Annotated in this window: 52 protein-coding genes and 3 pseudogenes (2 of these 55 cut by a window edge); 27 read left to right on the top strand and 28 right to left on the bottom strand. The window is 61.9% G+C overall.

Translation table 11 applies throughout. The features are described 5' to 3' along the window. A protein-coding gene (locus tag CSE6_RS09025) for a GAF domain-containing protein (RefSeq protein WP_034377654.1) crosses the window boundary here: on the bottom strand, positions 1-57 show its beginning. It extends 531 nt beyond the left edge of the window; only the first 57 of its 588 coding nucleotides appear in the window; its start codon is at positions 55-57; the stop codon falls past the left edge of the window. 87 nt (positions 58-144) lie between these two features. Next, the gene (locus tag CSE6_RS09020) at positions 145-441 is read right to left on the bottom strand and encodes a helix-turn-helix transcriptional regulator (protein ID WP_034358448.1); all 297 of its coding nucleotides are present in this window, start codon (positions 439-441) and stop codon (positions 145-147) included. A 167-nt stretch (positions 442-608) separates the two neighbouring features. Here CSE6_RS09020 and cls point away from each other — a divergent pair, with 167 nt between their 5' ends. Beyond that, positions 609-2048, top strand: coding sequence for a cardiolipin synthase (gene cls / locus CSE6_RS09015; protein WP_059440361.1), 1440 nt, complete (start codon positions 609-611; stop codon positions 2046-2048). Continuing rightward, on the top strand, positions 2048-2899 hold the full coding sequence (locus tag CSE6_RS09010; RefSeq protein WP_034377651.1) for an NAD-dependent protein deacetylase: 852 nt from the start codon (positions 2048-2050) through the stop codon (positions 2897-2899). The genes cls and CSE6_RS09010 overlap by 1 nt, the downstream gene beginning before the upstream one ends. A gap of 456 nt (positions 2900-3355) precedes the next feature. Here CSE6_RS09010 and CSE6_RS09005 read toward each other — a convergent pair whose 3' ends face one another. The 3 genes and pseudogenes from CSE6_RS09005 to CSE6_RS08995 all read right to left on the bottom strand — a co-directional run bounded on the left by CSE6_RS09005 (position 3356) and on the right by CSE6_RS08995 (position 5773). Then, positions 3356-3769, bottom strand: a complete 414-nt coding sequence (locus tag CSE6_RS09005; protein WP_034358441.1) for a PaaI family thioesterase — start codon at positions 3767-3769, stop codon at positions 3356-3358. Between the two features lie 49 nt (positions 3770-3818). After that, a pseudogene (locus CSE6_RS09000) lies at positions 3819-4951 on the bottom strand (acetyl-CoA C-acyltransferase). 21 nt (positions 4952-4972) lie between these two features. Further along, entirely contained in the window at positions 4973-5773 is an 801-nt protein-coding gene (locus tag CSE6_RS08995; RefSeq protein WP_034409869.1) for an SDR family oxidoreductase, read from the bottom strand. A 116-nt stretch (positions 5774-5889) separates the two neighbouring features. Between CSE6_RS08995 and CSE6_RS08990 the strand changes: the two genes are divergently transcribed. Continuing rightward, positions 5890-6834: a GlxA family transcriptional regulator gene (locus CSE6_RS08990; protein WP_034358435.1), complete on the top strand. Its 945-nt coding sequence runs from the start codon at positions 5890-5892 to the stop codon at positions 6832-6834. Between the two features lie 427 nt (positions 6835-7261). Here the strand turns inward: CSE6_RS08990 and CSE6_RS08985 are convergent, their stop codons facing one another. From CSE6_RS08985 to CSE6_RS08975, 4 genes and pseudogenes are all read right to left on the bottom strand, one after another. Then, positions 7262-8995, bottom strand: coding sequence for a methyl-accepting chemotaxis protein (locus tag CSE6_RS08985; RefSeq protein ID WP_059440360.1), 1734 nt, complete (start codon positions 8993-8995; stop codon positions 7262-7264). A gap of 410 nt (positions 8996-9405) precedes the next feature. After that, entirely contained in the window at positions 9406-10362 is a 957-nt protein-coding gene (locus CSE6_RS08980) for an AEC family transporter (protein WP_059440359.1), read from the bottom strand. 138 nt (positions 10363-10500) lie between these two features. Next, positions 10501-10671 (bottom strand): hypothetical protein, encoded by a 171-nt coding sequence (locus CSE6_RS26040; protein WP_193751111.1) that lies wholly within the window; start codon positions 10669-10671, stop codon positions 10501-10503. A gap of 50 nt (positions 10672-10721) precedes the next feature. Further along, positions 10722-11161: pseudogene (locus tag CSE6_RS08975) on the bottom strand (RtcB family protein); the annotation flags it as partial. Between CSE6_RS08975 and CSE6_RS26445 the strand changes: the two are divergent. Beyond that, positions 11159-11330: pseudogene (locus tag CSE6_RS26445) on the top strand (sigma 54-dependent transcriptional regulator); the annotation flags it as partial. The pseudogenes CSE6_RS08975 and CSE6_RS26445 overlap by 3 nt on opposite strands. A 119-nt stretch (positions 11331-11449) precedes the next feature. Further along, entirely contained in the window at positions 11450-12889 is a 1440-nt protein-coding gene (sbcB, locus tag CSE6_RS08965; protein WP_059440357.1) for an exodeoxyribonuclease I, read from the top strand. Positions 12890-12913: 24 nt separating this feature from the next. Here sbcB and CSE6_RS08960 read toward each other — a convergent pair whose 3' ends face one another. Beyond that, positions 12914-13801: a LysR substrate-binding domain-containing protein gene (locus CSE6_RS08960; protein ID WP_034377639.1), complete on the bottom strand. Its 888-nt coding sequence runs from the start codon at positions 13799-13801 to the stop codon at positions 12914-12916. Positions 13802-13987: 186 nt separating this feature from the next. Here CSE6_RS08960 and CSE6_RS08955 point away from each other — a divergent pair, with 186 nt between their 5' ends. After that, on the top strand, positions 13988-14413 hold the full coding sequence (locus tag CSE6_RS08955; RefSeq protein ID WP_034358420.1) for a VOC family protein: 426 nt from the start codon (positions 13988-13990) through the stop codon (positions 14411-14413). Positions 14414-14495: 82 nt separating this feature from the next. Then, a complete protein-coding gene (locus tag CSE6_RS08950; RefSeq protein WP_059440356.1) occupies positions 14496-15419 on the top strand; it encodes an amino acid ABC transporter substrate-binding protein in 924 nt (307 codons plus the stop codon). A 37-nt stretch (positions 15420-15456) separates the two neighbouring features. On the opposite strand, the gene CSE6_RS08945 is transcribed toward CSE6_RS08950, so the two are convergent. Both CSE6_RS08945 and CSE6_RS08940 read right to left on the bottom strand, forming a co-directional pair. Then, positions 15457-16077: an N-methyl-D-aspartate receptor NMDAR2C subunit gene (locus tag CSE6_RS08945; RefSeq protein WP_059440355.1), complete on the bottom strand. Its 621-nt coding sequence runs from the start codon at positions 16075-16077 to the stop codon at positions 15457-15459. 15 nt (positions 16078-16092) lie between these two features. Continuing rightward, on the bottom strand, positions 16093-17322 hold the full coding sequence (locus CSE6_RS08940; protein WP_059440395.1) for a nucleoside recognition domain-containing protein: 1230 nt from the start codon (positions 17320-17322) through the stop codon (positions 16093-16095). A 134-nt stretch (positions 17323-17456) separates the two neighbouring features. Here CSE6_RS08940 and CSE6_RS08935 point away from each other — a divergent pair, with 134 nt between their 5' ends. Further along, a complete protein-coding gene (locus CSE6_RS08935; protein ID WP_034358413.1) occupies positions 17457-17882 on the top strand; it encodes a hypothetical protein in 426 nt (141 codons plus the stop codon). A gap of 7 nt (positions 17883-17889) precedes the next feature. Here the strand turns inward: CSE6_RS08935 and CSE6_RS08930 are convergent, their stop codons facing one another. Further along, positions 17890-19032, bottom strand: a complete 1143-nt coding sequence (locus tag CSE6_RS08930) for a PQQ-dependent sugar dehydrogenase (protein ID WP_059440354.1) — start codon at positions 19030-19032, stop codon at positions 17890-17892. A gap of 187 nt (positions 19033-19219) precedes the next feature. Between CSE6_RS08930 and CSE6_RS08925 the strand changes: the two genes are divergently transcribed. After that, positions 19220-19924, top strand: coding sequence for a YebC/PmpR family DNA-binding transcriptional regulator (locus CSE6_RS08925; RefSeq protein WP_003053809.1), 705 nt, complete (start codon positions 19220-19222; stop codon positions 19922-19924). A gap of 130 nt (positions 19925-20054) precedes the next feature. Then, positions 20055-21929 (top strand): hypothetical protein, encoded by a 1875-nt coding sequence (locus tag CSE6_RS08920; RefSeq protein ID WP_238585666.1) that lies wholly within the window; start codon positions 20055-20057, stop codon positions 21927-21929. Between the two features lie 57 nt (positions 21930-21986). Here the strand turns inward: CSE6_RS08920 and CSE6_RS08915 are convergent, their stop codons facing one another. Continuing rightward, positions 21987-22931: an NAD-dependent epimerase/dehydratase family protein gene (locus tag CSE6_RS08915; protein WP_059440353.1), complete on the bottom strand. Its 945-nt coding sequence runs from the start codon at positions 22929-22931 to the stop codon at positions 21987-21989. A gap of 109 nt (positions 22932-23040) precedes the next feature. On the opposite strand from CSE6_RS08915, the gene CSE6_RS08910 reads away from it, so the two are divergent. Further along, complete coding sequence (locus CSE6_RS08910) at positions 23041-23490, top strand: MerR family transcriptional regulator (RefSeq protein ID WP_034377696.1); 450 nt, start codon at positions 23041-23043, stop codon at positions 23488-23490. Here CSE6_RS08910 and CSE6_RS08905 read toward each other — a convergent pair. Next, positions 23475-24161 carry a type 1 glutamine amidotransferase domain-containing protein gene (locus CSE6_RS08905; RefSeq protein ID WP_059440352.1) on the bottom strand — a complete coding sequence of 229 codons (687 nt, stop codon included), beginning with the start codon at positions 24159-24161 and terminating at the stop codon, positions 23475-23477. The two genes, CSE6_RS08910 and CSE6_RS08905, sit on opposite strands and share 16 nt — an antisense overlap. A 292-nt stretch (positions 24162-24453) precedes the next feature. On the opposite strand from CSE6_RS08905, the gene CSE6_RS08900 reads away from it, so the two are divergent. Further along, positions 24454-25254 (top strand): MetQ/NlpA family ABC transporter substrate-binding protein, encoded by an 801-nt coding sequence (locus tag CSE6_RS08900; RefSeq protein WP_059440351.1) that lies wholly within the window; start codon positions 24454-24456, stop codon positions 25252-25254. 4 nt (positions 25255-25258) lie between these two features. Further along, complete coding sequence (locus CSE6_RS08895; RefSeq protein ID WP_059440350.1) at positions 25259-26362, top strand: DUF6817 domain-containing protein; 1104 nt, start codon at positions 25259-25261, stop codon at positions 26360-26362. Between the two features lie 119 nt (positions 26363-26481). Here the strand turns inward: CSE6_RS08895 and upp are convergent, their stop codons facing one another. From upp to CSE6_RS08870, 5 genes are all read right to left on the bottom strand, one after another. Further along, the gene (gene upp, locus CSE6_RS08890) at positions 26482-27114 is read right to left on the bottom strand and encodes a uracil phosphoribosyltransferase (protein WP_003062768.1); all 633 of its coding nucleotides are present in this window, start codon (positions 27112-27114) and stop codon (positions 26482-26484) included. A gap of 111 nt (positions 27115-27225) precedes the next feature. Then, positions 27226-28200: a threo-3-hydroxy-L-aspartate ammonia-lyase gene (locus CSE6_RS08885; protein ID WP_059440349.1), complete on the bottom strand. Its 975-nt coding sequence runs from the start codon at positions 28198-28200 to the stop codon at positions 27226-27228. A 181-nt stretch (positions 28201-28381) separates the two neighbouring features. Next, positions 28382-29278: an enoyl-CoA hydratase-related protein gene (locus CSE6_RS08880; protein ID WP_003062770.1), complete on the bottom strand. Its 897-nt coding sequence runs from the start codon at positions 29276-29278 to the stop codon at positions 28382-28384. Between the two features lie 173 nt (positions 29279-29451). Then, the gene (locus CSE6_RS08875; protein WP_059440348.1) at positions 29452-31026 is read right to left on the bottom strand and encodes a methyl-accepting chemotaxis protein; all 1575 of its coding nucleotides are present in this window, start codon (positions 31024-31026) and stop codon (positions 29452-29454) included. A gap of 259 nt (positions 31027-31285) precedes the next feature. Beyond that, the gene (locus tag CSE6_RS08870; protein WP_046460843.1) at positions 31286-32821 is read right to left on the bottom strand and encodes a helicase HerA-like C-terminal domain-containing protein; all 1536 of its coding nucleotides are present in this window, start codon (positions 32819-32821) and stop codon (positions 31286-31288) included. An 80-nt stretch (positions 32822-32901) separates the two neighbouring features. Between CSE6_RS08870 and CSE6_RS08865 the strand changes: the two genes are divergently transcribed. The 7 genes from CSE6_RS08865 to rng all read left to right on the top strand — a co-directional run bounded on the left by CSE6_RS08865 (position 32902) and on the right by rng (position 39610). Further along, positions 32902-33621 (top strand): YebC/PmpR family DNA-binding transcriptional regulator, encoded by a 720-nt coding sequence (locus tag CSE6_RS08865; protein WP_003053891.1) that lies wholly within the window; start codon positions 32902-32904, stop codon positions 33619-33621. After that, complete coding sequence (gene purD / locus CSE6_RS08860) at positions 33618-34910, top strand: phosphoribosylamine--glycine ligase (RefSeq protein ID WP_003062772.1); 1293 nt, start codon at positions 33618-33620, stop codon at positions 34908-34910. The genes CSE6_RS08865 and purD overlap by 4 nt, the downstream gene beginning before the upstream one ends. Continuing rightward, a complete protein-coding gene (gene hemF / locus CSE6_RS08855; RefSeq protein WP_003062773.1) occupies positions 34910-35863 on the top strand; it encodes an oxygen-dependent coproporphyrinogen oxidase in 954 nt (317 codons plus the stop codon). The genes purD and hemF overlap by 1 nt, the downstream gene beginning before the upstream one ends. A gap of 249 nt (positions 35864-36112) precedes the next feature. Continuing rightward, positions 36113-36790 (top strand): ribosome silencing factor, encoded by a 678-nt coding sequence (gene rsfS / locus CSE6_RS08850; protein ID WP_003062774.1) that lies wholly within the window; start codon positions 36113-36115, stop codon positions 36788-36790. Further along, on the top strand, positions 36791-37258 hold the full coding sequence (rlmH, locus tag CSE6_RS08845; protein WP_003053899.1) for a 23S rRNA (pseudouridine(1915)-N(3))-methyltransferase RlmH: 468 nt from the start codon (positions 36791-36793) through the stop codon (positions 37256-37258). Between the two features lie 110 nt (positions 37259-37368). Beyond that, positions 37369-37983: a nucleoside triphosphate pyrophosphatase gene (locus CSE6_RS08840; RefSeq protein ID WP_003062775.1), complete on the top strand. Its 615-nt coding sequence runs from the start codon at positions 37369-37371 to the stop codon at positions 37981-37983. A gap of 139 nt (positions 37984-38122) precedes the next feature. Beyond that, positions 38123-39610, top strand: coding sequence for a ribonuclease G (rng, locus tag CSE6_RS08835; protein WP_003062776.1), 1488 nt, complete (start codon positions 38123-38125; stop codon positions 39608-39610). A 331-nt stretch (positions 39611-39941) separates the two neighbouring features. On the opposite strand, the gene CSE6_RS08830 is transcribed toward rng, so the two are convergent. Beyond that, a complete protein-coding gene (locus tag CSE6_RS08830) occupies positions 39942-41732 on the bottom strand; it encodes an acyl-CoA dehydrogenase (RefSeq protein ID WP_059440347.1) in 1791 nt (596 codons plus the stop codon). Between the two features lie 484 nt (positions 41733-42216). On the opposite strand from CSE6_RS08830, the gene CSE6_RS08825 reads away from it, so the two are divergent. From CSE6_RS08825 to CSE6_RS08815, 3 genes are all read left to right on the top strand, one after another. Then, positions 42217-43197: a quinone oxidoreductase gene (locus CSE6_RS08825; protein ID WP_003062779.1), complete on the top strand. Its 981-nt coding sequence runs from the start codon at positions 42217-42219 to the stop codon at positions 43195-43197. A gap of 92 nt (positions 43198-43289) precedes the next feature. Beyond that, positions 43290-43946: a DsbA family protein gene (locus tag CSE6_RS08820; RefSeq protein ID WP_003062781.1), complete on the top strand. Its 657-nt coding sequence runs from the start codon at positions 43290-43292 to the stop codon at positions 43944-43946. Continuing rightward, positions 43915-44265, top strand: coding sequence for a Rieske (2Fe-2S) protein (locus tag CSE6_RS08815; RefSeq protein ID WP_050788931.1), 351 nt, complete (start codon positions 43915-43917; stop codon positions 44263-44265). Before CSE6_RS08820 ends, CSE6_RS08815 begins: the two co-directional genes overlap by 32 nt. Before the next feature lie 127 nt (positions 44266-44392). Here CSE6_RS08815 and CSE6_RS08810 read toward each other — a convergent pair whose 3' ends face one another. From CSE6_RS08810 to CSE6_RS08795, 4 genes are all read right to left on the bottom strand, one after another. Next, complete coding sequence (locus tag CSE6_RS08810) at positions 44393-45505, bottom strand: porin (protein WP_223305591.1); 1113 nt, start codon at positions 45503-45505, stop codon at positions 44393-44395. Positions 45506-45742: 237 nt separating this feature from the next. Continuing rightward, the gene (locus CSE6_RS08805; RefSeq protein ID WP_003062787.1) at positions 45743-46795 is read right to left on the bottom strand and encodes a tripartite tricarboxylate transporter substrate binding protein; all 1053 of its coding nucleotides are present in this window, start codon (positions 46793-46795) and stop codon (positions 45743-45745) included. A 99-nt stretch (positions 46796-46894) separates the two neighbouring features. Beyond that, positions 46895-47497 carry an alpha/beta hydrolase gene (locus tag CSE6_RS08800; RefSeq protein ID WP_059440346.1) on the bottom strand — a complete coding sequence of 201 codons (603 nt, stop codon included), beginning with the start codon at positions 47495-47497 and terminating at the stop codon, positions 46895-46897. A gap of 15 nt (positions 47498-47512) precedes the next feature. Continuing rightward, a complete protein-coding gene (locus tag CSE6_RS08795; protein WP_003062789.1) occupies positions 47513-48424 on the bottom strand; it encodes a TauD/TfdA family dioxygenase in 912 nt (303 codons plus the stop codon). Positions 48425-48534: 110 nt separating this feature from the next. On the opposite strand from CSE6_RS08795, the gene CSE6_RS08790 reads away from it, so the two are divergent. Then, positions 48535-49557, top strand: a complete 1023-nt coding sequence (locus tag CSE6_RS08790; protein ID WP_003062790.1) for an AraC family transcriptional regulator — start codon at positions 48535-48537, stop codon at positions 49555-49557. A gap of 77 nt (positions 49558-49634) precedes the next feature. Here CSE6_RS08790 and CSE6_RS08785 read toward each other — a convergent pair whose 3' ends face one another. Continuing rightward, the gene (locus tag CSE6_RS08785) at positions 49635-50633 is read right to left on the bottom strand and encodes a tripartite tricarboxylate transporter substrate binding protein (protein WP_231879693.1); all 999 of its coding nucleotides are present in this window, start codon (positions 50631-50633) and stop codon (positions 49635-49637) included. A 770-nt stretch (positions 50634-51403) separates the two neighbouring features. Here CSE6_RS08785 and CSE6_RS08780 point away from each other — a divergent pair. Continuing rightward, positions 51404-52474: a 3-keto-5-aminohexanoate cleavage protein gene (locus tag CSE6_RS08780; RefSeq protein ID WP_003062794.1), complete on the top strand. Its 1071-nt coding sequence runs from the start codon at positions 51404-51406 to the stop codon at positions 52472-52474. Between the two features lie 132 nt (positions 52475-52606). Here the strand turns inward: CSE6_RS08780 and CSE6_RS08775 are convergent, their stop codons facing one another. Then, positions 52607-53545, bottom strand: a complete 939-nt coding sequence (locus tag CSE6_RS08775) for an MBL fold metallo-hydrolase (protein ID WP_003062796.1) — start codon at positions 53543-53545, stop codon at positions 52607-52609. Between the two features lie 96 nt (positions 53546-53641). Between CSE6_RS08775 and CSE6_RS08770 the strand changes: the two genes are divergently transcribed. Further along, positions 53642-54235: an NUDIX domain-containing protein gene (locus CSE6_RS08770; RefSeq protein ID WP_003062798.1), complete on the top strand. Its 594-nt coding sequence runs from the start codon at positions 53642-53644 to the stop codon at positions 54233-54235. Between the two features lie 233 nt (positions 54236-54468). Then, entirely contained in the window at positions 54469-54777 is a 309-nt protein-coding gene (locus tag CSE6_RS08765) for a metalloregulator ArsR/SmtB family transcription factor (protein ID WP_003053925.1), read from the top strand. Between the two features lie 61 nt (positions 54778-54838). Here the strand turns inward: CSE6_RS08765 and CSE6_RS08760 are convergent, their stop codons facing one another. Further along, positions 54839-55061 carry the 3' portion of a DsrE family protein gene (locus CSE6_RS08760; RefSeq protein ID WP_003062800.1) on the bottom strand. The gene runs 191 nt beyond the window's last position, so only the last 223 of its 414 coding nucleotides appear in the window; its start codon lies off the right edge, out of view; the stop codon is at positions 54839-54841.

Here is a 55061-nt window from a genome sequence, read left to right as displayed (position 1 = left end):
TTCGCTGACCTGTACCTCCAGTGCCTCTGGTGCGTAATCCCAGTTGTGAATCGTCATCTCTCAAACCTCTGAATGTCGCGCAAAAAAACCTCGGGCCATTGTTGCCGAGCAAATAGGGTTCTCAAGTTAACAATACGTAAGACTTCATTGCGAATCCTGGCCGGTCACCGGACTGGCGATGCGGTCGGTTGCAGCCGTCTGGCCGGTCTGAGGCTGAATCAGTGCCAGCACCTGGGCGTGCAGCTCGGCCGGCACGGCAATCAGCTCCATATTCAGCACACGGGCCATTTCCTGCAGAGTGGAAAAGCGCGGGTCTACGTCGCCGGTTTCAGTGCGTTGTACGGCCATGCGTGACAGGCCGGCACGTTCGGCCAGATCGGCCTGGGTGATGCGGGCGGCCTTGCGGGCCTGGGCCAGAGTCGTGATGAGTTCGGAAATCATGCGTATCAATATACTCTTTGTAGCGCAGTACAAAAGCATGGCGCCTGCTGGAGGGTGTTTCCCCGGGCAGGCGGGCCACCGCAGGCTGCCATGCCGCTGCCATACTGCGAGGGCATGGTGGTGATGGTTCATCGAACAACAGGAGTGTGCAATTGGACTGGATAGCAATGCAGCTGAGCCACGAGAGCGTCAAGCTCTGGCTGTCCGTGGGCTGGTCGCTGTATGTCGTCGTGGTAGGCATCTGGATTTTGCTGCAGCGCAGCCAGCCGATTGCCACGCTGAGCTGGCTGTTGTCCATGGCAGCGTTACCTGTGGTGGGTCTGCTGGTCTATTACTACTTCGGTCCGCAACGCATGAAGCGCCAGCGTATCAAGCGGCTGCGCTCGCGCAAGCGTTCGCGTGTGCGCAACAGCATGCAAAAGCTCAGGGAACGCATTCCGGCCCAGCAGGAGCGCCTGCGTCAGGTGGCACGGCTGGTTGGCATGACCAGCGATTTCCCGGTAAGCACGGCCACTTCCATGCAGTTGCTGGTGGGTGGCGCGGCGACCTTTGATGCGATTGCCGATGCCGTGAACGCAGCACGCCACCATGTGCATCTGGAGTACTACATCTACGAGCCCGATCAGACCGGCACGGCCTTGCGTGATTTGCTGATCGAGAAAGCACGTGCAGGCGTGCAGGTGCGTTTGCTGGTGGATGCTCTGGGCTCCAAGAAGCTGGGGCGAAAGTTTCTGGAGCCGCTGCAGCAGGCCGGGGCTGAGGTGCTGCGCTTTCACGATGCCAAGATAGGGCGTCGGCTGCGACCCGTGGTCAACTTCCGTACCCACCGCAAGATTCTGGTCTGCGATGGAAAAGTGGGCTTTACGGGTGGCGTGAACGTCACCGATGAAGAGAACGAACGCATTTGTGACGATGCTTATCATGACGTGCATATCCGGGTCGAAGGCTCCGTCGTCAACTGGCTGCAGACAGTGTTTCTCGAGGACTGGGCCTACACCCGCAGCGACGATCCGCACCGGCTGCCCAACGATCTTGACGATCTGCTGCCCGATTGCGAAGACGGCCCCATCCCCATGCAGGTCGTGACCTCGGGGCCTGACGACCAACTGGACGCCATCTACCGCTCCTATCTGGCGGCCATCAACGCGGCACAGCAACGCATCTTGCTGACCACGCCTTACTTTGTGCCGACCGAAGGCGCGCTGACGGCTCTCACCAATGCTGCACTGCGCGGTGTGGAGGTCCGCATTCTGGTGCCGAAGAAGTCTGATTCGCTATTGGTGACGGCCGCTGCGCGTTCCTATTTTGACGAGCTGATTCGCTGTGGAGTGCATATCTATGAATATGCGGCCAGCATGCTGCACTCCAAGACTTTGGTGGTCGATGACAATATGGCGATGATCGGCACGGCCAATTTTGACTATCGCAGCTTTTTCCTCAACTACGAGGTCTGTGTGATCGGCTACGGGCCAGAGCTGAATCAGGCCATCGCTGCGCAGTTCGAGGCCGACCTGGGCCAGGCTCGAATGGTGCAATATCGCAGCGAAAAAGGTCTGCGGCGACGGCTGGTCGGTTCCGTGGCCCGATTGACGTCGCCGCTGCTGTAATGAGTGAAACCGTGAACCATTGTGTGGATGCTCTGGCGCTGTGGCGCCTGCAAGACTGGCTGCATGCGCATCCGCGTGTGGTGGTCATTGGTGGCGCCGGCTGCAGCACCGAAGTCGGCATCCCTGACTATCGTGACCGCAACGGACAGTGGAAGCGCCCCCAGCCCGTGACCTATCAGGCCTTCATGGGCGATGTGCTGGTGCGTCAGCGCTACTGGGCGCGTTCCATGCTGGGCTGGCGCGTGATGGGGCAGGCGCGGCCCGGCTCCGCCCATCAGGCACTGGCGCGACTGGAGCAGCAAGGCCGGCTGGAGTTGCTGATCACCCAGAATGTCGATGGCCTGCATGATGCGGCCGGCAGCCTGAACATCGTGGACCTGCACGGGCGCATTGACACCGTGCGCTGCATGGACTGCGACAAGCGCTCTGCCCGCGCCGATCTGCAGCAGCGGCTGCTGGCGCTGAACCCGGCCTGGGTTGAACTGTATGCAGCACCGGCGCCCGATGGCGACGCCGATCTGGAAAACCAGGACTTCAGCCGCTTTGTCGTGCCGGCCTGCCCACATTGCGGGACAGGCCTGATCAAGCCCGATGTGGTGTTCTTTGGCGAGACCGTGCCGAGTGAACGCGTGCAGACCTGCATGGCGGCTGTGGCCAGGGCCGACGCCGTGCTGATCGCCGGCTCTTCATTGATGGTCTATTCGGGTTACCGATTTGCGCTGGCAGCGCATGAGCAGGGCAAGTCCATCGTGGCCATCAATCAAGGCGTGACAAGGGCCGATGCATTGCTGGCTTTCAAGGTGGAGGCCGATGTGGGTCAGGTCCTGATGGGCCTGATCGAGGCAAGCTAGCTCACGCCCCCCGCGCCTCGTTGAAGTAAAGGATGGCAGCATGCCTCTGGTGTCGCCGATCACGGTCTCGAGTTCGGCGCCACCGGTCGGGTGGAAATCGTGGCACAGCAGCGGCGCATGGCTGCGCTTCATGAAGCGGCGGGAAGTGCCAAGAGATTTTGTGTACCGCCATAGAGCCGCAGCCCCAGCGTGAAACTCATGGCGGAGCTCGCGTTGAGCGCATAGCTGCCGGAACGTACGGTGCAGGTATTCTGGTTCCTGCGAGTTCGGGGGCGCGTCTTGTGCGTCGGCTCGGCTGACTTTCGCACAGGGGGGGCGCTGTTGGCGCGGATCGCAGGTCATGGCGAAAGCCTGACCTGCGCGCTGTGCGGTATCCGAGCTCCGCCCGCGCTCAGGGTGCCATCGATTTCTGTCAGATGTTTTCAGGCTGCTGACTCAAGCGCGGCAAGGGCCCAGTCACCAGAGCACGATCTGCGAGCAACGGAATAGCGATAGCCTGCGCCCCTTGTCATCGAACAAGGTGGCCGACCACACCTGCGTTGTCCTTCCCAGATGTTCGGCCACGGCCTCCACGCGCAAGATTCCTTGCTTCGCAGTACCAAGGAAGTTGGATTTCAGCTCCAGTGTCGTGAATCCTTTTGCACCCTCCGGTAGATGCGCCAGGGTCGCATAGCCGGCGCAGGTGTCGGCCAGCATCACCTGAGTGGCGGCATGTAGAAAGCCATTGGGAGCCATCATCCACGGCGCAATAGTCAGCTCCATGGTCATGCGGCCTTCGGCAAGTGCCAGCGGCCGCGCGCCAAAGGTATCGGGCAGTGTGCCGCGCTGGCGTTCAAGCAGACTGTCCAGGGTTTCGGTGCTACGGAGCATCACGGTTTCCTTGAGTGGAGTTGAAGTCTTGGTCTCTGTCGATACGAGCTCACGGTCTCTCAAGTACCGTAGCAATCCCTTGCCCACCGCCGATGCATTGGGTGGCCAGGGCATATCGTCCCTGCCGTCGTGCAAGCAAGGCAGCTGCCTTGCCTGTGATGCGCGCACCAGTGGCCCCCAGTGGATGACCGATCGCCAGCCCGCCGCCGTCAATATTCACGGTCGCCATGTCCAGGCCGAGGTCTCGGATGCAGGCTAGCGCCTGCGACGCAAAAGCTTCGTTGATCTCAACACATCCAGATCGGCCACAGTGAGACCTGCACGGGCCAGCGCCTTGCGCGTGGCAGGGATCGGGCCTATGCCCATGATCGCTGGGTCCACTCCCACGGTCGCGAAGCTGCGGATGCGCGCCAGTGCCTGCAGACCATGGCGTTCGGCAAAATCGTCTCGGGTGACCAGTACGGCCGCAGCACCGTCGGTCAACGGCGACGATGTGCCCGCCGTGACCGCGCCATCAGGCCTGAAGGCGGGCTTGAGCCCGGCCAGGGCCTCCAGTGTGGTGGCCGGGCGTATGCAGCCGTCGGCATCCAGCAGCTCTCCGCCCGGTAAAAGAATAGGCACGATTTCATCGACCAGCAGACCCTGGTCGCGGGCAGCGGCGGCTTTCAGATGGGATTGCAGTGCCAGCAACTCCTGGTCGGCGCGGTTTACACCCCATCTCTGCGCCACGTTTTCCGCCGTTTCGCCCATTGAAATATAGGCGTCGGTATTTGCCTGCAACAGCGGGTTCGGGGAAAAGTTGAAGCCGCCCTGCGGAACCATCGTCATGGACTCCACGCCCACACAGAGGAAGGCGTCGCCCATGCCGGCCTCGATCTGCGCTGCGGCAATATGCACGGCCTGCATCGACGAGCCGCAAAACCGGTTCACGGTCATGCCGCCCACGGTTTCGGGCAGGTCGGCCAGCAGGCCGACGATACGCGCCAGATTGTTGCCTTGCGAGGCCTCGGGGTAGGCGCAGCCGAGGATCACATCCTCCAATAGTGCAGGATCGAGGTCCGAGCGCTTCAACAAACCCTGTACGACCTGGGCTGCCAGCGTGTCCGGCCGCACTTCGGCGAGGCGGCCTTTGCGGGCGAATTGGAATGGCGAGCGCGCATAAGCTGCAATAACGGCTTTCATGACTTAGGCTCCTTGCGATAGTCAGTGCGCGGTGGCGTAGCGCTGGGCAACGATGTTGCTGGACAACTGGCCTGCCATAGCTCGGCGGGCGGCCTCATAGGCATCCCACTTCTCGCCAGCATGCAGCGAGGGGATGGAGACCTTTTCTCCTCGCTCAAACCCCAGCAGTGCTGCATCGACGAGGTCTTCGGCGCTCATCACGATGCTTGCATCCAGGTTCTCTACCGGCAATCCACCGATGGCCCAGAAGTCCGTGGCCGTAGCACCAGGCAACACTGCCTGCACCCGAACACCTTTGTCAGTCAACTCATGCTGCAGCGACTGACTGAAGGCCAGTACAAAAGCCTTGCTGGCACCGTAGACGCCATTCAGGGTCTCAGGGGAGATAGCGACGATGGACGCAATGTTGATGATCGCTCCACGTCCGCGAGCCACGAAGCCAGGAGCCGCCGCATAGGCCAGCCGCATGGGCACCGTGGCATTCAGATCGACCATGCGGGTCATCTGTTCAACGTTGCTGTGCAGCAAGGGCGTATGTGTACCCATGCCCGCGTTGTTGACCAGCAAGGTGATGCTGGCGTCCGTGCGCAATTGCTCTTCCACGCGTGCCAGTTCATTGCGGTCGTTCAGGTCGGTCGGCAGGACTTCTACCGCACGGCCGGTGCGTGTGCTGATGCTGCTCGCCAGCGCGTTCAGCTGTTCGCGATTGCGGGCGACCAGGATCAGGTCATAGCCACGCTGAGCGAGCTTTTCTGCATATAGCGCACCGATGCCGCTGGATGCCCCAGTAATGAGGGCGGTACCGAGATGGGTTTGTGCCATGGTGAAACTCCTTGAGGTTGACGGATGTTGTCCATGGCATGAATGGTGCGATGTGCGGGGTTTGTCGTAAATGACGTATATAGTCATGAAAAAGGACATTGGAAAGGACGTTTCTTATGCACCGCATCGGTTACATGCTGCCGGAAGGCTTCCAAGTCATGGCGCTGGCTACCCAGGCGGTGTTCGAACTCGCCAACCTGATGGTGGAGAAGCCCTTTTATGAGGTGGAGACCTATGCGATGAGTGGTACGGCCCGAGCTTCGGCAGGGCTTGCATTGCAGGCGAAGCCCCTCACCGCACACAGCAGGGCAGACACCTGGCTGGTTGCGGGCAACCTCACTCCAAGGGACGTCGCTCCGGCACCGGAACTGATCCGGTTACTTAGCAAGGTGGCGGTATCCGCGCGGCGCGTGGCTGGTCTGTGCACGGGCGCTTTCCTGCTGGGCGACGCGGGCCTGCTTGACGGGCGCCGCGCCACCACACACTGGTATTGGGCCGAGGCCTTGCAGCAGCGCCACCCACAGGCGCAGATTGAGGCCGACCGCATCTACATCGCCGACGGACCGATCTGGACCTCTGCCGGTATGACAGCGGAGATCGACCTGGCGTTAGCGCTGGTGGAAAAAGATCTGGGCGCGAAGGTTGCACGGTCGGTTGCACATCGCTTGGTCATGCACCAGCGCCGCTCGGGCGGACAGTCACAGCACTCGGAGATGCTCAAGCTGGCACCCAAGTCAGACCGTATCCAGCAGGCGTTGGAGCATGCACGGCGCAACCTTTCTCAAGCACTGAGTGTGGAAGAGCTGGCCGAAGCTGCAAGCTTGAGTCCACGCCAGTTCAGCCGGGTGTTCACGGCCGAGACGGGCCAGTCCCCCGCCAAAGCCGTGGAGGGCCTTCGGCTAGAAGCCGCGCGGCTGATGATTGAAAGCAGTCGGCATCCGCTGGAGGTGATTGCTCGGGAGACAGGCTTTCGTGACCGCCGCCATATGCGCGAAGCCTTCCTGCGTGGCTTCGGCATGCCGCCACAGGCCGTACGGCGCGAAGCTCGGGTGGAACTGTAAAACGTCTGTACACGTTCCGTGAAACGCGTAACTTGCACCTTGCGTGGAGCGACCAGCCGGACCCCGAACCAACTGGCCATGATGGCAATCTGTGAACTGCGAAGTGCCGCCGCAGCCGGCGGGGATATGCGAGTACTTGGATGTCTGCGCTAGTGCGGGGAGGCGCTTCCCCCTGAATCCCGATCTGTCATCGTCTCGAATAAAAACAGAGTTGCTGTCAGAGATGATGACTGGCGGGCATCACGTAGGGCCGGCCGTTGTAATGCTCCCAAGGAGCCGCTGGCAGCAGGTCTTGGTGTGTGGAGTCGCTCATCGTCTACGCATATCTGCTGCAAAGCACTGAGTTATGCAACGACACCGATAGGTTCAAGAAGCGGCAGACTTGACGCCTCACCGCCTTTGCTCACGGATCCGCTCGGAAGCACCCTCAAAAAGTTTCCCAGTCATCGCCATTCTTATTCGTGGCCTGCTGTGTTCCAGCGATAGCAACCGGGCGACGCAGCACAGGGGATTTGGTGGCCATGAGGGGCTTTGGAGGCGACTCCGGTACCTTTGCCACTGTGGCCGTTTTTGTTGGGTTGACCGACGCTGCCTGCATTGCGGCAGAGGCATGTTGCTCGTGCTCCGACAACTTGAAGACTGCCACCGCTTCGACCAGGGACTGTGCTTGGTTGTGCAAGCTGCTGGCTGCGGCGGCCATTTCCTCGACCAAGGCTGCGTTCTGCTGCGTGGTTTGATCCATTTGGGTGACGGCTTCCCCAATCTGGGCCATGCCCGAGCTTTGCTCATGGCTGGCAGCGCTGATTTCACCCATGATGTCGGTGACGCGCCGAATGGCGGTGACCACACCGGTCATGGTCTCGCCAGCTTTGTCCACGAGCAAGGAACCCTGCTCCACACGCTGGACACTGGTGGTAATGAGCTGCTTGATCTCCTTGGCGGCCTCAGCCGAGCGTCCAGCCAGAGCCCGTACTTCGCTTGCCACCACTGCAAAGCCTCGTCCTTGCTCGCCGGCGCGGGCAGCTTCGACGGCGGCATTCAAAGCCAGAATATTGGTCTGGAAAGCGATGCCATCAATGACAGCGATGATGTCGGAAATCTTGTGGCTGCTTTCATTGATGCTCTTCATGGTCTCCACTACCTCTGCGACCACTTCACCGCCCTGTGTAGCCACAGAGGATGCATTCACTGCCATCTGATTGGCCTGGCGTGCGTTGTCGGCATTCTGTTTGACCGTCGCACTCAACTGCTCCATGGACGCAGCAGTTTGCTCAAGAGCACTTGCTTGCTCTTCTGTGCGGCTGGATAGGTCGTTATTGCCCATGGCGATCTGAGCGCTGCCCGAAGCAACTCCCTGAGCATTGCCGCGCACCGCCGACACCGTGCTCACGAGGCTGTGTTGCATGCGTTGCAACGCACTCAGCAGTTGACCGGTTTCATCCTGAGATTTCACCGTGATCTGGCCGCTGAGATCACCTCTGGCCACTCGGTCGGCTGCTGCCATGGCCTGGGACAGGGGGCGGGTGATGGAGCGAGTGATCGTGATGGCAAGGGTCACCGCTAGAAGAATGGCGATTGCACTTGTCGCCAACACTTCCTGGAACAGGTTGTCGGCAGCAGTTTCTGCCTTCTGGCTGGCCACGTCGGAGCTTTGGGTCTGGTGATCCAGCATGCTGCGGATGACCCGCTGATATTCGAGCTGGTTGGGGCGCAGCTGGGTTTCCAGCAGCCTCAGAGCTTCATCTCTTTGGCCCTGATCGATCAGTCCAAGAAATTCATCGCCGGATTTGAGGAAGGCCAGACGGCGCAGCTTCAGTTCCTCCAGCAGCGATTGGCCCAGGCCCGAGTGAGTGTGCTTGCCCAGGGAGTCCATTTCTGCAGCCAGCTCCGTGCGGGTCTTCTGAATCATGGCACGTGCCGAGGCCTGGAGCGTCTCCGTGGAAAAGATCGCGAGGTTGCGGAACTGAATTGCCTGTTCATTGGCGCCATCCGTGATGGTGTTCAGAGTGCGAATGATCGGGATTTGCTTCTGGGTGATGTCGGTGAGGGCTGAGCGCTGAGTCGACGACCCCCAAAGTGCAACCCCTCCCAGCACTAGTATCAGCACCATCAATGTCATGAACGAGAAAGTCAGCCGGGTGGAAATTTTCAAACGATCCATTTCGCGCGCCTCCTTTAGCAGCCAATGCTTTCAGTTTGAGAGCTCGTGTCAGTTTGTGTCCATGCATTCAAAGTGTAACTTTTTGCAAGTTCCAGAGGCACCTTTTTATGAGTGATTGCGGCTTCTGAGCGACAGAGCCCGAGTCCTTGCCTTCTTCCTCCTTGCCGAACTGTATGAGCGCTGTTTCTTGTCTACAGATTTGCGTCATCCCGTCCTGCGCTTTGGCGTAGCCGCCTGGACGCCAAAGCCAAGCTTTTCTTCAGGGTAGGTCGAGATCTGCCCCAACTTTCGCTGGCTCCCACTCGGTTCACTGCCATGTTTCAGCCAATGCCGGAGTGCCATGCGTCGGCAGAGCAAGACCGAGCTCCGATTGAGTCAGGGTGGATATGCGCCGAGGACTATCTTGATGACTATGTCCCATGCAGGACGTGCAGCAGCATCAGCAGCAGCGGCATGGTCACCAGGGCCAGCAGTGTGGAGAGGGCGATGCTGGCCACCACCTCATCCTCGGCAACCCGGTAGCGCTGGGTGAAGAGCAGTGCGTTGGCACCCACAGGCAAGGCCGAGCAGATCAGCATCACGCCCATGGCCGGGCCGCGCAGTTGAAGTGCCCAGGCGCAGATGAGAAACACAAGTGGGTGCACCAGTGACTTGACCAGCGTGATGCGCATCGCGGGTCGCCAGTAAGCTCCGATCCTGGTGTAGGCCAGCGTGACGCCGACGAGCAGCAACGCCATGGGACCCATGGCCGAGCCCAGCATCTTGAGTGAGGTATCAAGCACGTCTGGCAGAGGCCAGCCTGTCAATGACCACAGCAGGCCAGCCAGAATCGGCAAAGGCACGGGGTGAATGACGCTATTGCGCACTGCCTGCCAGACAGTGCGTCCCATGGACCGTTTGTTGTGGGTGTCGTCCGCGTGCTGTTCACGGGAGGATGCCAGCTCGAACACCATGGTCGCGGCCGTCAGCAATACCAGGGCATGCACCGAGATCAGGGTGAACAGTGTCACCAGCCCCTGCTCGCCAAAGGCCAGGCCCACGAGCGGTACGCCGATCATGGCTGCATTGCTGAACATGCTGGCCAATCCGCGCGCCGCAGCCAGAGTGTTGAAGCCGTAGACCAGCATCGTTGTCACGAATACGATGATGGCCGATAGGAAATACACGCCAATCGGACGGTAATCCAATTCGCCGACATGGACCTGAGCCATGGTGCGAAACAGCAGTGCAGGCAGAAGCAGTAGGAACACAAGGTTGGACATGTCCTTGACTGCTGCCTGCCGCACCAGCCCGACACGCGCCAAGCCAAACCCCGTACCGATCAACGCAATCACCGGTAGTAGTGCCGCTATTGCGGAACCATTCATTCAACTCTCCAACAAAACCGACTCGCTGCTTGCACCTTGCTCCAGGCTTGAGCATATGCACTTCTCGGGCGCTGAGCTTAACTCTTGTGCCTACTCGTTTTCAGAGCCTGCATCCTCTGCTCGCTATCGCACAACCTGCTAAATGAGCAAGTCTTGGTTGCTATTGGGCGAGGTGACGCCCCAGCCTGGCTTGCCCGACTCTCCGGCAAGCAGCACCGTCATATCGTGCCTTTGTTGGAGTGCGGCGGCGCACATGACTTCCAATAGCAGGTGTGCGCCCGGAATGGCTTTCTGTTCAATGGCTTGCACGATGGACCTTCTTTCTGGCAATGAGGCGTGAGTCCATGTTCCCGCCTCATTCAACCCTTGATGCTGAGGGTATGGTGCACTTCCACCAGCTCCTTCTGGGCGGCCATGACGGCATCGATGTCCTTGTAGGCCATCGGGATCCCGTCGATCATGCCTTCCGTGGCCTTGATCCGACCGACCACCGAGTGCAGCGTCTTGGCCTTGGTGCGGTTCCTCACGCGGCCCGCGTGGTGGCTGCAGCTTTCAACGCTCTCGGGGTTGCCCATGCCCCGCACGATGTAGATGCACGCGCCCATGCTGCCGGGGATGATGCCCGTCTCGCCGCGCCTGGCGCTTACCGCATCCTTGCGGGTGACGAGCACATCCTCGCCAAAGTGACGCTCCTTCTGCACATCGTTGTGGTGGCAGTTCACGACTTCCACATGGCCTGGCAAGGCCTGGCAAGCATCTCGCGCCCGGTGGCAATCAGGTTGGCCGTCATCACTTTCTGTTTGACCGCTTGCAGCTGCAGCCCGTCATCACCGTCTGCCGCGCATCGACCACGCTGTCCGATGCGGGCCGCAAGTTGTTTGAGCAGGTGCGCCAGTAAAAAAAGCCTGGTCAACGATGCAGACCGGCTGCGCAAATTTCTGCATAAATTTGGTTTGAAATGGGAGTAGCTCAAACAATCATATTGATAGCTGCTTGCGTTTTATCCATAAGCGTTAAAGGCCAAAAAGGCTTTAAGTTGATGGACTGAGCCGCAAGCTGTGCCGGTTCGCAGGCATACTTCGGGCCCATGGCTCATACCTTCTTCTGGCACGACTACGAAACCTTTGGCGCCCAGCCGCGCTACGACCGTCCCGCGCAGTTTGCGGGCATACGCACGGATGACCAGCTCAACGAAATCGGCGAGCCCGTGATGTGGTACTGCCAGCCGGCCAATGACTATCTGCCCGACCCGCAATCCTGTCTGATCACGGGGATCACGCCCCAGCGGGCGCTGGAGGAGGGTGTTCCGGAGCATGAGTTTGCAGCGCTGATCGAGGCCGAACTGGCGCAGGCCGGCACCGTGGGCGTGGGCTACAACACCATTCGTTTCGACGACGAGATCACGCGCTTCATGTTCTGGCGCAATCTCATCGACCCTTATGCGCGCGAATGGCAGAACGGCTGCGGCCGCTGGGATTTGCTCGACGTGGTGCGCATGGTCTATGCGCTGCGTCCTGAAGGCATTCAGTGGCCGACCAAGGAAGACGGTACGCCCAGCTTCAGGTTGGAAGACCTGGCCCGCGCCAATGGACTGTTGCACGAGCAGGCCCACGATGCGCTGAGTGATGTGCGCGCCACGATTGCTCTGGCCCGACTGATTCGCGAAAAGCAGCCGCGCCTGTTTGACTTTGCCTTTGGTCTGCATAAAAAGGACGGCGCTCTGCGCGAGATGGGCCTGCCCGCCACGCAGGAGCACGCGCGCCCGTTTCTGCATGTGACCGGCATGATCAGCCCCGCGCGTGGCTGTCTGGGCGTGATGTGGCCGCTGGCCACCCATCCCACCAACAAGAACGAAGTCATCTGCTGGGATCTGGCGGCGGACCCGACCGAGCTTTCGGGCATCAGCATCGAAGAGCTGCGCCTGCGCCTGTTCACGCGTCAGGCCGAGCTGCCCGAGGGCGTGACCCGTCTGCCCATCAAGAGCATCCACGTCAACAAGTCGCCCATGGTGGTGGGAAGCCTCAAGACCCTGAGTCCCGCGATGGCCGAAAAATGGGGCGTGGACATGGAGCTGGCGATGCAGCATGCGGCGGTTGCCCGCGATCTGCCCGATATGAGCGCGCAGTGGAAGGCCGTCTTCACGCGCGAGGCGGGCGAGCCGCTGGATGCCGACCAGGATCTGTATGGCGGCTTTGTGGGCAATGAGGACCGTCGCCGTCTGGAGCGCATCAAGCGCCTCTCGCCCCAGGAGCTGGCGCTGGACAAGACCGGCTTTGACGATGCACGCCTGACAGAGCTGGCCTGGCGCTACCGTGCGCGCAATTTCCCTCAGACGCTCGATGCCGGGGAGCTGCAGCGCTGGGAGCAGCACCGTGCAGCCTGCCTGATCGAAGGACAGGGCGGGGCGCGCACGGCGGAGCAGATGTTCACCATGATCGATGCGCTGTCGGAATCCGTGGACGAGCGCGGCGAGGAGATTCTGGGCGATCTCTACGACTACGGCAGCAATCTGGTTCCCGAAAGCTAAGCGTAGCCGTTCAATTGAGCCGCATCAGCGCTCCTGCGGCAGGCTGCGCCTGGCGAGCTCGGTGAGCAGGGCGATGAGCACCCGCGCCGGCTCGCTCAGGTGCCGCTCTGCGCGATGCACCAGGCCAACGTCGCGGTGGAAGGTGTGCGCCCCCAGGTCGATGGCGCGCACGGCCGCGGGCCAGCGACGCTGCGCCGCGGTCTGGGGAACCAGGGCCACGCCCACGCCGTTGGACACCAGCTTGACGATGGCTTCCAGCTCGTCGGCTTCGCACACTTCCTTCAGCGTGAAGTGCATGCTGCGCAGGAAGCGATCCACCTGACGGCCGCCGAACGAGGCTCGGTCGTAACGTATGAAGGGCTGGCTGGCCAGCAGCTCGGCCCAGTTGTCGCCCCGGGTGGCGCGCGGCACCAGCAGCCGGAAAGGCTCGTGCGCCAGCGCCGTCCAGCGCAGATCGCTTTGCAGCGCAAAGGGCGGGCGTATCAGCGCGGCCATGTCCAGCTCGCCTGCATCCACCAGATTCATCAGTTGCAGCGACACGCCGGGAATGATGCGCGTGCGGCATTGGGGGAACTGCTGGTGGAGTCTGGCCAGCGCATCGGGCAGCAGTGAACGCTGCAGCGATGCGATGGAGCCCAGCTGCACGGAAATGCTGGCGGGCTGCCCCTGTCCCGAAGAACCCAGGTTGGCGTACAGCCGCAGCAGCTCCTGCGCTTGCAGCAGCACCTGCTGCCCCATCTTGTTCAGGCGGGCCGTGCGACCGATGCGGTCGAACAAGGCGAACCCCAATTCACTTTCCAGGCGCTGCATTTGCGCGCTGACAGCGGCTTGCGTCAAACCTATCCGGTCGCCCGCCGCGGCGAAGGTGCCTTCTCGGGCCACGGCGATGAAGGTGTTCAGCTCTTTCAACATTCATAAATTTTATTTGTGTATTTGAGAAAAATATATTGATTTTGTTTTTCATCAAGGCTTTTTACGATGGCTGCAGTCTCAGGCATGTGCCGGGCCCGTAGCGACGCCGGACATCGAGGTCCGACGCAGCCAGGCCTTGCCCGCAGGCTTTTCCCTCGACCCCATAACGATTTCCGGAGTTTCCCCATGAGCCTGTCTCCCTTTCACTTGGCCATTCCCGTGTATGACCTGCCCGCGGCGCGCCGTTTCTATGGCGAAGTGTTCGGCCTGCCCGAGGGGCGTTCCAGCACGCAGTGGGTGGACTTCGACTTCTACGGCCACCAGCTGGTGATTCACGAGCATCCCAAGACTGTCTCCCAGGACAGCGCACACACCAATCCGGTCGACGGTCACGACGTCCCGGTGCCGCACTTCGGCATCGTGCTCGCATGGCCGCAATGGGAAGCCCTGGCCGAGCGCCTCAAGTCCTTTGGCACCGAATTCGTCATCGAGCCCTATATCCGCTTCAAGGGCCAGGTGGGCGAGCAGGCCACCATGTTCCTGCTCGACCCCTGCGGCAATGCGCTGGAGTTCAAGGCTTTCAAGGACATGAGCCAGCTGTTCGCCAAGTAGGCAGCGAGATGCGTCCGGGCCTGTTCCCGCAGCGCCCGCAAAACGGTGTTTTTCTCCAGGCAAGAACAAAAAGGATTGAACGATGAAAGTCATATTGAGCCATATCGTCATGGGGGTGGCCGCCTGCCTGGCCGGCGCAGCGCAGGCCGAGACGCTGGACAGGATCAGGGATACGGGTGTGGTGACCATGGGCGTGCGCGAGGCCTCGGGCACCATGTCCTACACCCTGGGCAACGGCAAGTACGCGGGCTTTCATGTGGAGCTGTGCGAGAAGGCGCTGGCACGCATGCAGCAGCAGTTGAAGCTGCCGCGGCTGGAGATCCGCTATCAGATGGTGACGGCGCAAAACCGCGTGCCCCTGGTCGCCAACGGCACGGTGGATGTGGAATGCGGCACTACCACCAACAATGCGGCACGCCAGAAGGAGGTGGCGTTCGCACCCACGGTCTACATGGAGGAGGTGCGCACGGCCGTGCGCAAGAGCTCGGGCATCACCGAGGTGGCGCAGCTCAAGGGACGCAACGTGGCCGCGACCACGGGCGCCACGGCCGTGACCCTGCTCAGGCGCTTCAGCAAGGAAAAGGGCGTGGACTTCAATGTGCTGATGGCCAAGGACAATGCCGAATGCTTCATCCTGCTGGAGACGGGCCGCGCGGATGCCTGTGTGGCGGACGGCCAGATCCTGGCGTCGGGACTGTCGCGGCTGCGTGATCCGGGGCAGTACGCCATCGTGGGCGAGCCCTTCAGCGTGGAGCCCATTGCCATCATGCTGGACAGGAAGTCGCCTGAATTCAAGAAGCTGTTCGACGCCCAGATCCGCGAGTTGGCATCCAGCGGCGAAGTGGCCGCGCTCTACGACAAGTGGTTCATGAAGCCCGTGCCGCCGACGGGAGTGGCCATCAATCTGCCGGCATCGGAGGCGACGCGCGCTGCCTGGGCCGCTCCCAGCGACAAGCCGCTGGAGGACTATGTGGCGGTGCGCCTCGTGGTGGGCCGCACGCAATAGCGTCAGGCCATGGCGCGAATGACGACGCCCGCCCGTCCTAGGCCACGGCCCGCTGCAGATTGCTGCGGGCCTGCTGCTCCAGCAGGGCGTGGAAGTGCGAGGTGGCGTAGATGGCCGTGCGCTGAAGAAAGCCCTTTAGCACCTGCCTTCGCTTGAGCGCATAGATTGGGCGTGGCACCCAGGCGTATTCGGCCCGCACCTGGGTGTCGTACTCGGCAAACCGGCCGGGGGCGGCGCCGAGGATGGCCAGGTCGATGTCCACGAGCAACCGGGCCTCATCGTCTTCGGGCGTGGATTCATGACAGGTGGCCATGATGAGGGCGTGCACGCGCTGGCAGGTGGCCTCGCCCACGCCGTTGTCGTCCAGGACCTGGACAGCCCAGCGTGCGCTGTGCAGCTCATTGTCCTTGCCCTTGACGTCGTAGACGGCGTCATGGAACCAGAGCGCGATCTCCACTTCGCCTGGGTGCCGGGCCTGGTACGCCACGGTTTCGAAATGCGCCAGGCATTCGCTCAGATGCTGCAGAGTGTGATAGTGGCGCTGTGGCTCGGCATAGGCGGCAAGAATGGCCTGCTGCAGGCCTTGGGGCGGCGTGGCGTGAAGCGCCTGCCAGGCTCGCCCCCAGGAGCGTTCTAAGAGGGGATCTGAAGCTGTCATGCGGTTTCCCGGACATCAACCAAAAAAGCGATAGCAAACCACGATGGCCGCCACCACGCCGGCCAGCTCGGCCACCAGCGCGCAGGGCACGGCATGGCGCGCGCGCTGAATGCCCACGGCACCAAAGTACACGGCCAGCACGTAGAACGTGGTTTCGGTACTGCCCTGAATCGTGGCTGCGGCCAGAGCCGCAAAACTGTCCACGCCCTGGCTTTGCATGGTCTCGATCAGCATCGCGCGGGCCGCGCTACCCGAAAAGGGTTTGACCAGCGCCGTGGGCAGGGCATCGACAAAGCGGGCGTCCACGCCCAGGACGTCCACCGTCCAGCGGATGGCCGACAGCGCATATTCCAGTGCCCCCGAGGCGCGAAACACGCCCACGGCGCAAAGCATGGCGACCAGATAGGGCAGCAGGTTCCTGGCCACATCGAAGCCCTCCTTGGCCCCCTCGATAAAGCTGTCGTACACGGCCACCTTGCGCAGCGCGCCCACGCCCACGAACAGCACGATCAGCGCAAACAGCGTGAGGTTGCCCATGAGCGAGGAAAGCTGGGCCAGCGCCGCCGCGCTGAGCGTGGCCAGAAAGGCCATAAAGGCTGCCAGCGCCAGCCCCACGGGCAGCAGGTAGGCCAGCACCACGGGACTGAACAGGGGCAGCCGCTGCACGAGTGCGACGCTGAACAGGCCCACCAGCGTAGAGGCGGAAGTGGCCAGCAGAATCGGCAGGAAGACCAGCGTCGGATCGGCCGAACCCTGCTGCATGCGGTACATGAAGATGGTGACCGGCAGCAGCGTCAGCGACGAGGCATTGAGCACGAGAAACAGAATCTGCGCATTGGTCGCGGTGTCGGGCTGCGGGTTCAGCTCCTGCAGCGCACGCATGGCCTTGAGGCCCATGGGCGTGGCCGCGTTGTCCAGCCCCAGGCCGTTGGCGGCAAAGTTCAGCGTGATCAGGCCCAGTGCTGGGTGACCGCGCGGCACCTCGGGCATGAGCTTGGCAAACAGTGGGCCCAGCATTTTTGCCAGCCATTCGACCACGCCCGCCTTTTCTGCAATGCGCAGAAAGCCCAGCCACAGCGTGAGCGTGCCAAACAGCAGCACCATCACTTCGACCGACAGCCTGGCCATGGCAAATAGAGCCTGCACCATGGATGAGAACACATCTGCCTGACCGCCCAGCAGCCACTGCGCGAGGGCAGCCACTGCTGCCACGAGAAAAAAACCGAGCCACAAGGCATTGAGCATATGAGCGCCTGTTCTGTACTGCTGCCGATTGTGGCGCGAAACCAGGGGCGCGATGGCACACTGTGGCTCCTTGGTTGCCCGGGTGAGCATGGCGGGCCCTCAGATGTTTTGAATCAGACAGGGACAGTGGACGGATGACAGCAAAGCAAGTTCTGTGGGAGCAGCCCTATGGCAAAGGGCTGGCCCTGTTGATGTGTCTGTTCGGCTTTCTTGGCCTGATGAGCGGGTGGATGTTGCTGGAGGCCGATTTCTCCGACGGCTGGCGTACTGGCGCTAGGATTCAGTGGGCGCTGGTGCTGCAGGCCATGCTGGCGCTGAACTCGGCCATGTGCTTCACGCTGGTGTGGCTGCTGTGGACGCGCAATCGCGCAGCTTTGCTGCTGGGCGCTCTTTACGTGGTGCTCGGCGTGGTCAGCCAGGCTGGCATGTTCTGGTATGTCAGCAGGCTCGGCAGCCAGGTCGATATGCTGTCGCTGGGCTTGTGGCTGGGAGAGGCCATCTTCTGGCTCTGCATAGTGGGCTATCTCTACTGGCTCAAAAGCCGCGGCGTGCTGCGCTGATCTAAGCTCAAGGCGTTGCCAGCACGCGCATCAATTGCCCATTGGATGAATCGGTGAGCAGGTACAGCAGGCCGTCCGGTCCCTGGCGCACATCGCGTACGCGCTGGCCCAGGCGCGGCAGCAGCACTTCGGTGGCGGTGACCCTGCCATCGGCAATCTGCAGGCGCTGCAGCTGCATGGCCTTGAGCGCACCCGTGATGAAGGAGCCTTTCCAGGCCACGCCATAGCGCTCGCTGCTCAGATAGGCGAGTCCCGAAGCAGCGATGGACGGTACCCAGTAATGCCGGGGTTGTTCCATGCCCGTCTTTTCGGTGATGCCGGCACCGATCTTGCCGCCGCCATAGTTTTCGCCATAGGTAATGACGGGCCAGCCGTAATTCTTGCCTGGCTCGATGCGGTTGAGTTCATCGCCGCCCTGCGGGCCATGCTCTGTCATCCAGAGTTCGTCATCCGGCCCCAGTGTGGCGCCCTGGCTGTTGCGGTGGCCATAGCTCCAGATTTCGGCCAGCGCATCGGGCCTGCCCGCAAAGGGGTTGTCGCGAGGCACGCTGCCATCCTTGTTGACGCGCACGATCTTGCCCAGATGGGTCTGCAGGTTCTGGGCCTCCTGCATGGCCTTGTAGCGCTCGCCCAGGCTCAGAAAAAGCGAGCCGTCGGGCTTGCCGTTCACCTTGCGCTCCACGATGCGGCAGCCGAAGTGCAGGGCCGAATCGATCTTGGGGCGCTGGCTGAACAGAATCTGCACGTTTTCCAGGGCGCTGGCGTCGGCTGAGAGTCGGGCTTTGGCCATGGCCGTGCTGTTCTTGCCCCGGTCCGCTCCCTGACCCGGTTCCGAGAAGCAGAAATAGAGCTGGCGGTTGCTGGCAAAGTCGCTGTCCAGCACCACGTCCAGCAGGCCGCCTTGCCCGGCTGCGGCGATGGCGGGAAGGCCTTTGAGAGGGGCGTTGAGCCTGCCCCCGGCCTCCACAATGCGCATGCGGCCGGGGCGCTCCGTGACCAGATAGCGTCCGTCTGGCAAGAAGGCCAGTGCCCAGGGGTGCTCCAGCCCTGTTGCCACGGCTTGCGTGCCCAGCTCGGCGGCCGCCAGGGCCTGCGAGCCGATCAGGGCCAGCACGCTGCAGGTGAGGGCGTGAATGGTGATGCGGTGCATTTTTTCCTCCTAGGTGGGCGGTCAGCCGCTTGCTGTTTGCCTGTATTTATGACCCGGACTTGATGCAGTTTGCCGACAAAAGATTGCGCGCAGGTGTATAAATCCGGCTTTTGCTCGCCGATGTTTTGGCGGGCGGCTTGCGTGTGCATAGCGCGGGTTTTGACAACATTCAACAAGGAACGCAGCCATGGGCGCGCAATGGAAAGCAAAGGGCAAGGCGCTGGTCGCCGATGCCAAGGGTAAGCTGTTTGGCAAGCTGGTCAAGGAAATCATGGTTGCAGCCCGTCTGGGCGGCGGCGACCCTGCTGCCAATTCGCGCCTGCGCATGGCGGTGGAAGCGGCCCGCAAGGCTTCCATGCCCAAGGACACGCTGGATCGCGCCATCAAGAAGGGCGCTGGCGTTGGCGCCGATGCCGTGAACTATTCCAGCGTGCTGTTTGAGGGCTATGCCCCTCATCGCGTGCCCGTGATGGTGGAATGTCTGACCGACAATCCCAATCGCACGGCTCCGAATATGCGCGTCTGCTTCCGCAAGGGCCAGATGAGCGCCGTGGCCTGGGATTTTGACCATGTGGGCATGATCGAAGGTGAGCCTGAAAACGGTGCCGACGTCGAAATGGCCGCCATCGAAGCCGGCGCGCAAGACTTCGAAGCTGGTGAAGAAGAAGGTACCACCCTGTTCATTACCGATATTGCCGATCTGGATGCAGTGAGCAAGGCTCTGCCCGCGCAAGGCATCAAGGTGCTGTCGGTCAAGCTGGGCTACAAGGCCAAGAACCCCATCAGCATGAGCAGCCTGTCTGCCGAGCAGCAGGAAGAAGTGCAGGAATTCCTGGCCGGTCTGGAAAACGACGACGACGTGCAGCATGTCTACGCAGGTCTGGTGGACTGAAGTCATCGCAGCATGGCAAAACGAGCGGCCCCGAGGGCCGCTCTTTTTTTTCCCGAGTCGTCCCAGACCAGCGGCCCGGCAGCCGCTTTCTATACTGCAAGCCTGCTGAACTGTCTTGTGGATCGACTTCATGGTTTTCTTACCTCGCATTCCCGCGCCTGTTTCCCTGACCGCGATGGCGGTGGCCTTGTTGCTGGCGGGCCCTGCGCCGCAGGCGGCCGAGCCTGAAAGGCAGACGGGGGTTGCGCGACAGGCGGATTCGCCTGCCGAACAGGATTCGCCTTTTTTCAGGCTGCGCCGTGCCGTGGTTGAGGCGGCACAGGGCAGGCGCTGGGACGATGCCGTTGCCCAGGCGCGCAAGCTGCTGGACATGACGCTGCTGCGCGGCAATCCTTACGAGCAGCTCGATGCCTCCGGTTTGCTCTACGCCTTGCTCTATCAGCAAGGGCAGTACGCGCAGGCCGTGTTGCAGACCGACCGGATGATGGCTCTGGCCGCGGCCGAGGGCTACGACCCGGTCAGCGGTCAGATGCAGGCGCTGATACAGCGCGGTCTGACGGCCGCCATGATGGCCGGCGATCAGGGCGCACTGGCTCGCTATCTGCAGGCGCTCAAGCAGGAGTCCAAGGCTTTTGAGCCGCTGTGGCAGTGGAATACGGCAGACCAGCAGCTGCACTACCAGGCCGCGCAGCTCAGCGTGCCGCTGGTGCAGGGGCGCTGGGTACTGGTCCAGCTGGAGCCGGCCAGGGATCGCAAGGATGTCGCGAGCCTGGAGTACGTCTATCTGAAGCCCGATGGCAGGCGCCTGCGGGTCCGCATGCGGCTCGGTTATGACGATAGTCTGAAAGACATGGACGTTGCAGCCAGGCAGCAGTTGCTGAAGCAGGAGCGCGGCAGTTTGGCCAGCGAGCAGACGCCCGAGCCTGGGCTCAGGCTGCCGGCCCTGCCGTTCGGCGATGCCGTGCAAAGCCAGCACGCCAGCCGCGAGAAAAGAGAAGAGGGGAGGCCCGACATCCTGCACCTGGACTGGGGTCTGGTGCGCGGCAACTGGAATCTGAACCTGCACGCCGAGCAAATGGACAGCGAGCGTGATAGCGCGCTGCAGCAGTTGCCCCTGCTGTGGCAGGCCATGCAATGGCCCAAAGCGCCCGAGCTGCCGCCAGAGCTACCGCGCCAGGAGCGCGAGGTGAGCCACGCCTGGCGGGTCGATGACGACTGGCCCAGGGCCGGTCAACTGGCCCGCGCGGCCTTGGCCGATGCCCAGTTTCCCGCCGAGCTGGCACGCCTGAATACGGCGGCGGGCATCTCGGCCTTCAAGGCCGGTCAGCAAGCCGAGGCCAGCCGCTATCTGGATCAGGCACTGCAGGCCTGGCCCTATGTCAGCCTGTTCAGGCTGGAGTCCGAGCTGGTGGACCTGGCCCAGCAATATGGAGCCGAGCTGGCAGCGCAGCAGGGTCGCGACGGCGATGCCGCGCGACTGATGCGCCAGTACCTGCGCAATGCTGGCGGGCTGCAGAACATCTGGGTGCAGGCCAGTGACCCGCAGGTGGCCGATCTGGAAAATCGGCACACCGGCATGGTGCTGCCCATGCGTGCGGCGGGCTTTCATCTGCAGGAGCCGCGGGATTCGCAGCGCATGATGTACCGCGATCTGATGACTGGGCAGCAACTGGGCCTGACCACGGGGCTGAAGATCCCCGAGTCCGACGAAGCGCAGGAAAAGCTGTTGCGCACCGCGCTGGAAAAGCAGTTCCGCCTGAAGGCGGGGAGCTTGAAGAAGCGCAGCTTCACTGCGCAGACGCGCTCCAAGGACCGCCGGCCTGAAGGCCGTGAATGGACGTTTGAAGTGAGCCCGCAGGAGAGCAGGCCGGGCGCTGCTCCCGTCAAGCGCGTCGTCTTCTGGATGGTTGACCAGGGCGCAAGCCGCGCCATCCTGCGCGCCTCGGTGGCGAGCCCGCGCGAGCAAACCCGGGCCGAGCAGCTGGCCCAGGCGCTGAGCTGGTAGCTCTTTGGTTATTGATACTTATTTGATAGCTGATTTCGCAGTCTGGGTAAGGGATTGTTACTGACTTTGCTGAAATTCATCGGCAATCAGCGCCAGCCCCTGCCGGTAGCTGGTGACGGCAAACGTTGGAAATGCCTGCTTGAACTTGCTGGAGTCGAACAGATTGTCGTGGGCATAGCGGGGCAGCAGCTCTTGAAGCTCGGCCACGGGTTTGGAGATCAGGCCGGCTGCGCTCAGTGCCCAGCGGGGCAGCAGGTGATGGTGGGGAGACCGGAGAGGGCGACCAAAGCTCTGGCTGGCCCAGTCGATCAGCAGCTTGTAGCTGGGACGCTCATCGTCGCATGGCAGATGCCAGGTCTGGCCGTAAGCATCGGGCGTGTTGCCCAGCAAGGCCAGCGAGCGGCTGGCATCGGGCGTCCAGATCAGGGTGCGCAGACAGTCGTCTCGCACGGGGGCCAGCGGTGTCTTGCCGGCCTTGAGCCTGTCAATCACCAAGGTGTTGGTGATGCTCTGCGTCTGCGCCGGGCCGTAGAACTCGGGTGCGCGCGCGATCAGAACGGGAATCTCGCTGCGCGCCATCTCGGACAGCACCATCTCGGCCATGGCGGCGCGCACCCGGCCTTTGCGCCCCACAGGGGCAAACGCCGTCTGCTCGGTCTGCAGTTGCGCGTTCTGCGGGTACATATAGGTGTTGTCGAAGTAGACAAATGGAGCGCCTGCAGCGCGGCTGGCCGCCAGAGCGTTGTGCAGCATGGTCGGAAACTGCTGCTCCCAGAGTTGCGTATCGGGAGGCAGACCTGCGGTGAAATACACCACGCTGCTGCCCTGAACGGCCCTGGCAGTCTGCTCGGCATCGAGCAGATCGGCGGCTTCGAGCAGGTCGGTGTCATGTACCTTGCGCGGGTTGCGGCTCACCAGCTTGAGCTCATCGCTGTAGTTGCGCTTGAGTTCGCGCGCCAGCTCGGTGGCGATCTGCCCGTTGGCGCCCAATATGGTCTGCATTCCTGCTCCTAGATGAATAGCTTCACCAGCCTTGATGGCCGGGAATAACGCTAGCGTAAGCTTGAAGCGTGGTTCAAGGTCAAGCGCGGATTGCGCGAGAATGGCGGACATGAAGATCGGAGAACTCGCCAGGCGCACAGGTCTTGCCGCATCGCGCATTCGCTTTTACGAACGCATCGGTTTGCTGAGCGCTGCCCAGCGCCAGGCCAACGGCTATCGCAGCTATCCCGAGGAGGCGGTACTGGCGCTCAGGCTGATTGCCACGGCGCAGCGGGCCGGCTTCAGCCTGCAGGAGCTGCGCCAGTTGCTGCCGGGCGATCTCGAGCAGTGGCAGCATGACGAGTTGATGGCCACACTGCATCGCAAGCTGCAGAGCATCGATCTGATGCTGGCACAGCTGACGCAAAATCGAGCCGAACTGGGCGAGCTGATCGCCCAGATCGAGGCCAGGCCTGAAGGCACGGACTGCGCTGGCAATGCAAGGCGCGTGCTGTCGCAGATGCGCTTGCTGGGGCGGGACGGGGAGGCGACGGGCCGGCCCGCTCAGCCCAGCAACTGAGCCACTTGCAGGGCAGTGGCCCGGGCCGACTGCGGGTTCTGCCCCGTCACCAGCCTGCCGTCCGTCACGACCTTGGAGACAAAGGGCAGCCAGGCTTTCTCATACCGGGCACCGCGCTGGCGCATCAACGCTTCGGCGTTGTATGGCACTTGGCCGGCCACGCCGGCCAGCCTTTCTTCCAGCCAGGAAAAGCCTGTCAGCCTGCGTCCGGCGACCAGCAGCGAGCCATCGGACAGACGGGTTTCGAGCAGGCCGCAATAACCGTGGCAGACCGAGGCAACGACGCCACCGCGCTCATGAATGTCGCGCGTGATGCGCTGCAGCCCCTGAGAGGATGGAAAGTCCCACATCACGGCATGGCCGCCAGTGAAATAAATGGCATCAAAGTCTCGCGCATCCACGGCATGAGGCGCAGCCGTGTTGGAGAGCAGGGCCATGCGCGCTGCATCCAGCAGCCATGACTTGGCCGTGGCATCCCGGTTCGGCCATTTCAGCGAGCGCGGCTCCAGCGGCGAGCGGCCGCCCAGCGGGCTGACCAGTTGCTGCGCATAACCCCGCCGGGCAAAGACTTCCCAGGCATGGCTGAGCTCCGACAGCCATAGTCCGGTGGGCTCGGCAGGGTCATCGTAATGGGCGACGTTGCTGACGACGTGAAGAATGCGACGAGGCATGGGGCGTCTCCTGTGGCGCCCAACTTAAGCTTGAAGTGCAGTTCAATGTCAAGCATGCGGTGTGCTTGAGGTATTCCTGTTTTGATAGCCTTCATCGCTTTATGAGTAAGAGATTCGGCTGTTTTTATTGATATTTTCCGAGCTGCGCTGCCAGCCATTCCGCTTTGTGATGGGGGTGGGCTCCAGCCTGGCTGTTGTGGCGGGCTTTATGCGTTAAGTTTCAAGCTGCTGTCCCTGAGTGTGCACATGCTCGGCGGACCTGAGTTTCCCGGATTTGTCTTGAAAGGTGCCCATGGTGCACAAGCGCTCTCTCGTAAAAGCCCTGGCGGGTGCCGCCTTCGTACCTGCCGCATTGCTGGCCCAGGCCCAGGATCTGGCCGTGACCGTTGGCGTGACGGCCGGCCCCCACGCCCAGATTGCCGAAGTGGCCAAGCAGGTTGCAGCCAGGCAGGGCCTGAAGGTCAGGTTGGTGGAGTTTGGCGACTTCATCCAGCCCAATGCGGCGCTGTCCACCGGCGATCTCGACGCCAATATCTATCAGCACCAGCCCTTCCTTGATGCCCAGAACAAGGATCGTGGCTACAAGCTGGTGCCCGTAGCCAAGGCCGTGAACCAGCAAATGGGCGTGTACTCCAGAAAGGTCAGAAAGCTGGCCGATCTCAAGAGCGGCGCGCGGGTGGGTATTCCCAACGATCCCACCAATGGCTCGCGTGCTCTGATGGTGCTGGCCAAGCAGGGATTGATCACGCTCAAGGCCGATGCCGGTGCGCGGGCTTCGGTGCTGGACATCACGGCCAACCCGAAAAAGCTCAGGTTTGTCGAGCTCGAAGCCGCCCAGCTGGCCCGCGCCCTCGATGATCTGGATGCCGCGGCTGTCAATAGCAGCTATGCCGTGGCAGCCGGTCTGTCCCCCCAGGGCGATTCGCTGGCGCTGGAAGATGTGAACACGCCTTATGTGACCGTGCTCATCGTCACGCGCGTCGGTCATGAAAACAGCAAAGCCTTGCAGGCCTTTGTGAAGGCCTACCAGTCACCCGAGGTCAAGGCCTTTGTGGAAAAGACCTTCAAGGGTGCTTACACAACCGCATGGTGACCGCATGAATCAGCCCTGGAATCAACTGGATGAGGCGTTGTTCGAGCGCGCCAAGGCCTTGCTGGACGAGGAGTGGCTGAGCCGCGATGCTGATCTGGCGCCGCTGCTGCCTGTGGTGCTGGAACGCGGCGTGGGCCAGGATTGGCACAAGGCCGGTACTTTTCGCCACCACCTGGCAGGCGTGGCGCGCTCTCTGGCGCTATGGCAGCAACCCAGGGAGGTGCGCCAGCTGGGTCTGCTGCACAGTGTCTACGGCAATGCCTTTGTCGATCTGGTCAAGTTCGATGCCGGCAACGAGCGCGATCAGCTCAAGCGCCTGGTCGGGGAGCAGGCCGAGCATCTGGTCTATCTGTTTTGCACCATGAGCCGCACACAGTTCGTGCAAAAGCTGCTGGCTGGCGAGCTGGGGGCCGACGGCAGCCTGCAGATCGAGCGCAACGGCCCCGAGCCGCGGGAGACCATCAGACTCACCGCCTATGAAGTGGCTGTGTTCGCGATCGTCAGCATGGCCGACAGCATGGAGCAGTGGTTCAGCTGGCAGGAAGACATCTATTCGCGTTTCCCTTCCGTGGACCACAGTCGCCAGCAGGCCGTGCACTGGGCGGCGTCGCTGTGGCCCGGCCCCATGCGCCCCAGCAGCCGCATGCTCAGCCAGATCAGCGGCCTGGGCCAGGCGCTGCAGCATCCTGCTCTCAAGACCCAGCTGCCGCTGCCGCCCGTGTTTGCGAACTGCAGCCAGCTGCTGAGCGCGGGCAACGAGGCTGCGGCCGTGGCGCTGTACTGGTCGGTGATTCAGCTCGATCAGCCGCTGATCGATCTGGACGCTGCCACCGCCACGCTGGAGCAGGCTGTGACCCTCAACCCCTGGGTGGGCGAGCCGCAGATGGTGCTGGCCCAGCTCTATCTGAGCGCGGGCCGCAGCGCCGATGCTGCTAGAGCCGCTGAGAGCGCGCTGCAGTGCTTTTGCACCTGGGGCAATGCCTGGGACAAGCGCGTGCAGTGGGATGCCTGGATTGCCTGGACGCGTATCTTGCTGCAGTCGGCCCGGCAGGACAGCTGGCCTGCACGGCTGGACAAGCTCAACAATATGGCGCTGAATCAGGTCTGAGCTGGATCTGAAATTGATAGCTGCCAGCGCTTGATAGATAAGATCTGCAGGCTGTTTTTAACATGAAAAAAAGCCCGAAGGCCTTGCGCCTGGGGCTTTGTGTTGGCAAGCAGCCGTGCTTACTTGGTGCCGAAGATACGGTCGCCCGCATCACCCAGGCCGGGCAGGATGTAGCCATGGCTGTCCAGCTCGCGGTCCACGGCGGCGGTGTAGATGTCCACATCGGGGTGGGCGGCCTGCATGGTCTTCACGCCTTCGGGGGCGGCCAGCAGGCACATGAACTTGATGGACTTGGGCGCGCTCTTGTCCTTGAGCTGCTGCACGGCCGCCACGGCCGAGTTGCCGGTGGCCAGCATGGGGTCGACCACGATCACGTCGCGCTCGCCCATGTTCTCGGGCATCTTGTAGTAGTACTCGACGGGCTTGAGGGTCTCGGGGTCGCGGAACAGGCCGATGTGACCGATACGGGCACCGGGCACCACGTTGAGCATGCCGTCCAGGAAGCCGTTGCCTGCGCGCAGGATGGAGACCAGCGCCAGCTTTTTGCCGTCGATGACCTTGCCCATGGTCTTTTCCATGGGGGTTTCGATCTCGACATCCTGCAGCGGGAAGTCGCGCGTCAGCTCATAGGCCATCAGCGTGGACAGCTCGCCCAGCATGCGGCGAAAGCTGTTGGTCGATGCTTCCTTGCGGCGCATCAGTGTCAGTTTGTGCTGGACCAGGGGGTGGTCGATCAAATGCAAAGTGCTCATGTTCTTGGTCTTTGTGGTGAAGGCAGGCAGGCCCGCTTGTGGCGGGCTCGTGCTTGCAAAATTGAGATCAGGCGGATGCGGGCCGGGCCGCAACGGACGCTATTTTCGCTGTCACTCGGACAGCAGGCTGGCAAAACGCTCTAAATCCACATTGCCGCCACTGATCACAATGCCCACGCGCTTGCCCTTGAGCGGCAAACCGCCGTGGATGGCGGCTGCCAGAGACAGCGATCCCGTGGGCTCGGCCACGATTTTCATGCGCTCGGCATAAAAGCGCATGGCCTGGACCAATTGCTCGTCGTTGACGGTAAGAACCTCGTTCACTCGCTGCTGGATGATGGCAAAGGTCAGATCGCCCGGCGCCTGGGTCTGAGCACCGTCGGCAATGGTGCGCGGCGTAGCTATTTTGACGATATGGCCGGCGCGCAGCGACTGCTGCACATCGTTACCGGCTTCGGGCTCGACGCCGATCACCTTGCATTGCGGAGCCAGGGCGTTGGCGGCCAGCAGACTGCCGGAGAGCAGACCGCCGCCGCCCAGGCAGACAAACAGATAGTCCAGATCCGGTACTTCCTCCAACAGCTCCTTGACGGCCGTGCCCTGGCCGGCAATCACGTCGCGGTGGTTGTAGGGCGGGATCAGCGTCATACCGCGCTCGGTCGCCAGCTTGTCGGCGATGGCTTCGCGGTCTTCGGTGAAGCGGTTGTAGGTGACGACCTGGGCGCCATAGCCGCGCGTGGCCGCCATCTTGGAGGCCGGTGCATCCTCGGGCATGACGATCAGGGCAGGCATGTCCAGCAACTGCGCTGCCTGGGCAATGGCCTGGGCATGGTTGCCTGAGGAAAAGGCCAGGGCGCCGCCCTTGCGCTGCTCGGGTGTGAACTGCGCCAGAGCGTTGTAGGCGCCGCGAAACTTGAAAGCGCCTATGCGCTGCAGGTTCTCGCATTTGAAGAACAGGCGCGCGCCCAGCTGTTCGTCCATGGTGCGGCTGGTCAGCACCGGCGTGCGGTGGGCTACGCCCTGCAGGCGCTGGGCAGCGGCCACGACATCGTCATAAGTGGGCAGGGGGGCGGTGTTTGTGCTCATGGCAAGACAGGCTGGGGTGGTACTGAATCCATGATAACGGCGCCTCGCCCACTTCAAGCCGATTTGCTGCGTTGCGGCTCGGCTACCTGTCGATGGCGCCCAGCGGGCCATCGAGAAGATAGAGAAATACGAGCGGAAAAGGCATGCAGGCCTTTATTGGTAAGTGCTGATAGCTATTCAATCAGGAGCGATCGCCCGCTTGAGGTAGTGCTGGTGCAAACGCCTGTAGCGGCTCCAGAGCAGGGAAGTCACCGGCGCGCTTGGCCTGCATGGCACTCACGGCCTCCATGACATGGCGGTTGCTCCAGATGCCGCTTTGCACCCAGCCCATTTGCTGCAGCGAGTCGCTCACGCTGTGGTCGCGCGCGTAGTTGATCACCTGCTTGCTGCCCCAGATGGCCACGGGCGGCTTGGCCGTAATTTCGCGCGCGCAGGCGAGAGCTGCTGTGACGGTGGCTTCGGGCGTGTCGTAGACGGCGTTGACCAGACCGTGACTGGCGGCCTCCTGCGCTGTCATGCGGCGGCCGGTGTAGGCCAGCTCCTTGACGATGCCTAGCGGCATCAGCTTGGGCAGGCGCTGCAGGCTGCCCAGGTCGGCGGTCATGCCGATATTGATCTCCTGCACGCAGAAAAAGGATTCGGCGCTGGCATAGCGTATGCAGGCAGTGGCCACCAGATCCAGTCCGCCACCCACGCAGGCGCCCTGAATGGCGCAGATCACGGGCATGCGCAGGGCTTCGATCTTGTTGAAGGTGGACTGCAACTGGGCCAGGGTGTCGATGATGGCGGCGCGGCCCTCGGGCGTGCGGTCATTGGGCGCAAAGGCGGGGTCGGCAAAGGTCTCGAGTGCCATGCCGGCGCAAAAATGCTTGCCCGTGCTGCTGATGACCAGTGCGCGCGACTGGCCGCTGCGCTGCAGTGTGTCCAGCACCAGGTCCAGCTCCTGCCAGAACCTGGGATTCAGAGTGTTGAAGGCATCGGGGCGGTTGAGCACCAGATGGGCAATATGGTCGACCAGGTCCAGGCGAAAGCTGCTCAGACCGGCGGTCAGCAAGGTGTCGTCAGAGGTATGGGGCATGCCGGCATGGTGTCTTGCTGCGTAGGCCGCGCCAGTCACACTTGCGACTGCAGACAGAAAAGCCGGTCTGGGTCAAACCTGCGGTGCCAGCCGTTCCCTCCTGGGTGCATGGAGCGGCTGGCAGAGAAGCTGGTGAAGAGATGGATGCTGTGTTCCAGCAACTTCAACCAGAATCAGGCAGTCAGGGCTGGCGCTCTGTCTGCGGTATGGACCTTGAACACGGCCACCATGCCGGTCAGGCGCTGGGCCTGGTCGCTCAGCGAGACAGCGGCCGCCGTGGATTCCTCGACCAGGGCTGCATTTTGCTGCGTCATCTGGTCCAGGTTGGTCACGGCCTGGTTGACCTGGCTGATACCGTCATGCTGTTCCGTGGCCGAGGCACTGATCTCGCCAATCATGTCCGAGACCTTGCCGACGCTGCTGACGATTTCTTCCATCACGCGGCCTGCCTGGGAGACCTGGTCTGCGCCTTCCTGGGCGGCGTCCACGGAGGTGGTGATGAGCGCCTTGATCTCCTTGGCGGCCTCGGCACTGCGGTGGGCCAGGGCGCGCACTTCGCCGGCAACCACGGCAAAGCCTCGGCCCTGTTCGCCGGCGCGCGCGGCCTCGACCGCAGCGTTGAGTGCCAGGATATTGGTCTGGAAGGCGATGGAGTCGATCACGCCGATGATGTCGGAGATGCGGTGTGCGCTGTCGCTGATGCGTCCCATGCTGCTGACCACGGACTGCACCACATGGCCGCCGCGCTGAGCGACCTGTGCGGCATTGCCTGCCAGATGGTTGGCCTGGCGGGCGGTGTCCAAGGCCTGGGCGACGGTGGCGGTCAGCTGCTCCATGCTGGCTGCGGTTTCCTCGAGATTGGCGGCGGTCTGCTCGGTGCGTGCGGACAGGTCGTGGTTACCTGTAGCGATTTCGGCCGAGGCGGTGCTGATGGAGTGCACGCTGGTACGTACATCGCTCACCAGGCTACGTAGCTGGGCTGCCATGGTCGAGACGGAGCTCAGCAGGCGGCCGAACTCGTCATGGCGGTCGTTGCCGGCGGTTACCGTGAGATCGCCCTGTGCAATGGCCTGGGTCAGCTCCACGGCTTCATTCAGAGGTTGGGTGATGGAACGGGTGAGGGCCAGCGCCAGGCCCAGGGCGGCGGTCAGCACCAGGGCCTGCACCACCCAGGACAGCCAGATCGCTCTTTGCTGGTCTTGCTGCAGCTGAAGGCTGGCGGCGTCGCGCTGCTGCTCCTGCAGCTTCACAAAGTCCTGCAGCGAATCGACATAGCGGCCGATGGCGCCCAGATATTGCAGGCGGATGAAGTCGCGCATGGCTTCGATATCGCCGCTCAGCTTGATCTCCCTTGCCTGCTTGTTCAGCGCCAGAACTTCGGCGCGCACGGCGGCGATCTTCTGCAGGGCAGCCTTGTCAGCATCGCTTTGAGCCAGTTTGATGACCTGCGCCTGCAGCGCCCCGTTGACGGCCACGCCTTCGCTGACGCGCTCGTCCATGCGCTGGGTCAGCGCTTCGTCGGTGGTCATATTGCTGGTGAGCACGCGTTCGCCCGTGGTCTCGGTCGCACCTTTCCATTGAAGGGCGAGATTGATGCGATTGTCATAGTCGGTCAGGGTCTGCATGCCGGCCTGCAGGGCCTGGGTGGATGAGTGCTGGTTCCATAGCGAGACGGCCAGCATCATGGTCAGAAGCCCGCCCAAAGTGCACCACAGCTTGGTGGATACACGCCATTGATTGAATTGCATTGGCAGAAAATTTGCAAAAGCACTGCCCGGCCCGAGCGAACTGGTGGTCTGCGGCAAGACTGGGCAGCGTGGTTAGCGTAGAGGAAAGAAGCGGCTGTGCCTGCAGGCAGCAGCACATGTCCAAGAGACTGGCGGCTGGCACCAGGGGATGGATTTATTATGTATCGACATAATGACTGCCGCCTTGAGCGCTTTCTGTGCGGCGGCCGCAAAAAAGGCCTGCTGACGCAGGCCCTTGGAGCGAGTGAGCGCGTTGGAATCAGCGCTTCTTGTTGCCCAGAATGCCGCCCAGCACGCCGCGCAGAATCTCCTTGCCCAGACTGTTGCCCACGGTGCGTACCGTGGACTTGGCCATGGTCTGCACCAGACCGTCGTGCTGGCCGCCGCGCGGGCCGGTACGGCCGAACAGCAGCTCCTTGAGTCCGTCCATCATGGAGTCCGTGGCGCTGCCTTGCGGGGACGTTCCGGCCGCTCCGGCAGCAGCCGGGGCATCGCCGGGCTTGGCGGGCGTGGCGCTCGCAGTGCGGTCGCGCAATATCTCGAAGGCCGATTCGCGGTCCACGGCTTTCTCATAGACGCCGGCGACCAGGGAACCATCGATCAGCGCCTTGCGCTGCTCGGCCGTGATGGGGCCGAGCTGGCTGCCGGGCGGAATCACGAACACGCGCTCGGTCACGCTGGGGCGGCCTTTTTCGTCGAGGAAGCTGATCAGGGCCTCACCCACGGCCAGCTCGGTGATGGCTGCGGCAATGTCCAGACCGGGATTGGGGCGCATGGTGGAGGCTGCCGAGGCCACGGCCTTTTGGTCGCGTGGGGTGAAGGCGCGCAGGGCGTGCTGCACGCGGTTGCCCAGCTGTCCGAGCACGCTGTCGGGAACGTCCAGCGGGTTCTGGGTGACGAAGTACACGCCCACGCCCTTGGAGCGCACCAGGCGCACGACCAGCTCGATGCGTTCGATCAGCACCTTGGGCGCATCGTTGAACAGCAGGTGGGCCTCGTCAAAGAAAAACACCAGCTTGGGCTTCTCGGGGTCGCCGATTTCCGGCAGCTGCTCGAACAGCTCGGACAGAAGCCAGAGCAAAAAGGTCGAGTACAGGCGCGGCGCATTCATCAGCTTGTCGGCCGCCAGCACGTTGATCACGCCCATGCCATTGGCATCGGTCTGCATCAGGTCGTTGATGTCGAGCATGGGCTCGCCAAAGAACTTGTCGCCGCCCTGGCTTTCAATGGTCAGCAGCCCGCGCTGTATGGCTCCCACGCTGGCCGAGCTGATGTTGCCGTACTGGGTGGTGAACTGCTTGGCGTTGTCGCCCACAAAGTTCAGCATGGCGCGCAGATCCTTGAGATCCAGCAGCAGCATGCCGTTGTCGTCCGCAATCTTGAACACCAGATTGAGCACGCCCATCTGGGTCTCGTTCAGATTCAGCATGCGGCCGATGAGCAGCGGGCCCATGTCCGAGATGGTGGCGCGCACCGGGTGGCCCTGCTCGCCGAACACATCCCACAGCGTGGCAGGGCAGGCCAGGGGCTGTGGCAGGTCCAGGCCGCGATCCTTGAGCGAGGCCGCCAGCTTGCCTTCGATCTTGCCGGCCTGGCTGATGCCGCTCAGGTCTCCTTTGACGTCGGCCATGAAAACCGGCACGCCGATCTGCGAGAAGCTTTCGGCCAGTTTCTGCAGTGTGACAGTCTTGCCGGTGCCTGTTGCGCCGGTGATCAGGCCATGCCGATTGGCCAGTCCGGGCAGCAGGGTACATTCTGTGGCAGAGTGCTGGGCAATCAAAAGGGGTGAAGCCATTTCGGGTTTCCTCTGGGGGGGCATGCAGTCAAAAGTAAAATCGCTCCCGCTAGGTTAAATCAAATATCAAAGGATTCCCTGTGGCAGGACACAGCAAATGGGCCAACATCCAGCACCGCAAGGGTCGCCAGGATGAAAAACGTGGCCGCATCTGGACGCGCATCATTCGTGAAATCATGGTCGCAGCCCGCCAAGGCGGCGGCGACCTGAGCGCCAACCCGCGTCTGCGTCTGGCGGTGGACAAGGCCAAGGCCGCCAATATGCCGGCCGACAATATCAAGCGCAATATCGACAAGGCCACGGGTAACCTCGACGGCGTGACCTACGAGGAAATCCGTTACGAAGGCTATGGCATCGGCGGCGCGGCCATCATTGTGGACACAATGACGGACAATCGCGTACGTACGGTGGCCGATGTTCGCCATGCATTCAGCAAGTACGGTGGCAATATGGGCACCGAAGGCTCGGTGGCCTTCCAGTTCAAGCATGTGGGTCAGATCATGTTCGCCCCCGGCACGGACGAAGAAAAAGTCATGGAGATCGCGCTGGAAGCCGGTGCCGACGATGTGATCACCGATGACGAAGGTGGCATCGAGGTGCTGACGGCCCCCGGCGACTTTGAAGCCGTGCGTGACGCACTGCAGGCCGCCGGCTTTACCGCCGACATGGCCGAGGTGACCATGCGCCCCGAAAATACAATCGCCCTCGAAGGCGATGATGCAGCTCGCATGCAGAAGCTGCTGGACATGATTGAAGACTTGGATGACGTTCAGGACGTCTACCACAACGCAGAACTATGAAAATTCTTGTGATTGGCGGCGGTGGCCGTGAGCACGCTCTGGCGTGGAAGTTGGCCGAATCGCCCAAGGCGACCAAGGTCTATGTGGCTCCCGGTAACGGTGGCACTGCCCTGGCTGGCGGCAAGCTGGAGAACCTCGACATCACCGATGTGAAGGCTCTGCGCGAATGGGCCCAGGCCGAAAAGATTGCCGTGACCGTCGTGGGGCCCGAGGCTCCGCTGGCGGCTGGCGTGGTCGATGAGTTCCGTGCCCACGGACTCAAGGTCTTCGGCCCGACCAAGACTGCAGCCCAGCTGGAGTCGTCCAAGGCTTTCTCCAAGGACTTCATGGCGCGCCACAGCATCCCCACGGCGCAATATGAAACCTTCACCGACCCGGTTGCGGCCCATGCCTATGTGGATCGCCTCGGTGCACCCATTGTCATCAAGGCCGACGGCCTGGCGGCCGGCAAGGGCGTGGTGGTTGCCATGTCGCTGCAGGAAGCCCACGACGCCGTGGACTTCATGCTGGTGGACAACAAGTACGGTGTGCAGCACAACGAAGGCGGTGCACGCGTCGTGATCGAGGAATTCCTCGATGGCGAGGAAGCCAGCTTCATCGTGCTGTGCGACGGCAAGAACGTGCTGGCACTGGCGACCAGCCAGGACCACAAGCGTCTCAAGGACGGCGACCAGGGCCCCAACACCGGCGGCATGGGCGCTTATTCGCCGGCACCTGTGGTGACCGCCGATGTGCATGCCCGCGCCATGCGCGAAATCATTCTGCCCACCATCCGCGGCATGGAAAAAGACGGTGTGCCCTATACCGGCTTCCTGTACGCAGGTCTGATGATCGACAAGGCAGGCCACCCCAAGACGCTGGAGTTCAACTGCCGCATGGGCGATCCGGAAACCCAGCCCATCATGATGCGTCTCAAGAGCGACCTGGTGGATGTGATGCTGGCAGCCTGCGAAGGCAAGCTCGACCAGCTGGAGCTGCAGTGGGACCGCCGTACCGCATTGGGCGTGGTCATGGCTGCTGCCGGCTACCCCGAAGACCCGCGCAAGGGCGATGTCATCACCGGTCTGCCCGCCGCAGCCGACGATGCCATGGTCTTCCATGCCGGCACCCAGCTGGGTGATGACGGCCAGCCTGTGACCAGCGGTGGTCGTGTGCTCTGCGTGACCGTGTTGGCCGACAGTGTCAAGCAGGCGCAGCAGAAGGTGTATGACGTGGCACGTGGCATCCACTTCGATGGTGCCCAGTATCGTCGTGACATCGGCTTCCGTGCCGTCAAGAAGGCCGACTGATGAACCAGACATCCTCATCTTCTGTGGCTGATCAGCTGCCTGTGGCCGAGGTGCGTGAGTACCTCATGGGTCTGCAGACCCGCATCACCGAGGCGCTGGAAGCCATCGAAGGCGAGGGTGGTGCGCGTTTCCTGGCCGACGCCTGGCACAAGGAGCCGGGCGAAAAGCTGCAAGGCAACGGTGTCACCAAGATCATGGAGGGCGGGCGCGTGTTCGAGCGCGCAGGCTGCGGTTTCTCGCATGTGCGCGGGCCGCAACTGCCGCCCTCGGCCACACAGCATCGGCCCGAACTGGCCGGTGCGCCGTTCGAGGCCATGGGCGTGTCGCTGGTATTTCATCCGCGCAGTCCCTTGGTGCCAACGGTGCACATGAATGTGCGCATGATTTCGGCCGGCCATGAGGGGCAGCCCAAGACCTGCTGGTTTGGCGGCGGCATGGATTTGACGCCGGTCTACGGCTTCGAGGAAGACGCCGTGCATTTCCATCAGATCTGCCGTGATGCGCTGGCGCCATTTGGCGATCAGCTCTATCCGCGTTTCAAGCAATGGTGCGACGAGTACTTCTTCCTCAAGCATCGCAACGAGCAGCGCGGCATTGGCGGCATCTTCTTCGATGATTTCAGCGAACTGGGCCAGCAGCAGAGCTTTGCCATGCTGCGCTCGGTTGGCGATGCCTTTCTGAAGGCCTATCTGCCCATCGTGGAACGCCGCCGGAATGCGGAGTACACACAGCAGCAGGTGGATTTCCAGCGCTACCGCCGTGGCCGCTATGTGGAATTCAACCTGGTCTGGGACCGCGGCACGCATTTCGGCCTGCAGTCCGGCGGCCGCACCGAATCCATTTTGCTGTCCATGCCGCCTCATGCGGACTGGAGCTATCAGCGTGAGGATGCGCCCGGTACTCCCGAGCGCGATTTGCTCGAGAAATTCCTGATTCGCCGTGACTGGCTTTGAGACGCAGGCCTTTATCCAATAGGTCTGCTTCCCCTGCTGATCGGGCATAAAGCCCTGTCAGCAGGGAAATTTTTAGAAAACTATAATTTCCATAGCTGGATGCGCGCTATCGACTGGCGCGTCAACCTTTTTCAATGCGTGAAGAGCACGGGTCTTAGGGGCCTGAACGCAGACGCTAACCCAGCCCTGATACGGGTGTGGCGCAGCACACGCTATATTGATCCCATCATTTACTGATTCCATCGCCTGATGACCACCTCCACCAAATCGGATTCCGCAGCCAAGCGCGACGTCACCAAACTCCAGCGAGCCATTGTTGACGGCCTCGAAGACGTCAAGGCCCACGACATCCAGGTGTTCAACACCGAAGCACTGTCGCCGCTGTTCGAGCGCGTGATCGTGGCCTCGGGTACTTCCAACCGCCAGACCAAGGCACTTGCCTCCAGCGTGCGCGAAGCCGTCAAGGAAGCTGGGTTTCCCGTGCCCCGCCAGGAAGGTGAGCAGAACGGCGAATGGATCATCGTGGACTGCGGCTCGGTGGTCTGCCACATCATGCAGCCGGCCATCCGCCAGTACTACCGCCTGGAAGAAATCTGGGGCGAGACACCGGTGCGCATGAAGATCGGTGCCGCCAAGCCCAAGCCCGCCGAAGTGGCCGCCAAGAAGCTGGCTGCCAAGCTGGCAGTGGAAAAGGCAGCTGCGGAAAACACCGTGGTCGAGAAAAAGCCTGCCGCCAAGAAGGCTGCGGCCAAGAAGCCCGCCACCAAGACGGCTGCCGGTGCCAAGCCTGCGGCAAAGAAGCCTGCTGCCAAGTCCGCCGCTGCCAAGACGGTCAAGACCGTGGTCGTCAAGCCCAGCACGCCCCGTACTGCCAAGCCGGTTGCGGCCAAACCCGCAGCCAAGCGTGCTCCCCGCGCCAAGGCCTAAATGAAGCTGACCATCGTGGCTGTAGGCCTGCATGTGCCCGACTGGGCGCAGACGGCCTACGACGATTACGCCAAGCGCTTTCCGCCCGAACTCAAGGTCGAACTCAAGGCCGTCAAGACCGAGCCGCGCGGCTCCAAGACGCTGGAGACCCTGTATGCGGCAGAGCGCAAGCGTATCGAAGCCGCCATCCCCAGGGGCACTCGCATCGTGGTGCTCGACGAGCGCGGCACCAATCTGACCACCAAGGCGTTGGCCCAGCGTCTCAAGGGCTGGCAGCTCGAGAGCGATGATGTGGCCCTGGTCATCGGCGGACCCGACGGGCTGGACCCCGAGTTCAAGGCCGCGGCACACGAGCGCATCCGTCTGTCCGACCTGACCCTGCCGCATGCCATGGTGCGCGTGCTGCTGATCGAGCAGCTCTACCGCGCCTGGTCGGTCAATGCCGGCCATCCCTACCACCGCGAATAAGCGCTTGTGAGCTGACTCTGCGTGCAATTTCGCGCAGTGCGTGATACTATGATTTTGATAGCCTTTTGCGCTTTATATATGGGCGCTAGAGGCCATTTTTAATCAAAATCATGGCGCCATTTCTCTATCTTGCATCCCAAAGTCCCCGCCGTCGTCAGCTGCTGGAGCAGCTGGGCGTGGCGCATGAATTGCTGCTGCCCAATGCAGCGGGTGATATCGCCGAGGATGCCGAGGCCATAGAGGCCGAGCTGGTCGGGGAGGACCCCCATGATTATGTGCAGCGCGTGACGGCCGGCAAGCTCGATGCAGCCGTGGCTCGCCATGCGCGGCGCGGTTTGCCGCAGGCGCCCATTCTGTGCTCCGACACCACCGTGGCCCTGGGAAAGCAGATTCTGGGCAAGCCCGCCGATGCCGAAGACGCGCGACGCATCCTGCATCTGCTCTCCGGGGCCGAACATGAGGTGCTGACCGCCGTGGCGCTGCAAAGCGGCGTGCGGCGTCTGCAGGCCCTGTCGGTGTCCACCGTGCGCTTTGCGTCCATGACCGAGGCGCAGATCGATGCCTATGTGCTCACGGGCGAGCCCATGGGCAAGGCCGGTGCCTATGGCATACAGGGCAGGGCGGCCGCACATATTGCAGAGATTCGTGGCAGCTATTCGGCCATCATGGGCCTGCCGGTTTATGAAACTGCCGAGCTTTTGCGCCAGCTGGGCTGGTCGCTCTGAACCTTTGGCGCAATCGGCACTCTGTTCTTGAGTCTTCCCTGCGGGAAGGTCTGCATGGCAGCTGTCTTGCGCCAGCCATGCGCGCGTCGCACACTGGGCGCAGCAAAAGCCAGGACATATAAAGAAAGAACGACAGTCAATGCAGCAAGATATTTTGATCAACTGGTCGCCGCAGGAAACGCGGGTGGCGATTGTCGAAAACGGCGCCGTGCAGGAGCTGCACATGGAGCGCCCGCTGGAGCGGGGACTCGTCGGCAACATCTATCTGGGCAAGGTCTCGCGTGTGCTTCCAGGCATGCAGTCCGCCTTCATCGATATCGGTCTGGAGCGTGCGGCCTTTTTGCATGTGGCCGATGTCTGGCAGCGTCAGGAAAATGGCGAAGCCCCGATGTTCGCGCGCAAGGACCAGCCGCTGACGCCCATCGAAAAGCAGGTGTTCGAAGGGCAGTCCATCATGGTGCAGGTCATCAAGGACCCCATAGGTACCAAGGGTGCGCGCCTGTCAACGCAGATCAGCATTGCGGGGCGTCTGCTGGTGTTTCTGCCACAGGACGACCACATCGGCATCTCCCAGAAAATTCCCCAGAACGAGCGCGATGCCTTGCGGGCTCGTCTGCAGGAGCTGGTCGGCACCAAGGAGGGGGGCGGTGGCGGCGGGTTCATTCTGCGCACCAATGGCGAGGAATCCAGCGATGCCGAGCTGGCCGATGACATCCGCTATCTGCGCAAGACCTGGGCGCGCATCAAGGATGCGGCGCAGAAGCTGCCCGTCATGTCGGTGCTGCATCAGGATCTAAACCTGCTGCAACGTGTGCTGCGGGATCTGGTCGGCGAGAACACCCAGAGCATTCGCATCGATTCGCGCGAGCAGTTTGCGCTGCTCAAGAGCTTTGGCCAGGAATACATGCCGGCGGCTGTGCCCAAGCTGGCGCTTTACAAGGGCGAGAGGCCGATTTTCGACCTCTACAACATCGACGAGGAAATCGCGCGTGCGCTGGGGCGGCGGGTGGATCTGAAGTCGGGCGGCTATCTGATCGTCGATCAGACTGAAGCCCTGACCACCATCGATGTGAATACCGGCGGCTATGTAGGTGCGCGCAATTTTGACGACACCATCTTCAAGACCAACCTGGAAGCGGCGCACGCCATTGCACGTCAGCTGCGGCTGCGCAATCTGGGCGGCATCGTCATCGTGGACTTCATCGACATGGTGCGCGAGGAGCACCAGGGCGAGGTGCTCTCCGAATTCCGCCGCCAGCTGGCACGCGACCGCGTCAAGACCATGGCTGGCGGCTTCTCTCAGCTGGGCCTGGTGGAGATGACGCGCAAGCGTACGCGCGAGTCGCTGGCCCATATGCTGTGCGAGCCCTGTGAAGCCTGCTCCGGCAAGGGCAATGTCAAGACCGCGCGCAGCATCTGCTACGAGGTGCTGCGCGAAATCCTGCGCGAAGCCCGCCAGTTCAATCCGCATGAGTTCCGCGTTGTGGCATCCCCCAAGGTGGTGGAGATGTTCCTCGACGAGGAAAGCCAGCATCTGGCCAGTCTTTCGGACTTCATTGGCAAGCCCATTTCGCTGCAGGCCGAGACTGCTATGGCGCAGGAGCAATACGATATCGTGCTGCTGTGAGTGAGAGTGCATTCAGCGTCATTTGCTCCAGTAGATCCGCTACGACAGCTGCATCGATTACCTCGTTGCTTGTTACGCAAATCGCACGTATCTGCATTGCGCAGCCGTAGCCCATGGCTTCACTTCCTGGGTTGCACAGATCGCTTATTCCACCCGAGGCGCGTGTTTGCTCGCGTGAGCGATGGCCCCAGAGTCTGCCTGGCAACTGGCCCAGGTGCGTTGTAGAGATTCAAAAAAATAGCGGTCAGCGCTTTATCCATAAGCACCAGCCGCTATTTCCATGCATTTCCTGATGGGGCAGGGCATTGCCGCCCCGCCGTCAGGTGCAGGATCAGAACAGATCCATGGGCAATGCCATTACGCTGGCCGCGCCGTTGATCACAGCATCGGCCTGACCGGACACTCGGGTCAGGATATGTTCGGCATAGAACTGTGCCGTGGCCAGCTTGGCCTGCATGAAGGCCGTGTCCTGGCCCTTGGCCAGCAGCTCCTGCGCAGCCAGCACCGAGCGGCCCAGCTGCCAGCCGGCGATCAGATTGCCGGTGAGCATCAGATAAGGAACGCTGCCGGCATAGGCCGCATTGGGGTCGGCCTTGGCCTTGGCCACGATGAAGTCCACCACCTGCACAAAGGCCTGACGGGCCTGGGCCAGATTCCTGGCGACCGCCTTGGCCGTATCGGTGCCGCTGGCGATGAGAGCCGCCTCGGTCTTCTCGATCTGGGCGGCAATGGCCTTGGCGGTCTGGCCGCCATCACGTGCGGTCTTGCGGCCGACCAGGTCGTTGGCCTGGATGGCGGTCGTGCCTTCATAGATGGTCAGGATCTTGGCGTCGCGGTAGTACTGGGCGGCGCCGGTTTCCTCGATGAAGCCCATGCCGCCATGCACCTGTACGCCCAGGCTGGTGACTTCCAGGCCCATTTCGGTGCTGTAGCCCTTGACCAGGGGCACCATGAATTCATAGAAGGTCTGGTTGGCCTGACGCACTTCGGCGTCCGGGTGGTGGTGGGCGGCATCGTAGGCGGCAGCGGCGGTGGTTGCCATGGCGCGGCAGCCCTCGTTGCTGGCACGCATGGTCATCAGCATGCGGCGCACATCGGGGTGGTGGATGATGGTGGCGCTGGCCTTGACCGAGCCGTCGACGGGGCGGCTTTGCACGCGTTCCTTGGCGTAGGCCACAGCGTGCTGGTAGGACCGCTCGGCGACGGCCAGGCCCTGCAGGCCCACGGCATAGCGCGCTGCGTTCATCATGATGAACATGTATTCGAGGCCGCGGTTTTCCTCGCCCACGAGGTAGCCGATGGCTCCCCCGTTGTCGCCAAATTGCAGCACGGCTGTGGGCGAGGCCTTGATGCCCATCTTGTGCTCGATGCTGACGCAGTGCACATCGTTGCGCTTGCCCAAGGAGCCGTCCTGGTTCACGAGGAACTTGGGCACGACAAACAGGCTGATGCCCTTGACGCCTTCGGGCGCCCCCGCCACGCGGGCCAGCACCAGGTGGACGATGTTGTCCGCCATATCGTGCTCACCATAGGTGATGAAGATCTTGGTGCCGAAGACCTTGTAGCTGCCGTCGCCCTGAGGCTCGGCCCTGGTGCGCACCAGGGCCAGGTCGGAGCCGGCCTGGGGCTCGGTCAGGTTCATGGTGCCGGTCCATTCGCCGGTCACGAGCTTTTCCAGGTAGGTGGACTTGAGCTCGTCACTGCCGGCAGTGAGCAACGCCTCGATGGCGCCGTCGGTCAGCAGCGGGCACAGCGCAAAGCTCAGGTTGGCGCTGTTGAGCATCTCGATACAGGCCGCGCCAATGGTCTTGGGCAGGCCCTGGCCGCCAAAGTCCGCAGGGTGCTGCAGGCCTTGCCAGCCGCCTTCGGCATATTGCTTGAAGGCATCGGCAAAGCCGGGAGTCGTCGTGACCACTCCATCCTTGAAGGACGAGGGATTGACATCGCCGGGAACATTCAGGGGAGCGACCACGCCTTCGCAAAGCTTGGCGCATTCTTCGAGAACGGCCTGCGCGGTTTCCAGTCCCGCATCTTCAAAGCCGGGAATCTGGGCGACCTGCTCGATCTGGGCCAGGTGCTCCATGTCGAACAGCATGTCTTTGATGGGCGCTTTGTAGGTCATCGTCTCTGTTTCCTTGAATACTGGCCCGGCTGGCTGCCTGGCCTAGGTTGTGCCTTGGATTGTTGGGGATGTTGCCTGCCACGGATGGCAGGGGCTTCCCTCGACTTCATGTCCGGTGCCTGGCAAGAATGCCAGGTCCTCGCATTGGTTTGACGTTTACGTAAACGGAATGATTCTAGGGGCTGTGACGGGCTTGCCGCAGTCGCAGACGCGCAATATGGTGGCCAACGCTTGCGGCAAGCTTTCAATCAAAGAGAAACTTTATAGTTAACTTTTTTGACCTGGTGTTTACCCGTGGTGTCGCGTAAAGACAAGAGGGCGGCGCTCTCGGGAAATGTCCTGGAGCCGAATTCCCATAAATTCAGTCCAGTCTGAATGGAGGAATACCGGGGATATGGCCTAAGTCATTGATTCGTATTGCTTCTGTTCGAGGTGAGGCGGTGTGCCGTATCACCTTTCGATTGGTATCTGACTGGGAGTTTGTATGGCTAAAGTAATCCGTTATCACGAAGTTGGCGGCCCCGAGGTGTTGCGACAGGAAGACATTGAAGTCGGCCAACCCGGTCCAGGTCAGGTCCGTCTCAAGCAGGGCGCTGTGGCCTTGAACTTTGCCGATACCTATTTCCGCTCCGGTCTGTATCCCGCTCCTTTGCCCGCAGGCGTGGGCAGCGAGGCTTGCGGCACGATCACGGCCGTGGGCGACGGCGTGACGGATTTCAAGGTCGGCGACCGCGTGACCTATACCGGCGCGCTGAACACCATCGGCGCTTACGCCACGGAGCGCCTGATTTCTGCTGCCCCCCTGATCCGTCTGCCTGACAACATCAGCTTTGAAACCGCAGCAGCCATCACCATGCGTGGACTGACGGCGGCTTACCTGATGCGCCGCATCTGGGACTTCAAGAAGGGCGACACCATCTTGCTGCATGCTGCAGCCGGTGGCGTGGGCCTGCTGGTGTCGCAGTGGGCAAAGCTGGAAGGCCTGAACGTGATCGGCACAGTCTCCAGCGATGCCAAGGCCGAAGTGGCCAAGGCCAACGGCTGCGTTCACACCATCAACTACAGCCACGAAGACGTGGCCAAGCGCGTGCGTGAGTTGACAGACGGCGTGGGCGTGAATGCCGTCTTCGACAGCGTGGGCAAGGACACTTTCGAGGGCTCGCTCAACAGCCTGAAGGTGCGCGGGCTGATGGTCTGTCTGGGTACGGCTTCGGGCTCCATTGCGCCATTCAACCCGCAGATTCTGGCCGGCAAAGGCTCGCTCTTCCTGACGCGTCCTGCATCGGCGCATTACATCGCCGACCCCGCGGAGCGTGCAGAGCTGGCCAACGAACTGTTCGCCCATGTGGCCGAAGGCCGTATCAAGGTGGACATCAGCAAGCGCTATGCGCTGGAAGACGCCGTTCAGGCTCACCGCGATCTGGAAGCCCGCAAGATTGTGGGATCGGCCATCTTCACGCTCTGAGATACCGAAGGCAGCACTTCTGTATGAAAAGGGCTGAGCCATTCAGCCCTTTTTTGCATCAACCCCGGTGATTGCCCAAAGAAATAAATGCCATGACTCAAAGCTCTGCTGCAACGACATTGCAGGTCGACTTTTCGCTGGACCTGATCTGCCCCTGGTGCTGGATCGGTCTGCGCAATCTGCTGGCCGCCCGTGAGATGCTGCTGGCCAGATATCCCGACCAGCAGCTTGCAATCCATTGGCATGCAGACACTCTGCTGCCCCATATCCCGGAGCATGGAGTGCCTTACCAGGCCTTCTACGAAGCCAGGCTGGGCGGTCCCAGGGCCGTGGAGGTTCGCCGTGCCCAGGTGCGCTCGGCGGCCCATGCGGCGGGCCTGCAGATCAATCATGCGCTGATTGAAACCTTCCCCAGCACGCGCCTGGTTTGTGCGTTGGTCAACTACGCGCAGACTCTGCTCGATGGTGAATCCATGATCCGTTTTGTGGAGTCCATCTTTGCCGCTTACTTTGTGCAGGGCCGCGATATAGGCTCGGTCATGGTGCTGCAGCAGCTGGCGCACTCGGCAGCACTGGACTGGAATCCTTCCCGCTTTGATGCGCTGCGCTACCAAAGCGAGGCCGGCCATACCGGCGGCGTGCCGCATATGGTGTTCAACCAGCGTCTGCAGGTGACGGGCGCGGTGGCGCCCGCGGAGCTGCTGCGCGCCATGGAGCATGCCCGTGTTGCCGACAGCATCTTCGCCTGATACCGCATTGCTGGCCGCCGGTGCCGTGCGGGATTTGCCGCCTGGCGGGCGAAAGTTGGTCTTCACGCCTGGTGGCCAGAGCATCTTGCTGCTGAATGTCGAAGGCGAGTTCTATGCCTTGGAGAACAGCTGCCCGCATGCGGGTGCCTCCATGGCCGGCGGCAATTGCGATGCCCATGTGCTGAGCTGCCCCGCGCATGGACTCAAGTTCGATATCCGCAGCGGCAAGTGCACGGCATCGCCGCAGATGACGATTCCTCTCTACGAAGTTCTTGTCAGAGAGGGACTGCTCTGGCTCAAACCGCCTGACAACTGCTGATAAACCATCGAGCGCTGATGTGCATAGAAGAAGGCCCGCAGATTTTCTCTGCGGGCCTTCTTCTATGGTTTCAGGATTGATGTCCTCTGGCCGGCAACCGGCAGGCGCCGGTTGCCATGGATTGGACTCAGAACGTGTGGCGAATGCCGATGTCAAAGCCCGAGGCATTGCCGCCAGCGACTGGAATCGGGCCTTGCAGCGCGCCCGTGGCCACCGGCAGGTTGATGCTGCCGCGGTTGTCTACATAGGCATAGGTGCCGTAGAGTGCGGTGCGCTTGGAGAGGTTGTGCACATAACCCACTGCGTACTTGTTGGAGCTGCTGCCGCTGTTGTCATTGCGGTTCAGGCGCATGAAGCTCATGGGGATATTGCCGTTACCGACCTTCCAGATGGCACCCAGCTGCCAGTAGCGTACATGGTCGGCATTGTCCAGACCTGCCAGGCGGTTGCCAGTGCGGTGATCGGCAGCCAGAACCATGAGGCGGTGGCCCTCCCAGAGGTAGGATGCGGCGGCATTGATCTGTCTGTAATCGTCGGCCGCACGGTTCTTGGTGGACGTGATGGCGACGGCTGCATCCCAGTTGTCGCCTCCATAGCCCAGGCGTGCACCATAGACGCGGCCGTCCTGGCGGTTGGGGCCGGCATCGTTTTCACCGAATGCAGTCATCAACTGATAGAACAGGCCTTTGCAACTGGAGCTGGAGCAGCCGGGCGAGAAGTAGCCAATGCTGTTCGATGCCCGAAAGCCCGTCACAGTGGTGCCGTGCAGCACATGCAGGCTCATGCCCACGCCCAGGCGAAAGGGGTCGTAGTTGAACATGTTCCAGAAGGCGGGCACATAGTCGCGGCCCAGGCGTACCTCGCCCCATTGCTTGCTCTGCAGATAGACCAGGGCCTTGCGGTTGAAGCTCAGACCATTGCTGCTGCCTGCCCCCGAAGGCTGGTTGTTGGTGTTGGAGGCCTGGCCGGTGCCGTTGTCGGTATTGAGACCCGCTTCCAGATCAAAGCCGGCGGCCAGACCGTTGCCGAGATCTTCACGGCCCTTGAAGCCCAGGCGGCTGGCCTGATTGCCGCTGGAGGTCAGCATCTGACGCGAGCCTGCGCCAGCGCCGCGGTAATTGGATACGGCCATATCCACCACGCCATAGACCTGCACAGAGGATTGTGCCGAGGCCGCCAGCGGCGCCAGCGTGCATGCGAGAGCGCTCAGCGCATTGAAAGCCATTTTTTTTGTAGTCATTCATGTCTCCTTGAACCGTTGAAAAAAGATGCCTGGTGGCAAACCGACGAAAAACACAGCAGGGCAAGGCCGGGCCTGGGGATGGGTTAGGGCGCAGGCAAGCCCCCAGCTCTAATCCCGCCAAAGGACTGGAGCCGGGTGCGGCCGCCCACGGTGCCAAGGGTTGGCACTGGGCAGAGGTCTTGAATCAGATAAGTAATGGAGCAGCTTGAGGGCAACTGCTCAAGGACCCGGGCCTCAGTTTTCGGGCTTGTAGCCTATGGACTTGAGCAGGGCTGCCTGTTTGCGGCTGGCCTCTTTGAGGTCGGCTGTCATTTCTGCCGTGGTAAGGGGCTGGCCGGGCTCCATGCCCACCGTGGCGAGCTGTTTGAGCACGGCCTCCTTGCGGAAATGTGCCAGCGCCACGTCCCGCAGCTTCTGCTGGATGGCTGCCGGGGTTTGCGGGTGGGACCACAGGGCAAACCAGCCTGGTTTGGAAAGCTGGGGGTAGCCCAGCTCCGTGAAGGTCGGCACCTCTGGCAAAGTCTGCAGGCGGCTCGGGTAGACGACTGCCAGCGCCTTGATCTTGCCGCTGCGAATCAGGGGTAGCGAAGTGGTGACGCCATCGAACATCACCGGGATATGACCTCCCATGAGGTCCACCAGCGCAGGGGGCGAGCCCTTGTAGCCCACATGGCGCATATTGATCTTGGCCAACTGGCCCAGCAGCATGCCCGAGGTGTGACCTTTCAGGCCCGTGGCGTAGGAGGCAAAGTCCACGCCGTCGCGTTGCTGTCTGGCGTAGCTGATGAATTCGGGCAGGGTCTGGAACGGCAAATCCTTGTTGGCGACCATGACCAGTCCGGTGCGTGTGAGCTGGGCCAGCGGCGTCAGGTCCTTGAACGGGTCGAAACTGACTTTCTGGGCCAGGGGCGCCTCGCTCAGTGCTCCGTCCTGAATTACCAGAAAGGTGTAGCCGTTTTTGCCATGGGACTTGAGGTCCTGGATGCCGATGGCCCCCGAGGCACCGGGCTTGGACTCCACGATCACGGGCTGCTTGAGCTCTTGCTGCATGCCCTCTGCCAGCAGGCGGGCCAGGGTGTCAGCCGTGCCGCCGGCAGGCCCGGTGACGATCAGGCGTATGGGCCTGGTCGGCCAGTCCACGGTCTGCTCGGCCTGTGCGGGCAAGGCCAGGCTGGCGGCCACGGCCATGACGGCCAGGCCTAATTTCCGGCGCAGTGCGCAGGCTGTCGCGGTGCGAGAACCTGCGGTGTCCACTGAATTGCGTGAGGCGGGTGTCGTTGCCTTCATTGCTTGTCTCCTTCAATGGGGAGATCTGGCTCCCCATCTGCGCGCACCTTTTATATATTGTGGGTGGCTGCGCATTCATCGTGATGGTCTTCGGGCGGTTCAGGCCGTTGGCTCGGGCTGTCGGGCTTCGATCCGAGCCTGCAAATCCTCGATCAGCTGTTTTGCCTGCGGCCAGGGGCCATGGCCCGAGGCCGGGTTCAGGTGGCCCTGGGGGCCCAGCTCCACCAGCTCGCTCCCCCAGTCGCGCGCAAAGCCGCGCGCGCGCTCCAACGCGGTCAGCGGGTCATTGCTGCTGGCTGCCAGTAGTGTGGGAAACGGCAGGCGCTGGCGCGGGATGGGCGTCCAGCCGTGGGCTGCCAGCACATCCTTGGGGGGGTAGCCGGCAGGCATCTGGGTTTCCACATCGGCGGGGGCGGCCAGCAAGGCTCCTAGAATGGGACGGGCTCGGCGCAGCGCCCAGTGCGCGACCATCATGCAGCCGGCGCTGTGCGCCACGATGATGACGGGGCCGTCGATGCTGTCCAGTGCACGGTCGATCGCGTCCAGGCGGGCATGGCAGCTGAGCTTGTCCTGCTCCAGCGGTGGAACGGTGACGCAGGGGACGGACTGCGCAGTCAGCTCCTTTGCCAGCAGCGTCTGCCAGTGCTCTTCCACATGGTCGCGCAGGCCGGGGATGATGAGAGTCGTGTGCTTCAAGGTCATCTTCTGTCTCCTGGCTCAGTCCGTGGGGCCGCCGATGATGGCGGTGCGTTCCATCTTGCGGTGGCAGGGCTGGTAGTCCATCACTGCGTAGTGCTGGGTGGAGCGGTTGTCCCAGAAGGCTACGCTGTTTTTGCTCCATTTGAAGCGCACCTGGTACTCGGGAATCATGGCCTGGCTGGTCAGGTAATTGAGCAGTTGCGAGGAACCGGGCGATTTGTCCAGGCCGAAGCGCACATTGGCGGGTGTGTTGTAGTTGGTGAAATGGGTGGTGAAGCTGCTGTTGACGAACAGAATCTTCTCGCCGGTTTCGGGGTGGATGCGGACCACGGGGTGCTCGGCGTCGGGGTATTGGGCCTTGAGTGCCAGACGCTTTTCGATAGGCATGACGGCACCAAAGCTCGCTTCGATGCTATGGCGGGCACGCAGATGCTCGATCTTGACCTTGATGTCGTCTGGCAGGTTCTCATAGGCCATCACCATGTTCACCCACATGGTGTCGCCGCCCACTGGCGGGCATTCAACGCAGCGCAGCACGCAGCCCATGGGGGGCTGCTCGCGCCAGGTGGCATCGGTGTGCCATGAGTTTTCGTTGCGGTCCAGAGGGTTGTCGGGGGTCTTGTAGATCTGCACCAGGCCTGGGTGCTCGGGGTGGCTTCCCACCACCGGGTGGTCTTCCAGTTCGCCAAATTTGCGCGCAAATGCCACATGCTCGGCGCGTGTGATGTCCTGGTCGCGGAAAAAGATCACGCGGTGCTTGAGCAGTGCCTGGCGGATCTCGGTCATCAGGCCTTCGTCCTCGGCGGCCGCTCCCAGGTGAACGTTGGACAGCTCCGCACCGATGGAGCAGGTCAGAGGATTGACTTCCAGCGAGCGGGTCAAAGAGCTGGAGCGGATAAGGGCGGGTGCTGCGCCAACCTCGTTTTTCATTGGGAAGTCTCCTTATAGAATCAATGTCGCCAGTGTGAAAACTCCCCTCGATCGGCGCTTGTCATTACATGACTGGTGCTTTGCAATTAGTGCCAAGTTAGTGAAACCCCATGGCCTCTCTCGTTCGCGCCGCCTGCTTGACCAATTACGCCGAAGTCGCCCAGGCTTCGGGACTGAATGGCGCGCGCATGCTGCTCGATGCCGGCCTGAGCCCCGGTGTGCTCGACGAGCCGGATCTGATGATTCCGGTGGACAAGGTGGGGCGCCTGCTGCAGGCCTCGGCCACGCAGTCGGGCAATGAAAGCTTTGGTCTGTGCATGGCGCGCTCGCGCCTGCTGTCCAATATGGGGCCGGTGGGCCTGCTGATTCGCGATCAGGCTACGCTGCGCGATTCGCTGAACCTGCTGGTGCGTCATCTGGCCCTGCTCAACGGCGCCATGACGCTGGAGCTGGACGAGCAGGCCGACACGGTGCTGATCCGTGAGCTGTTGCTGGCCGGCCGTGCCCATGAGCCTACGCGCCAGCGCGTGGAGCTGGCGCTGGGCGTGATGGTGCGCGCCATTCGGCAGCTGATAGGTCGCGACTGGCAGCCTCGCATGGTGTGTTTCGAGCACGCCGCGCCCAAGGACCTGAGCATGCATCACCTGATGTTCGGCCCGCGCGTGGAGTTCAATCAAGAGTTCAACTGCATTGTTTGCGTCAAGGCCGATCTCGATACGCGCAACGAATTTGCCGACCCTGCCATGGTGCGCTATGCCCAGAAGCTGCTGGAGTCCGTGGCTCCCATGAGCGAGGAAGCAGTGCTGGACGATGTGCGCCGCACCATCTTGCTGCTGTTGCCCAGCGGGCGCTGCAGCATTGAGAAAGTCAGCGAGCACCTGGGTGTGGTGCCACGCACCATTCAGCGCCGGCTGACGGAAAAGGGGCAGAGCTTTTCCTCGCTGATGAACGATATCCGCAAGGAGCTGGCCGTGCGCTATGTGTTCGAGAGCAACCGCTCTTTGACCGAAGTGGCCGAGCTGCTGGGCTTTACGGCCCCCAGCAGTTTTTCACGCTGGTATCAGAGCCAGTTCGGCTGCAGTGCCAAGGACAGCCGTGCCAAGGCGCAGACCGAAGGCACGGGCGGCGCATAAAAAAGCGGGCCGAAAGGGCCCGCCAAACACACTACCAAAGTGCCACCCCAGGGAGAGGGCGGCTACGCCAGCGTCCTTCAGTTGCTGGCGATTCTGAGCTTGCTCAGAATTTTGCGGTTCTGCTCCACCGTGTTCAGCATTTTTTGTTGCAGCTCCGTCATCGTGCTGGGCTGGGGTGCGTCAAAGCCCTGGGTTTTGAGCTGCGCCTGAAACTTGGCGGATTGAGTCACCTTGTCCATTTCCTGGCGCACCTTCTGGATCAGGGCCGGGGGCGTGCTGCTCAGCACGAACAGTCCCACACTGGCATCGGGCAGCACAAAGTCGGGCATGTTCTGCTCGGCAAAGCTGGGCACATCGGGTAGCAGGCGCGAGCGGTTGGGCGAGACCACGCCCAGGGCCTTGATCTTGCCGGCCTTGACCAGCGGGGCTGCATTGGTCACCACTTCAAAGGTCAGTTGTACCTGATTGCCGATCAGGTCGACGATGGCAGGGGCCGAGCCCTTGTAGGGCACGGCGGTGATCTTGCCGCCGCTTTTCTCGCTCAGCAGCTCGCCCAGCATGTCCGAGCGGGTGCCAGGGCTCAGGTTGGCGATATTGATCGGGCCGGAGCTCTTTTTTGCATAGTCCAGCACTTCCTGAATCTTGTTGGGTGGAAAGCTGTTGTTGGCCACCAGCATATGCACCATGGAGGCCACATCCGAGACATAGGTGAAGGTCTTGTGCACATCGAACGGCGTCTTCACGGTAAGCGGAAAGTCGGTCCAGATGCTGGAGGGCGCAATCATCAGCGTATGCCAGTCGGCAGGTGCATTCATCACGGCGCGCTCGGCAATCACGGCCGATCCGCCGGGTTTGTTGTCGACGACCACGGGCTGGCCCAGATTGGTCTGCAGATGATCGGCCACCAGGCGCGCCACACCATCGGTGATGCCACCAGGAGGCGCAGGAACGACGAGGCGGATGGGTTTGACGGGCCAGGCGGATGCGGGGGTCTGAGCCTGTACGGCGGTGCTGGCCATTACGCCGACGCAAAGAATTGCGGCGCAGGAACGCAGGGTTCGAGGAATGTTTCGCATGTGTTGCTCCCTAAATGGAGTTGCTCAGATGGTGCTGGCGGGAGAGTCTGTGACCCGCCCATCTTCAAGAACGCAAGCATTCAGCGCTTGTCTTGCTGCGGCGCTATCGGCCCTGGCTCGCAAGACGCGAATCACGGGCATCACTTGCGGGCCGGGTGGTCCAGCAAAATTCACAGCGGTTGTCATTGATGTCTCCTGTCGTTTTTCATGGGGGGCAGACATTCGGCATGACGCCGATCTCTGTCTCGCAGGGGGCAGACCCAACGAATAGGTGATCCGCTGAATCTGCCGGCATGTCCCTGCGCTCTTGTGCTTGGGGTGTAGGAATGCACCAATTCATGATGGAGGTCCGCAAGTCCGGTGACTTGGCGTTTCATGCCTGCGACTTCGCATTTGATGACTGCAGTACTCCGCACTTACCCGATGTAGGGCTGCAGCCTGCATGGCTTCGATGCGTGCTTGAGGCGCGGTATGGGCGCCTTGCAATCGGAGCCGCGAGGAGGGGGAGGTCGCAGGTTGCCGATGGTGCGCGGCAGTCGCCTGGACTTTTGCAGTGCATGAACCGATGTCGTCTCTCTGTTGCCTGAGCCAATCACCTTCAGGCATGGTTTGCCGGTCTTGTCGCGTTTGAGAAAGCGCGTGTCTTGAAATGCAAAGTGGCATCTCGCACGGCATTTGATACTGGCTTCACGCATCGGCAATGGCCTGAAATCGGCTGATGCAGTTTGTCCAGACACTGATTTCTCGCACTCAAACCGGAGACAACAACCATGAACTTTCTTGACGGTCACCTGTATCCCGAAAACCAGCAACCGCTGATCATCACTGCAGCTCCCTACGCTCCGGGCTGGATTCCCTCGGACTTCCCCGAGGACATCCCCATCACCATGGAAGAGCAGATTCAGAAGGCCGTGGACTGCTATGAGGCCGGCGCCACCGTGCTGCATCTGCATGTGCGTGAAGACGACGGCAAGGGCAGCAAGCGTCTGTCCAAGTTCAACGAGCTTATTGCCGGTGTGCGTGAGCGTGTGCCCGAGATGATCATCCAGGTCGGCGGCTCCATCAGCTTTGCGCCCGAAGGCCCGGACGGCGAAGCCAAGTGGCTCTCCGACGATACCCGCCATATGCTGGCCGAGCTGACACCCGTGCCCGACCAGGTGACGGTGACCGTGAACACCACGCAGATGAACGTGACCGAGCATGCCGGCGAAGACGACTTCCGCGGTGTCTCGCGCGGCTTCCCGCATCTGCACAAGACCTACAAGGACATGATTGTTCCATCGAACCCCAGCTTCGTCGAAGAACATATCCGTCGCCTGTCCGAAAAGGGCATCCAGAGCGCCTTCCAGGTCTACAACATCAACAGTTTCGAAACCATAGAGCGCATGATCCGCCGTGGCGTCTACAAGGGGCCGCTGGTCATGAACTGGGTCGCCATCAGCGGCGGCATGGACCAGGCCAATATCTACAACCTGGCCAATATGCTGCGCGCCGTGCCCGACAACGCCATCGTGACGGTGGAAAGCTCGGTGCTGAACGTGCTGCCCATCAATATGATCGGTATGGCCCTGGGTCTGCATGTGCGCTGCGGTATCGAAGACGTGCTGTGGAATCAGACCCGCACCGGCAAGATGAGCACCGTGGAGCAGATCAAGCAGCTGGTGCGCATTGCGGGCGAGTTCGGTCGCCCGATTGCCACGGCCCAGCAGGCCCGCGAGATCAAGCAGATCGGCGTGTTCTACGAAACCGCCGATGAAACCCTGGCCAAGAACGGCTTCGCACCCAACCGCAAAGGGGCCAACCAGGGCTTTCTGCGCAAGCCCATGGAAGCTGTGGCCTGAGTCTCAAAGCCCGGGTGACCGGGCCCGGCTGATCTAGCCGCTGTGCGTTTGTCACGCTTGCCTGGTGGATGCGTGGCCAAGCGCCTGCCACCGCCGACTTCCTTGAGAAGTCGGCTTTTTATTTCTCTGGATTCAAGCCCGCAGATAAAGGTCTTCGCCGCGCACGTTGCGCTCCTGCAGGATTTCTCCGACCGCCAGCAGCTCATCCAGATGCTGGGAAATGCTGCGCGTCTCGGCCCCCTGTACCCAGGGCGCATCAAAGCCTTGCGGGTAGAGCAGGCGCTGCTCCACCATCTGCGAGAGCGTCATGGGCCGCTGCGCCAGCCATTCGAGAATGCGCGCACCGCGCTCGTCAATGACCGCAGCAAAGCGCTTGAGGTCTCGAATAAACGCCTCGCGTTCCGTGTAAATGCCCTTGTGGTGCGAGGTCACCCAGACCCGGGCATCGATCTCGGGCAGCCGCGCCAGGCTGCGGCGAAAGTCCGTCAGACAGGAGCAGGCATCGCCGTAATAAGGGCCGAATCCTGTCAGGTCGATATCGCCGATAAAGGCAACACCTTCGGGCTCGATCAGCAGCACGGTATGGCCTGCCGTATGGCCAGGCATATGAATGGCGCGAATCTGCGACTGACCCAGCTCCCAGACGGCTCCATCCTCGTAGCCCCTGGCATCGGGTCTGGGGGCGTAGAAGAATTCGCTCTCCAGCTTGCTGCGCATGATGCCGGCCTGAGCCGAATCAGCCCAGCCAAAGGTGGCAACCAGGCCCTCCCAGCTTTGCAAGGCCGCCAGATCGCCCGCGTGAGCAAAGACCTGCGCGTCTGGTAGGCGGTGCAGGCCGGCCATATGGTCCTCATGCACATGACCCATCACCACCAGCTCGGTGGCATCGAACTCGGCCCCGATATGGTTGGCAACGATAGGCGTATCCAGCGCTGCCAGCGTATCGCTGCCGCGAGTCATGACCTGGTTGCCGTCCGGATACTTGCCACCCTTGGCGCCGCGAAACACCGTCACGCGGCCAAACTGGTGGCGCTGTATGTCTGTCTGGGCTGTGTCGATGGGATGCATCATGGTCTGAGTGGAGGAAAGTGAAGCCGGCTTCTGCGAAGATTAAAACCTTGGATGTATTTGCGCTGTCACCACAGCGCTTTGAAAGACGAGTCGGAGATGACCCAACAAGACAAACAGGCTCAGGAAGCCCATCTGATCGAGCACCCCATCAAAAGCGAGCTGGTGCACCAGGGCAGTTTTCTGCAGGTGAGGCTCGATACCGTGCGTCTGCCTCATGGCGGGCAGGCCACGCGCGAGTATGTGGTGCACCCCGGCGCCGTGGTGGTGATAGGCCTGCTCGACAATGGCCGCGTGCTGCTGGAGCGGCAGTTTCGCTACCCCGTGGGCCGGGTCATGACGGAGTTTCCTGCAGGCAAGCTCGATGCGGGCGAGCAGCCGCTGATCTGCGCTCAGCGCGAGCTGCTGGAGGAAACCGGCTACAGCGCGCGGGAATGGGCCTATGCCGGCCCCATGCATCTGGCGATCGGCTACTCCGACGAAGTCATTCACATCTTCTTCGCGCGCGGCCTGACTGCGGGCGAGCGCCAGCTCGATGCCGACGAGTTTCTCGATGTCTGCAGCATGACGGCTGACGAGCTGCTGGACGGCGTGCGTAGCGGCCAGGTCACCGATGCCAAGACCTTGAGCTGCTGCCTGTGGCTGCAGAACGTGCAAAGCGGTGCCTGGCCTCTGGAGTGGAAGCTAGCTTGATTTTTTGATAGCTGCTTGCGTATATTGGCAATGGGTTTCAGCTATGAAAGTTCCTGAAATTCATAGCAGTCAGGCGCTGGCTGCTTCTTTTTCGGGATTGCCTGATGCCTATCAGTGTTTGTCGTCGGGTGATGACAGGCGCTGCATGACCTTCCTATAAACTGGTGCCATGCACCATGGCGTACCACCTCTATTTGAGGGTTGCCGTCTGAAGCGGTGTTCAGGAGTGTTTCATGGAATCGTCAGAGCTTGAGGATGACAGCGTTTTCGAGAGTGCGGCCGAGCTGTTCAAAGCCATGGCTGCGCCCATGCGGCTGAAGATCATCAGCGCGTTGTGCAACGGAGAAAAAAACGTCTCCGAGCTGCTGGCTTCCATAGACACGACCCAGCCCAATATGTCTCAGCATCTGAACACGTTGTACCAGTCCGGCATTCTGGGCCGCAGGCGCGAAGGGGTCAGCATCTACTACTTCATCGCCAACGAGAAGGTCGTCCATATGTGCCGCACCATCTGCGTGCAGATTGCCATCGAACAGAACTGACGGCTTGAGCCCAAAAGAAGAAAAGGCGCACCAGGCGCCTTTTTTCATGGCCGTATGTGGTTCAGGGCTTGAGATAGACAAAGCCTTCTTTGGCCTGCAGGCGTGCGACTTCGGCCACACCGGAGGGGACGACCGAGGCCTCCATCAGCAGGCTTGAGGCATCGAGCTTGCGCGTTTGCAGCGTGTTGTTGCAGACCTTGAACTCCACGCCGCGCCCCACCAGTGCGCTGACCTGGCCGCTGAACTCGCGGCCCTTGCTGTCCTTGGCATTGTTCAGCAGAAAG

Origin of the sequence: Comamonas sp. E6 (genome assembly GCF_001010305.1) — a bacterium.
In the GTDB taxonomy this organism is placed as follows: domain Bacteria; phylum Pseudomonadota; class Gammaproteobacteria; order Burkholderiales; family Burkholderiaceae_C; genus Comamonas; species Comamonas thiooxydans.
The sequence above is the reverse complement of the archived record's forward strand: the minus strand, read 5'-3'. Positions and strand labels throughout refer to the sequence as shown.

Excerpts from the sequence above, each read along its gene's own strand:
- CSE6_RS08895 (WP_059440350.1), top strand. The coding sequence starts at position 25,259 with ATGAATCAGCCCTGGAATCAACTGGATGAGGCGTTGTTCGAGCGCGCC.
- CSE6_RS08770 (WP_003062798.1), top strand. The coding sequence starts at position 53,642 with ATGACCCAACAAGACAAACAGGCTCAGGAAGCCCATCTGATCGAGCAC.
- CSE6_RS08960 (WP_034377639.1), bottom strand. The coding sequence starts at position 13,801 with ATGTTGAAAGAGCTGAACACCTTCATCGCCGTGGCCCGAGAAGGCACC.
- CSE6_RS08780 (WP_003062794.1), top strand. The coding sequence starts at position 51,404 with ATGAACTTTCTTGACGGTCACCTGTATCCCGAAAACCAGCAACCGCTG.
- purD (WP_003062772.1), top strand. The coding sequence starts at position 33,618 with ATGAAAATTCTTGTGATTGGCGGCGGTGGCCGTGAGCACGCTCTGGCG.
- CSE6_RS08945 (WP_059440355.1), bottom strand. The coding sequence starts at position 16,077 with ATGACAGCTTCAGATCCCCTCTTAGAACGCTCCTGGGGGCGAGCCTGG.
- CSE6_RS08820 (WP_003062781.1), top strand. The coding sequence starts at position 43,290 with ATGACTCAAAGCTCTGCTGCAACGACATTGCAGGTCGACTTTTCGCTG.
- CSE6_RS08870 (WP_046460843.1), bottom strand. The coding sequence starts at position 32,821 with ATGGCTTCACCCCTTTTGATTGCCCAGCACTCTGCCACAGAATGTACC.
- CSE6_RS08825 (WP_003062779.1), top strand. The coding sequence starts at position 42,217 with ATGGCTAAAGTAATCCGTTATCACGAAGTTGGCGGCCCCGAGGTGTTG.
- CSE6_RS08940 (WP_059440395.1), bottom strand. The coding sequence starts at position 17,322 with ATGCTCAATGCCTTGTGGCTCGGTTTTTTTCTCGTGGCAGCAGTGGCT.
- CSE6_RS08920 (WP_238585666.1), top strand. The coding sequence starts at position 20,055 with ATGGTTTTCTTACCTCGCATTCCCGCGCCTGTTTCCCTGACCGCGATG.
- CSE6_RS09010 (WP_034377651.1), top strand. The coding sequence starts at position 2,048 with ATGAGTGAAACCGTGAACCATTGTGTGGATGCTCTGGCGCTGTGGCGC.
- upp (WP_003062768.1), bottom strand. The coding sequence starts at position 27,114 with ATGAGCACTTTGCATTTGATCGACCACCCCCTGGTCCAGCACAAACTG.
- CSE6_RS08930 (WP_059440354.1), bottom strand. The coding sequence starts at position 19,032 with ATGCACCGCATCACCATTCACGCCCTCACCTGCAGCGTGCTGGCCCTG.
- rsfS (WP_003062774.1), top strand. The coding sequence starts at position 36,113 with ATGACCACCTCCACCAAATCGGATTCCGCAGCCAAGCGCGACGTCACC.
- CSE6_RS08810 (WP_223305591.1), bottom strand. The coding sequence starts at position 45,505 with ATGACTACAAAAAAAATGGCTTTCAATGCGCTGAGCGCTCTCGCATGC.
- CSE6_RS09020 (WP_034358448.1), bottom strand. The coding sequence starts at position 441 with ATGATTTCCGAACTCATCACGACTCTGGCCCAGGCCCGCAAGGCCGCC.
- CSE6_RS08785 (WP_231879693.1), bottom strand. The coding sequence starts at position 50,633 with ATGCGAAACATTCCTCGAACCCTGCGTTCCTGCGCCGCAATTCTTTGC.
- CSE6_RS08765 (WP_003053925.1), top strand. The coding sequence starts at position 54,469 with ATGGAATCGTCAGAGCTTGAGGATGACAGCGTTTTCGAGAGTGCGGCC.
- CSE6_RS08980 (WP_059440359.1), bottom strand. The coding sequence starts at position 10,362 with ATGAATGGTTCCGCAATAGCGGCACTACTACCGGTGATTGCGTTGATC.
- CSE6_RS08995 (WP_034409869.1), bottom strand. The coding sequence starts at position 5,773 with ATGGCACAAACCCATCTCGGTACCGCCCTCATTACTGGGGCATCCAGC.
- CSE6_RS08925 (WP_003053809.1), top strand. The coding sequence starts at position 19,220 with ATGGGCGCGCAATGGAAAGCAAAGGGCAAGGCGCTGGTCGCCGATGCC.
- cls (WP_059440361.1), top strand. The coding sequence starts at position 609 with ATGCAGCTGAGCCACGAGAGCGTCAAGCTCTGGCTGTCCGTGGGCTGG.
- CSE6_RS08795 (WP_003062789.1), bottom strand. The coding sequence starts at position 48,424 with ATGAAAAACGAGGTTGGCGCAGCACCCGCCCTTATCCGCTCCAGCTCT.
- CSE6_RS08935 (WP_034358413.1), top strand. The coding sequence starts at position 17,457 with ATGACAGCAAAGCAAGTTCTGTGGGAGCAGCCCTATGGCAAAGGGCTG.
- CSE6_RS08805 (WP_003062787.1), bottom strand. The coding sequence starts at position 46,795 with ATGAAGGCAACGACACCCGCCTCACGCAATTCAGTGGACACCGCAGGT.
- CSE6_RS08915 (WP_059440353.1), bottom strand. The coding sequence starts at position 22,931 with ATGCAGACCATATTGGGCGCCAACGGGCAGATCGCCACCGAGCTGGCG.
- rng (WP_003062776.1), top strand. The coding sequence starts at position 38,123 with ATGCAGCAAGATATTTTGATCAACTGGTCGCCGCAGGAAACGCGGGTG.
- CSE6_RS08950 (WP_059440356.1), top strand. The coding sequence starts at position 14,496 with ATGAAAGTCATATTGAGCCATATCGTCATGGGGGTGGCCGCCTGCCTG.
- CSE6_RS08830 (WP_059440347.1), bottom strand. The coding sequence starts at position 41,732 with ATGACCTACAAAGCGCCCATCAAAGACATGCTGTTCGACATGGAGCAC.
- CSE6_RS09005 (WP_034358441.1), bottom strand. The coding sequence starts at position 3,769 with ATGCTCCGTAGCACCGAAACCCTGGACAGTCTGCTTGAACGCCAGCGC.
- CSE6_RS08875 (WP_059440348.1), bottom strand. The coding sequence starts at position 31,026 with ATGCAATTCAATCAATGGCGTGTATCCACCAAGCTGTGGTGCACTTTG.
- CSE6_RS08880 (WP_003062770.1), bottom strand. The coding sequence starts at position 29,278 with ATGCCCCATACCTCTGACGACACCTTGCTGACCGCCGGTCTGAGCAGC.
- rlmH (WP_003053899.1), top strand. The coding sequence starts at position 36,791 with ATGAAGCTGACCATCGTGGCTGTAGGCCTGCATGTGCCCGACTGGGCG.
- CSE6_RS08955 (WP_034358420.1), top strand. The coding sequence starts at position 13,988 with ATGAGCCTGTCTCCCTTTCACTTGGCCATTCCCGTGTATGACCTGCCC.
- CSE6_RS08990 (WP_034358435.1), top strand. The coding sequence starts at position 5,890 with ATGCACCGCATCGGTTACATGCTGCCGGAAGGCTTCCAAGTCATGGCG.
- sbcB (WP_059440357.1), top strand. The coding sequence starts at position 11,450 with ATGGCTCATACCTTCTTCTGGCACGACTACGAAACCTTTGGCGCCCAG.
- CSE6_RS08885 (WP_059440349.1), bottom strand. The coding sequence starts at position 28,200 with ATGAGCACAAACACCGCCCCCCTGCCCACTTATGACGATGTCGTGGCC.
- CSE6_RS08800 (WP_059440346.1), bottom strand. The coding sequence starts at position 47,497 with ATGACCTTGAAGCACACGACTCTCATCATCCCCGGCCTGCGCGACCAT.
- CSE6_RS08790 (WP_003062790.1), top strand. The coding sequence starts at position 48,535 with ATGGCCTCTCTCGTTCGCGCCGCCTGCTTGACCAATTACGCCGAAGTC.
- CSE6_RS08775 (WP_003062796.1), bottom strand. The coding sequence starts at position 53,545 with ATGATGCATCCCATCGACACAGCCCAGACAGACATACAGCGCCACCAG.
- hemF (WP_003062773.1), top strand. The coding sequence starts at position 34,910 with ATGAACCAGACATCCTCATCTTCTGTGGCTGATCAGCTGCCTGTGGCC.
- CSE6_RS08840 (WP_003062775.1), top strand. The coding sequence starts at position 37,369 with ATGGCGCCATTTCTCTATCTTGCATCCCAAAGTCCCCGCCGTCGTCAG.
- CSE6_RS08905 (WP_059440352.1), bottom strand. The coding sequence starts at position 24,161 with ATGCCTCGTCGCATTCTTCACGTCGTCAGCAACGTCGCCCATTACGAT.
- CSE6_RS08910 (WP_034377696.1), top strand. The coding sequence starts at position 23,041 with ATGAAGATCGGAGAACTCGCCAGGCGCACAGGTCTTGCCGCATCGCGC.
- CSE6_RS08985 (WP_059440360.1), bottom strand. The coding sequence starts at position 8,995 with ATGGATCGTTTGAAAATTTCCACCCGGCTGACTTTCTCGTTCATGACA.
- CSE6_RS08900 (WP_059440351.1), top strand. The coding sequence starts at position 24,454 with ATGGTGCACAAGCGCTCTCTCGTAAAAGCCCTGGCGGGTGCCGCCTTC.
- CSE6_RS08815 (WP_050788931.1), top strand. The coding sequence starts at position 43,915 with ATGCCCGTGTTGCCGACAGCATCTTCGCCTGATACCGCATTGCTGGCC.